Genomic DNA, 57,671 nt, shown 5'->3' with positions numbered 1-57,671 from the left:
GCTATAGACCGGTGGTATTTTTACCTTGTTTTGTATCCACTGTCTGCGTAAAAAATATTCTAGTTTCATTAGAATATTCCTACTATAAAAACAACGATTAGTCACTACCCCCGCATGTGATATGGGGTAGTTTGGATCACTTATCAGCGATCTGAGGAACCTATGGTTTACTCTTATACCGAGAAAAAGCGTATCCGTAAGGATTTTGGTAAGCGTCCACAAGTGTTGGATGCACCATACTTGCTATCGATCCAGCTTGATTCTTTCCAAAAATTTATCGAGCAGGATCCAGAAGGGCATTACGGTCTAGAAGCTGCCTTTCGCTCTGTTTTTCCAATCCAGAGCTATAATGGCAATTCCGAGCTGCAATACGTTAGCTATCGTCTCGGTGAGCCGGTCTTCGATGTCAAAGAATGTCAAATTCGTGGCGTAACTTATTCTGCTCCACTACGCGTGAAGCTACGTCTGGTCATGTATGATCGAGATGCGCCGGCTGGCACCGTAAAAGACATTAAAGAACAAGAAGTTTACATGGGCGAAATTCCGCTCATGACAGATAACGGTACATTCGTTATTAACGGTACCGAGAGGGTTATCGTATCTCAGCTGCACCGTAGTCCTGGTGTATTCTTTGACAGCGATAAGGGTAAAACCCACTCCTCAGGTAAAGTGTTATATAACGCTCGTGTTATCCCTTACCGTGGTTCATGGTTGGATTTCGAGTTCGATCCTAAGGATAATCTTTTCGTACGTATCGACCGTCGTCGTAAATTACCTGCGTCTATTATCCTTCGCGCACTTAGCTACACAACTGAACAGATTCTTGACATGTTCTTCGATAAGATTAATTTCGAAGTACGCGGCAAATCTCTAGTTATGGAGCTAGTACCTGATCGTCTACGTGGCGAAACTGCAAGCTTTGATATTGAAGCGAACGGTACTGTTTACGTAGAGCAAGGTCGTCGTATCACTGCTCGTCATATTCGTCAATTGGCGAAAGATGGTATTGATAGTATCGAAGTACCTGTTGAATATATCGTTGGTAAAATCGCTGCACGTGATTACATCAACGAAGAAACTGGCGAACTGATTGTTACGGCTAACCAAGAATTAAGCTTGGAAGCATTAGCACTTCTATCTCAGGCTGGTCACAAGTCTATTCAAGTTCTATTTACGAACGATTTAGACCATGGCCCGTACATGTCAGAGACACTACGTGTTGATAACAGTACTGATCGTCTAAGTGCATTGGTAGAAATCTACCGTATGATGCGCCCTGGCGAGCCACCAACACGCGAAGCAGCTGATCAATTATTTGAAAGCTTGTTCTTCTCAGAAGATCGTTACGATCTTTCTGCTGTTGGTCGTATGAAGTTCAACAGTTCTCTTCTTCGTGAAGAAATAACTGGTCCTGGTATCCTGAGCAACGACGACATCATTGAAGTGATGAAGAAGTTGATCGATATCCGTAACGGTAAAGGCGAGGTTGATGATATCGACCACCTTGGTAACCGTCGTATTCGCTCTGTGGGCGAAATGGCTGAAAACCAATTCCGTGTAGGTCTAGTTCGTGTTGAGCGTGCTGTTAAAGAGCGTCTAAGTTTAGGCGATCTTGATGCAATCATGCCTCAAGACTTAATCAACGCGAAGCCTATTTCTGCGGCAGTGAAAGAGTTCTTTGGCTCTTCTCAATTGTCACAGTTTATGGACCAGAACAACCCGTTGTCAGAAGTTACTCACAAACGTCGTATCTCGGCGCTTGGTCCAGGTGGTCTGACTCGTGAACGTGCTGGCTTTGAGGTTCGAGACGTACACGCGACTCACTACGGTCGTCTATGTCCTATCGAAACTCCTGAAGGTCCAAACATCGGTCTAATCAACTCGCTATCTGTATTTGCGCGTTGTAACCCTTACGGTTTCTTGGAAACACCTTACCGTAAAGTTGTAGACGGAAAAGTTTCGGATCACATCGAATACTTATCAGCAATTGAAGAAGGCCTATACGTTATTGCACAGGCAAACGCCGCGCTTAACGAAGATGGTTCTTTTGCTGACGAATTGATCACTGCTCGTCAGAAAGGCGATTCAGGTCTGCACCCACGTGACCATGTTCAATACATGGACGTTGCAACCAACCAGGTTGTATCTGTGGCGGCATCCCTAATCCCGTTCCTAGAACACGATGATGCTAACCGTGCCCTTATGGGTGCGAACATGCAACGTCAGGCTGTACCTACTATCCGTGCTGATAAGCCGTTAGTTGGTACTGGTATCGAGCGTCAAATCGGTGTTGATTCTGGTGTAACTGCTGTTGCTAAACGTGGCGGCCAAGTTCAGTCTGTAGATGCTTCTCGTATCGTTATCAAAGTTAACGAAGACGAATTGATTCCTGGTGAAGCAGGTATCGATATCTACAACTTGACTAAGTACACCCGTTCTAACCAGAACACATGTATTAACCAGCGTCCAACTGTACTACCTGGCGAGCCAGTAGCACGTGGTGATGTTCTTGCTGATGGTCCTTCAACAGACCTTGGTGAGCTTGCGCTTGGTCAAAACATGCGTATCGCGTTCATGCCTTGGAACGGTTACAACTTCGAAGACTCCATCTTAGTTTCTGAGCGTGTAGTTCAGGAAGATCGTTTCACTACTATCCACATTCAAGAGCTTTCTTGTGTGGCACGTGATACGAAGTTGGGTTCTGAAGAAATCACTGCCGACATCCCTAACGTGGGTGAAGCAGCGCTTTCTAAGTTGGACGAATCAGGTATCGTTTACATCGGTGCAGAAGTGAAGGGTGGCGACATCCTAGTTGGTAAAGTAACCCCTAAAGGTGAAACACAACTGACGCCTGAAGAGAAGCTTCTACGAGCTATCTTCGGTGAAAAAGCTTCTGACGTTAAAGACTCATCTCTACGTGTTCCTGGTAGTGTTACTGGTACGATCATTGACGTACAAGTATTTACTCGTGATGGCGTTGAGAAAGACAAGCGTGCTCTTGAAATTGAAGAGATGCAGCTGAAAGAAGCGAAGAAAGATATCACAGAAGAATTCCAGATCCTTGAGGGTGGTCTTCTTGCTCGTGTTCGTACGCTTCTACTATCTGCAGGTTACGGCGAAGATAAGATTTCTTCAATGAACCGCGATACGTTGTTTGCACAAACGCTTGACGACGAAACTTTACAAAACCAATTGGAACAGCTTGCAGAACAGTATGATGAACTGAAAGCTGAGTTCGATAAGAAGTTTGAAACTAAACGTCGTAAAATCACTCAGGGTGATGACCTAGCACCTGGCGTACTTAAGATTGTTAAAGTATACCTAGCTGTTCGTCGTCGCATTCAACCTGGTGATAAGATGGCAGGTCGTCACGGTAACAAGGGTGTAATCTCTAAGATCAACCCTGTTGAAGACATGCCTTACGATGAAAAAGGTCAGACTGTTGATATCGTACTAAACCCATTGGGTGTACCGTCACGTATGAACATCGGTCAGATCCTCGAGACTCACTTAGGTCTTGCGGCGAAAGGTATCGGTGACAAACTTAACGACATGCTGAAAGAACAGCAGGAGTTACATAAGTTCCGTAACTTCCTACAACGTGTTTACAATCTTGGTGATACTCGCCAGAAGGTTGACATTGCTGAACTATCAGACGACGAAGTACGTACACTTGTACAAAACCTTCGTAAAGGTCTACCTATTGCAACTCCTGTATTTGATGGCGCACCTGAATCATCAATTAAAGAATTGCTACAGTTAGGTGATCTACCAACGTCTGGTCAGCTGAAGTTGTTTGATGGCCGTACTGGTGATGCATTTGAGCGTCCTGTAACTGTTGGTTACATGTACATGCTTAAACTGAACCACTTGGTTGATGACAAGATGCACGCCCGTTCTACCGGTTCTTACAGCCTTGTTACTCAGCAGCCGCTGGGTGGTAAAGCTCAGTTCGGTGGTCAGCGTTTCGGTGAGATGGAAGTATGGGCGCTTGAAGCATATGGCGCAGCTTACACCCTTCAAGAAATGCTAACCGTTAAGTCAGATGACGTTAACGGCCGTACGAAGATGTATAAAAACATCGTTGACGGTGATCATCGTATGGAACCTGGTATGCCGGAATCATTCAACGTATTGTTGAAAGAAATCCGCTCGTTGGGTATCAACATCGAGCTGGAAGACGAATAAGATTAGGTTAGTCACCTATACTTATTAGTTACTCCGGTATAAATATGAAGGCGCCAGTAGTCCTGGCGCCTTTATGGGTCAACTCCTCACAGGAGCCGAATGTGAAAGACTTACTTAAGTTTCTGAAAGCACAACATAAGACCGAAGAATTTGATGCTATCAAAATCGGTCTAGCTTCACCTGACATGATTCGTTCATGGTCTTTTGGTGAAGTTAAAAAGCCAGAAACAATCAACTATCGTACCTTCAAGCCTGAGCGTGACGGTCTTTTCTGTGCACGTATCTTTGGCCCGGTAAAAGACTACGAGTGTCTTTGTGGCAAGTACAAGCGCTTGAAGCACCGTGGTGTGATTTGTGAAAAATGTGGTGTTGAAGTTACTCAGACTAAAGTACGCCGTGAGCGTATGGGTCACATTGAGCTTGCTTCACCTGTTGCCCACATCTGGTTCTTAAAGTCACTACCATCTCGTATCGGTCTGTTAATGGACATGCCTCTACGTGATATCGAACGTGTACTTTACTTTGAATCATACGTAGTTATCGAACCTGGTATGACCAACCTTGAGCGTAGCCAGCTGCTTTCTGAAGAGCAGTACTTGGATGCACTTGAAGAGTGGGGCGACGAGTTCGACGCGAAGATGGGCGCAGAAGCGGTTAAAGCACTTTTAGGCAACATGGACCTAAATGCTGAAATCGAAAACATGCGTGAAGAGCTAGAAGAAACTAACTCTGAAACCAAGCGTAAGAAATTAACCAAGCGTCTTAAATTGGTTGAAGCATTCCTACAGTCTGGAAACAACCCTGAGTGGATGATCCTGTCTGTACTGCCAGTATTACCGCCGGATCTTCGTCCGTTGGTACCACTAGACGGCGGCCGTTTCGCGACTTCAGATCTTAACGATCTTTACCGTCGTGTTATTAACCGTAACAACCGTCTGAAGCGTCTACTTGACCTGGCTGCTCCTGATATCATCGTACGTAACGAAAAGCGTATGCTGCAGGAATCTGTTGATGCATTGCTAGATAACGGTCGTCGTGGCCGCGCTATCACAGGCTCTAACAAGCGTCCTCTGAAATCTTTGGCTGACATGATCAAAGGTAAGCAGGGTCGTTTCCGTCAGAACTTGCTTGGTAAGCGTGTTGACTACTCAGGTCGTTCTGTTATCACAGTAGGTCCATACCTACGCTTGCACCAGTGTGGTCTTCCTAAGAAGATGGCACTAGAGCTATTTAAGCCATTCATCTATGGCAAGCTAGAGACTCGTGGTCTTGCGACTACTATCAAAGCTGCTAAGAAGATGGTTGAGCGCGAAGAAGCGATCGTTTGGGATATCCTAGACGAAGTTATTCGTGAGCACCCAGTAATGCTTAACCGTGCACCAACATTGCACCGTCTAGGTATTCAGGCATTTGAACCAACACTAATCGAAGGTAAAGCGATTCAGCTTCACCCACTAGTTTGTGCGGCATACAACGCCGACTTCGATGGTGACCAGATGGCGGTTCACTTGCCATTGACTCTTGAAGCACAGCTTGAAGCACGTGCTCTAATGATGTCTACCAACAACATCCTTTCACCAGCATCTGGTGATCCGATCATCGTACCTTCTCAGGACGTTGTATTGGGTCTTTACTACATGACGCGTGATCGTATCAACGCGAAAGGTGAAGGCATGTACCTTGCTGGACCAGCGGAAGCTGAGAAAGCATACCGTACTAAGACTGCAGAGCTTCACGCTCGCGTTAAAGTACGTATCACTGAATTTGTGAAAGATGAGCAGGGTAACTTTGTCGAGAATACTGGCTTAGTTGATACTACTGTTGGTCGTGCAATGCTATGGCCTATCGTTCCTAAAGGTTTGCCATTTAGTCTTGTTAACACTGAAGCACTTGGTAAGAAGCAAATTTCTAAGCTTCTTAACACTTGTTACCGTAAGTTGGGCATGAAAGATACTGTTATCTTTGCTGACCAAATTATGTACACAGGTTTTGCTTACGCTGCACTTTCTGGTGTGTCTGTTGGTATCGACGATATGGTTGTACCTGCGGCTAAGTACACTAAGATCGCTGAAGCTGAAGCAGAAGTTGCTGAAATTCAAGAGCAGTTCCAGTCAGGTCTTGTGACTGCTGGTGAACGTTACAACAAAGTTATCGATATCTGGGCTACAGCCAACGAACAAGTTGCTAAAGCGATGATGGATAACTTGTCTTTTGATACCGTTATTAACCGTGACGGCGTTGAAGAACAACAGAAATCGTTCAACAGTGTATACATGATGGCCGATTCTGGTGCGCGTGGTTCTGCTGCACAGATTCGTCAGTTGGCGGGTATGCGTGGTCTGATGGCTAAGCCGGATGGCTCAATCATCGAAACGCCGATCACTGCGAACTTCCGTGAAGGTCTAAACGTACTCCAGTACTTTATCTCTACACACGGTGCTCGTAAGGGTCTTGCGGATACCGCACTTAAGACAGCGAACTCAGGTTACCTAACGCGTCGTCTAGTAGACGTTGCGCAAGACGTGGTAATCACAGCAGATGACTGTGGTACTCACGCTGGTATCACCATGATGCCTCTTATCGAGGGTGGTGATGTTAAGGAACAACTAGGCGATCGTGTTCTTGGTCGTGTTGTTGCTGAAGATGTCTTTATTCCTGGTACAGAAGAAGTTCTAGCACCACGTAATACACTTCTTGATGAGAAGTGGTGTGAGATTCTAGAAGCGAACTCTGTTGACCAAGTTAAAGTACGTTCTGTTGTAACGTGTGAAAACGACTTCGGTTGTTGTAAGTTCTGTTACGGTCGTGACCTTGCTCGTGGTCACCTGATCAACTCAGGTGAAGCAGTAGGTGTTGTTGCAGCGCAGTCTATCGGTGAACCTGGTACACAGCTAACAATGCGTACGTTCCACATCGGTGGTGCGGCATCAGCAGCAGCTGCAGATAATAAGATCGTAGTGAAAACTACGGGTTCTATGAAACTGCACAATGCGAAGTTCGTAACTAACAACGCTGGTAAGCTTGTAATTACTTCTCGTGCATCTGAGCTAAGCATCATTGATAAGCTTGGTCGTACGAAAGAGAACTACAAACTGTCTTACGGTACGTTGCTAACTAAAGGTGATGGCGCCGAGGTTGTTGCTGGTGAAACAGTAGCAAACTGGGAAGCTCACACCATGCCAATCATCACTGAAGTGGCTGGTCGTATCCAGTTCGTTGATATGATTGATGGCGTAACAGTTTCTCGTCAAACAGATGATCTAACAGGTCTATCTTCAAGCGAAGTAACTGATCCAGCAGCACGTCCAGCAGCAGGTAAAGATATGCGTCCAGCTATCAAACTTGTTGATGCAGATGGTAACGATGTAATGATCCCTGGTACTGAGATGCCAGCTCAATACTTCCTACCGGGTAAGGCGATTGTTCAGCTTGACGATGGCGCTATGGTTGGCATCGGTGATACGTTATCTCGTATTCCGCAAAAATCTAGCGGTAACAAGGATATCACGGGTGGTCTACCACGCGTTGCTGACTTGTTTGAAGCTCGTAAGCCTAAAGAACCCGCTATCTTGGCAGAAATTACCGGTGCAGTATCATTCGGTAAAGAAACTAAAGGTAAGCGTCGCTTGATCATCACTCCAAGTGAAGGTCAACCGTACGAAGAGATGATCCTGAAGCATCGCCAACTTAACGTTTTCGAAGGTGAAAAAGTTGAGAAGGGTGACGTAATTGCCGATGGTCCAGAAACTCCGCACGATATTCTACGTCTACGTGGTGTTCACGCAGTAGCAGAATACATCGTTAACGAAGTTCAGGAAGTTTACCGTCTACAAGGCGTTAAGATTAATGATAAGCACATCGAGACTATCATTCGTCAAATGCTACGTAAGGTAACTATCACTGTTGCTGGTGACTCTGATTTCCTAGAAGGCGAGCAAGTTGAATTCTCTCGCGTAACGATTGCTAACCGTCAGCTAGAAGCTGAAGGTAAGACACTAGTAAGCTTCTCTCGTGACTTACTTGGTATCACTAAAGCATCGCTTGCGACTGAGTCATTCATCTCAGCAGCATCGTTCCAGGAAACTACGCGCGTACTAACAGAAGCAGCTGTTTCTGGTAAGCGTGATGAGCTTCGTGGTCTGAAAGAAAACGTAATCGTGGGTCGTTTGATCCCTGCGGGTACTGGTTTCTCTTACCACCAACGTCGTCAGAATCAACGTAATGTTGAACTGGAGCCAGTAGCACCACAAGTTGATGCAGAGCAAGCCTCTCAAGACTTAGCGGCACTATTGAATGCAGGTCTTAACGACGAGAATTAATTCTTATCGTGACTGATTCTAAAAGGCATCCTTCGGGGTGCCTTTTTTATTGGCTGCGATTTAAGGTTTAGTTTGGGGTTGAGTTAGAAAGTGGGGAAAATGGTCCCGAGGTGCGAGGTGCGAGGTGCGAGGTGCGAGGTGTGAGGTGCGAGGTGCGAGGTGCGAGGTGCGAGGTGCGAGGTGCGAGGTGCGAGGTGCGAGGTGCGAGGTGCGAGATGCGAGATGCGAGGAATAGGTGGCAGCAAGGTCACTGCCACAATAATGAGTGATGTTGCTATGGGGGCTGGTGGTTAAGCACCAGGAGGACAAGCAAGGCTATCACTGATTAATTCAATTAACTTATCTTCTAGCGCAAAGCGAGATTCCATTAATTCACCAAGCTGTGATAAATCATCATCAAGGGTATTTAATGAATCATTATCATTGATGGCGCCATAGCGGTCATTGAAGTTTAATAATGGTTCGGTTGTTAGGGTGATTTTTGCATAGAGGGCAGACATTTCTTCTGTGGGTGAAAAGCCTGTTTGATGCCAGCGTGCCATTACGTTATCGTAAATCTTGAAGTGACCCGCTGAAATATAATCAACGAGATCTTCGCTAAACAAACATAATTTGGACGCGGTAGGTAGGTGACGATTTTCATCATTGGGTGTGATGCCGATTAGCTTACAGTAATCGATCAGAAGTTGCTGACGCATCATTAGCCATTGATCAATAACATCGTTATGGCCGCCCCATTCTTTTTTAACTTGTTCAAATTTACTAAGCATGAGCACATCCTCATGATCTATCAGCATCTTAATGTCGATGCTTGTGCGATCCGGCTCTTGATATAAGAGATATGGTTTCGGATAAATATTCCGTTTCAAGATTAGATTGCCAGTAAATTTACGTCGCTGCAAGGATGAAAGTAATAAAAATGTTAAAAAATGAGAATATTGCTTATTGGTGTGTGATTAGAAATGGCAAGTTATTGTTACAAAAAGGGGGTTTGCCTTTATGTTCAAGTGAGCAGCTTGTTTGTAGTACTGTAAGTAAACGTATTGTGGGGTATTTTAATGCAATACCTGTGTATTGGTTAGTTGAAGAAAGTGGTTTTGATGAGGCTGATTTCTTTAATTTAAGATGCTTACTGGCAGGTGATAGTACGTTATTTGCTTTGGCGGGAAGAGCGATACAATTAGCGTATATGCAGCACAGTCAGCGTTTCTGTTGTCATTGTGGTCACATGTTGCAATTAGACGCCAATGTACTGGCAATGCAGTGCTCAAGTTGTAATAGCGTGCATTATCCTCGAGTGTCACCTTGTATCATTGTCGCTGTACGCAAAGGTAGCCAATTACTATTGGCTCAACATCCACGCCATAAAACCGGTATGTATACTGTGATTGCGGGATTTATTGAACCGGGTGAAACTGCAGAACAATGTGTTGCTCGTGAAGTGCTAGAAGAAACAGGGATAACGGTTAACAATATTCGTTATTTTGATAGTCAGCCGTGGGCATTTCCATCCAATTTGATGTTGGGGTTTATTGCAGATTATGCTGGTGGCGAGATCAAACCTGATTATGAAGAATTAACCGATGCCATATGGGCAACCGCAGATCAATTACCTGAAATAGCCCCGGCGGGAACCATTGCACGACGACTTATTGATACTGCTTTGATGATTAATGATGGAAACGATACGCATTAATCAAAGCGGGATAAATAATTGCACTCGGTTGTTAAGATTAATGAGTGCTACAATATGACCCAGAATTAACCCGTGGAGTCTCAAATGAGCGAATTAAAGAATGACCGCTACCTACGTGCGTTGCTAAAGCAGCCTGTAGATTGCACACCTGTATGGATGATGCGTCAGGCTGGACGTTACTTACCTGAGTATCGTGCAACACGCGGTGTTGCTGGTGACTTCATGTCGCTATGTAAAAATGCTGAATTAGCCAGTGAAGTTACCCTTCAGCCTTTGAAACGTTTTCCATTGGATGCGGCAATTTTATTTTCTGATATTTTAACTATTCCTGATGCAATGGGATTGGGATTATATTTTGAAGCTGGTGAAGGCCCTAAATTTAGTCACCCAATTACCTGCAAAGCTGATGTTGAACGCATTGGTATTCCTGATCCTGAAGGCGAATTGCAATATGTGATGAATGCAGTACGCCAAATTCGTCATGATTTGCAAGGTGAAGTGCCATTGATTGGTTTCTCTGGTAGTCCATGGACACTAGCGACATATATGGTTGAAGGTGGTAGTTCTAAAGCTTTCACTAAGATCAAAAAGATGATGTACGCTGAGCCGCAAACATTACATTTATTGCTAGATAAATTGGCTGATAGTGTGATTGAGTATTTAAATGCTCAAATCAAAGCTGGTGCGCAAGCGGTAATGGTATTTGATACGTGGGGCGGTGTATTAACCCCTCGCGATTACAATGAATTCTCATTACGTTACATGCATAAAATTGTCGATGGTTTAATTCGTGAGAATGATGGTCGCCGTGTACCTGTGACGCTATTTACTAAAAATGGTGGCATGTGGCTTGAGCAAATTGCCGCGACGGGTTGTGATGCAATTGGCTTAGATTGGACGATTGATATTCATGATGCTAAACGTCGTGTTGGTGATAAAGTTGCCCTTCAGGGTAATATGGATCCATCGGTTCTTTATGCTCAGCCTGAACGTATTCGCCAAGAAGTCGCGACTATCTTAGAAGGCTTTGGTGATGCGGGTACTGGTCACGTATTTAACTTAGGCCATGGTATTCATCTTGATGTGCCGCCTGAAAATGCGGGTGTGTTTGTTGATGCTGTACATGAGCTATCAAAGCCATACCATAAATAACCATGGCTTTAGAAATACGCTGTAAAAGGTGTATTGAAGCCTAGGTTGATAAAAAACCACGCCATCTCGGTGTGGTTTTTTTTCGTCATTATTTTATGGGCGCTTCAAAAACCACTGCAGGTTAAGTAGGATCTTACTAGGATCGTTGTTGTTAGTGAAATGTGAACTACTGATAGTATTAATAGTTAGTGGTCTAATCTATTAATAACCTCTTTTAAAATCAATAAGATAGTTAAGTTTTTGCTGTTGTTGAAAACGGAAGTAGTTAGCTTTAAAAATAGTAAATACTTGTTCTGGAAAGCTTTCTGCTGCAATGTGCGGCGTAATGGTGATCTTTGGGTGGAGCCAAAAAGGGTGATTTGGTATAAGCGGCTCTGTTTTGAATACATCAATGAAGGCATGAGCAATATATTGTTGCTCAAGTGCCATTATTAGTGCTTGTTCATTAACAGCATTACCTCGACCGACATTGAAAAATAGCGCATTTTTGCAACAACTAAAGCTATCTTGATCAAAAAGATCATCGGTGTCAGCGGTTGCGGGTAAAACTGAAATGACATAATCGGCTTGAGTCAGAGCGGTGTTTAAGTCGGTAATAGCATAGGTTTGCTGAAAATCAGCGCTGGCAGCGATACCATTACGGTTTACACCAATGATATGGCAGCCAAGTACTGTTCCAACCTTTGCTAAGTGTTGCCCAATAGTGCCTGTGCCGATAATCACCATGGTTTTACCTACCATGGATTGATAAGGATGTGATTGCCAATGTGATTGCTGTTGTTGCACTTTATATTGATGAAAATGACGCTGGTGGTTGAGAATATGGCCTAAAATATATTCGGCGATCAACGGACCAAAGATCCCGCGAATATTAGTCAGTTGATAATTTTGTCTAATCTCGGGTTTAATCAGCGCATCAATACCGGCATAAGTGGATTGTAGCCATTGTAGATGTGGATATTTTGCTAAATGGGGGGCTATCAATGGAGGATCTGCAAGCAATACGGTGGCTTGTTGCGGATCTTCTGTTATTTTCAACAGAGGTAGCTGTGCGTTAGTCAGCAATTGTACATAACGTTGCTGTTGCCGAGAGACGATCTTAACTTTGATCATGCTTTTCCTTTTGTAGCTTTCGTTTATCAAGTAAACTTCAACCTAAATCACTACTGTAGATTATCCCATGCTTAAGAATCCAATCCAGTTACGTTTAGAAAAATTAGAACCTTGGCAACATCTGACTTTTATGGTGTCGTTATGTGAGCGTATGTATCCGAACTACGCTTTTTTCTGTGCTGAAACACAGTTTACTGATGGTCAACGTTACCGAGTGATCTTAGATAGCGTGTGGGAGATCCTCACGGTTAAAAATGCCAAAATTAACTTTGAAAGTCAGCTTGAAAAGTTAGAAGACATGGTACCAAGTGAAAACGATTATGATCTGTATGCCGTGCGCCCCGCGATTGATGCTTGTGTAGCACTTGCAGATCTTTTACATGCGATGTTAGATCGTGATCTGATGATGGAAACTGTCGTTAAGTTAAGTGCTCTATCTGCCGAAACTGTGGCGGATTTAGAGTCTGCACAAACAGGCATTGAAATTACTAACGACAATCAAAAACAAAATGAAGCAGTATGCGCAGAGTGGGATACTCAGTGGGAAATTTTCCGCGCGCTAAAAGAAGCAGAGCGTCGTGATATCGATTTAATTAAAGATCTGCGTGCGGAGTTACGTGATGAGCCAATTAGTAATATCGGTATTGAATGTAATTAATCGTTATTGACTCAATAAAAAAGAAGCCTATGGGCTTCTTTTTTTTTATTTGGTGTTATTTTTTTAGTGTAATTTAGGTTAATTATTATTTGAACTGTAATGAATAAATGCTGTTTATGATGTGATAATTAGGCAATGGATATTTTATGTTAAAAAAATGTTGAATTCACTTCAGTTGTTTATGCTAATTTGAAACTTTAAAAGCAGTGAATGTGACTGCTTGGCGGATAAAGTTTACGCCATTCCACTTATTTTGTTTTGGCTATTGTAATCGTAGCCCGTTGGCGTTTATAACATAACCATTGCGTAGCACTTCAGTTACGCCATTCGTGGTCTGTTAGTTAGAAGGAGGCAAATATGAAACATTCTACTGTAAACGTTGTTATATCTTGCTTCAGTTCGACTATCGTTGCTATTTGCAAATCAATGGCGACTTCGCTCCTCCTGCTCTCTTTGAATCTTATTCAAGGCTGACAGGCCATACCTATTTTTCTGTCAGCTTGTGAGCAAGCTAGCAGGATCTACTTACGTTACATCCCATCTCGCTTTCTCCAAGCTGCAAAGTAATTACCAAGGAATACTATGTTAAGTGCACGTAATATCGCCGCCTTAGGCTTCATGACTTTCGCCATGTATTTAGGTGCGGGAAATTTAATTTTTCCTCCTTATTTAGGTTATCAAGCGGGAGATAATTTTCTTAGCGGTATGGCGGGCTTTTTATTAACAGGCGTTGGCTTACCTGCAATAGCGTTAGTGATTGTCGCTTGGGTACGCGGCTCTGATAACTTAACGGCTGCGTTACCTAAACCGTTAGCGACCGGCTTTTGGGTGATGCTGTTTATTGTTATCGGTCCTGCCTTTATTATTCCTCGTACTATTACCGTTGCTTATCAATTTAGTTTGGCGCCATTTATTGGTGATAGTGGCTTAATTCCATTTTCAATTGTGTTTTGTTTCGCGGCGATTTTATTTTCGTTATATCCAGGGAAGTTGGTAAATAGCTTGGGGAAATGGTTAACACCAGTATTGTTGACTATTTTAACGATTATGGCCGTGTTTGCGTTGTTGTACCCATCAGGAGAGGTGCATGTTGCTTCTGGCCCTTATGCGACTGGCGCGATGGCTGAGGGAATGACACAAGGTTACATGACGATGGATGCACTTGGTTCGATTGGCTTTGGCTGGGTGATCTTTAGAGCGATTGAAGGGATGGGGGTTAAGTGCCCTAAAGCTATCGCTAAATATACTTTTATTGCTGCGATCATGTATGCATCAGCGATGGCATTAGTGTATTTGTCATTGGCGTATATTGGTGTGACCAGTGCAGACTTAGGCACAGGCTTTGCAAATGGCGGTGAAATATTAACGGCATTTACTAACTTACATTTTGGCGCTTTTGGTACCATCATTTTAGGGTCGGTATTGGTGCTAGCTTGTTTGACTACCGCGATTGGTGTGACAACGGCAGGCAGTGAATTTTATAGTCGCAGCTTTAGTAAAGTCACTTACTCTAAAAGTGTGTGGGTAATTATGGCGCTATCAGGTCTTATTGCGAATGTTGGTTTAGCACAGTTATTAGAAGTGACCTTACCTGTTGTGGTGGCATTACACCCCATTGCGATTGCGTTATTAATGATTGCGCCACTGCGCCATCAATTATCTCAAGCTGCGGTATTGACGGTGGTGGCAACCGCTGCGGTATTTGGTTGTGTTGATGCGGCTCATATTCTTGGTGTGATGCCTACGGCGGTTGATAACGCTTTAACGGCACACTTACCGTTATATCATTATTATGCTGGCTGGGTTTTACCGACAGTATTGGTGTTGATAGCGGGCTGGATGGTGAGTCGTCTGAGTGGTTATAGTTATTGTGTGGATAACAACTGATCGGTAAATTGTAATTAGCTGTTATCGTTATTAATGACAGAAGAAGAATAATAAAAAGGGACCGTTTATGGTCCCTTTTTTGTGGCTAGTATTAATGTGGCTAGTATTAATGATGTGTTTTAAATATCGTCATCATTATTTTCAATCATCTTATGTTTTTTCTTCCACTTATCCCAACGTTGATAAGCTAACTGCTGCATGTCGGTGTTTTTATCGGCTTCATCAACGATTTCTTCGCCAACTAAACTTTCAAAAATATCTTCCAGAGTAACAAGCCCTTGGACAGTGCCGTATTCATCAACGATAAGAATTAACTGTGAGCGCTCTTTCATTAAGCGCTCAAATGCCTTTGGTACACTGACATTATTCATTATTACTGGTAGAGGGCGCATTAATGCTCCCAGCTCTTGACCACCTTTACCTGCTTGGCTTTCTGCAAACAATTCTAAGCGATGCACAAACCCGACAATGTTGTCGCTTTGCTCGCTGAACACTAATGGGCGTGAGAACGGGCTACTTTTATGTTTGGTTAAAAATTCGTTGATGGTTTGCTCAGCATTGACACGGAATAATACCGGACGCGGGGTCATGATCTTGGTGACGCTGACATCTTTAAATTGCAGTAGGTTGGTAAGGATTTTCGACTCGCCAGCACCCAATTCGCCTGATTCGTGGGCTAGCATTGCCATGGCTGATAATTCATCTCGTAGCTTGGGTTGGACGTGACCATGTGCCAAACGACGGGTGATTTGTTCTGATATCCATACGAGTGGCATTAATACAATCACCATCCAACGTAATAAAATGGCACTGGTTGGTGCTAATTGACGCCAATAGGTTGCACCAATAGTTTTAGGAATGATTTCTGACAGTAATAAAATACCAACGGTAAGTGCACCAGAGAATACCCCCAGCCATTCACTACCAAAGACAACGGTCGCTTGCGCACCTGCGGTTGCAGCACCCACGGTATGGGCCACAGTATTTAGGGTTAAGATTGAGGCTAAGGGTCGATCTATATTATCTTTGAGTGCGGCAAGTTTAGCTGCTGCGGGGTGGTTTTGTTGACGTAAAGTACCGATATATCCCGGCGAAATACTCAATAAAACCGCTTCTAAAACGGAACAAATAAACGACACCCCTATTGCTACAGAGATGTAAATCGTAAGCAGTACCATATCAACCTGTCAATTAATCAGCGAATTTCGGCTATATTAATCGGGGCTGGTGGAAATAAAAACAACTCTTTTTTGAATGTTATTAGTAACATTTTGTGAACTTTAGCTCAGTTTATGGTTAAAGAGTCTCCATTTAGACAGATAAAAGCCGACAAACCTTTGCCACACAGGCTTCTTTTGAATTAGAGTTGGGCGGTATTAAGCCCAAAACCTTAGAAGGGAAACCTAATGAACAAGACCCAACTGATTGACCTGATCGCAGAAAAAGCAGATTTGTCGAAAGCACAAGCAAAATTAGCATTGGAAGCTACTCTTGAAGGCGTTACTGATGCGCTAAAAGATGGCGACCAGGTTCAACTAATTGGCTTTGGTACATTTAAAGTGAATCATCGTGCAGCTCGCACTGGCCGTAACCCTCAAACAGGTGCGGAAATTCAAATTGCTGCTGCTAACGTTCCTGCGTTTGTAGCGGGCAAGGCACTTAAAGACGCGTTAAAGTAATTGAAAATAGCGCCGGTTTGCATTTGCGACTGGCGTTTTTTTTATGACACGTCTAACGCTTTCTCTGGCGGTTGTATTTTTACTTACAGGCTGTGCGGCAAGCGACATGGCTGAAAATGCAGTAATTACGCCTAAAACTGTCACTGTTGCTCAAATGGCAACTGATGGCCCTCATTTTTATTGGTATACCTTTCGTCCTGATCAGCCTATAACGCTCAGTGAGCGTGTTTTCACTCCAAATCAAGGACAATATCAAGCTAACTACCGTTGGCGTTCAGGACAGCTGTTTGAGCTCTATCAACAGGGTCAGCAACGTATCGATGGCAGCCTTATTCCATTTCAGTTGCAATTACGATTTGATAGCCATGGTTTAGCGGTATTTCAGCGTTACCAGCAAGGGCAAAATATCCTTCCGCTATCCAATGAGAAAATTGATAAATTACGCCAGCAAGCACAAGCATTAGCAGCCACCGTCGAACAACTGTCTGATCGTCAGCAAACATGGGTACAAGGGCATTGGCAACAGCAGCAATTTATTCCGTGTCAGCAGCAACAACCGATCGAGGTAGTTGCTCAAGCGTCGGCTGAAAAACTATCAGGTCAGGGGTATATGGCCGTCAGTGGTCAATTACGACAACAGCAATTGGTGGTTGATGATGTGTTACTGCAACGCCAACAGCAGCAGTGTTTGGTAGCACCGAATTTATTGAAAGACTGATCTGTTTCATTTCTGTTCAATATTTATTCGTTATAAAAAAACGCGCCCTGTGAGCGCGTTTTTTTAGGATTGACGTGGAGGGGTTATTGTTCGCGAGCAATGGCACGATAGCCAATATCATCACGATAGAACATGCCATTCCATGAGATTTGCTGTGCTAATGCATAAGCACGTTGTTGTGCTGCTAGAACGGTATCACCCATTGCCGTCGCACATAACACTCGGCCACCATTAGTGATGACATCACCGTGAACATTATTGGTGGTACCTGCATGGAATATTTTTTCTCCCGCTAATTCTTGTTGAGGTAAGCCGTTAATAATATCGCCTTTGTTATAATCGGCAGGATAACCGCCAGCAGCTAGTACAATTCCAATAGCCGCGCGAGGATCCCATTTTGACTCAACGCTATCAAGTTTGCCATCAATGGCCGCTAAGCAAAGCTCAACCAAATCTGATTGCATCCGTAGCATAATCGGTTGCGTTTCTGGATCGCCAAAACGGCAGTTATATTCAATCACTTTTGGGGTGCCGTCAGCCATTACCATCAAACCGGCGTAGAGAAAGCCAGTGTAAGGAGCGCCTTCTGCCGCCATACCTTCAACGGTAGGATAGATCACTTCTTTCATCACGCGATCATGAATTTGTTGCGTAACAACGGGGGCTGGTGAGTAAGCGCCCATACCGCCAGTGTTGGGACCTGTATCGCCATTACCGACGCGTTTATGATCTTGGCTGGTGGCCATCGGTAAAACGTTTTTACCGTCGACCATGACGATGAAGCTGGCTTCTTCGCCATCAAGAAACTCTTCTATCACAACCCGATGTCCGGCTTCACCAAAGGCGTTACCAGCTAACATATCGCGTACAGCAGCTTCGGCTTCTTGTTCTGTCATGGCAACAATTACGCCTTTACCTGCCGCGAGACCATCGGCTTTGACTACAATCGGTGCGCCTTTTTGTTTTAGGTAAGCTAAAGCAGGTTCAATTTCAGTAAAGTTTTGGTAATCGGCGGTGGGAATATTGTGGCGAGCTAAAAAATCTTTAGTAAACGCTTTAGATCCTTCAAGTTGAGCTGCGGCTTGAGTGGGACCAAAAATGGCTAATCCAGCAGCACGAAAGGCATCAACAACACCAAGAACGAGTGGAACTTCAGGGCCAACAATCGTCAGTTCAATGTGGTTGTTCTGCGCAAACGCAACTAAACCAGTAATATTCTCAACGCTAATATCAATATTTTCTAATTTTGGTTCAAGGGCAGTGCCAGCATTACCTGGGGCGATGAAGATTTTTTCTACCGTTGGATTTTGTGCGACTTTCCAACCCAGTGCGTGTTCGCGGCCACCGTTACCAATGATCAGTACTTTCATCGTTAATCCTTATTGCTTTACGCTAAATACTTAAAAATCTCTGCTCTTTATAATAAAAGAGCAGAGACTAAATCGACATTGTTTGCTCACTTAAGTCAGTGATAACAACTTAGTGGCGGAAGTGACGCATACCAGTAAACACCATTGCCATGCCGTGTTCATCTGCCGCTGCAATGACTTCATCATCACGCATAGAGCCTCCCGGTTGAATAACACAGGTAATCCCCGCTTCTGCTGCGGCATCAATACCATCACGGAAAGGGAAGAACGCATCTGATGCCATCACACTGCCCGCCACTTCCAGATTTTCGTCAGCGGCTTTAATGCCGGCAATTTTGGCAGAATAAACGCGGCTCATTTGACCGGCCCCGACACCGATAGTCATATTGCCTTTGGCATAGACAATCGCGTTCGATTTAACATATTTCGCCACTTTCCAGCAAAATAGTGCATCACGTAATTCGTCAGCGGTTGGTTGGCGCTTTGATACCACTGTGAGATCATTTACCGATACCATGCCTTGGTCACGATCTTGAACCAATAAGCCACCATTGACACGTTTAACATCAAAACCGGTAGTTTTAGTCGACCATTGACCACACTCAAGTAGGCGTAAGTTTTTCTTAGCAGCGATAATCGCTGTTGCTTGTGGTGAGACTTTAGGCGCAATGATCACTTCAACAAATTGGCGATCAACGATAGCTTGTGCGGTTGCTGCATCAAGTTCACGGTTAAAAGCAATAATGCCACCAAAGGCAGAGGTAGGGTCGGTTTTGTAAGCGCGATCGTAGGCTTCAAGCAGATTCTCACCTAGAGCGACACCGCATGGGTTGGCGTGTTTTACAATCACACAGGCAGGAAGGTCAAATTCTTTAACACACTCAAGTGCCGCGTCAGTATCGGCAATGTTGTTGTATGAAAGCGCCTTACCTTGTAGTTGCGTTGCTGTAGCAACCGAGGCTTCTTGTGGGTGTGCTTCAACATAGAATGCGGCTGCTTGGTGGCTGTTTTCCCCGTAGCGCATGTCTTGTTTTTTCTCGAACTGTTGATTGAAAGTGCGGGGGAACGTTGACTCTTGATCTCCTTCTTTGTTATCGCCGTAAGAAGGCACCATAGTACCGAAGTAGTTGGCTATCATACCGTCGTAAGCGGCAGTATGTTCAAACGCAGCAATAGCTAAATCAAACCGTGTCGCCTGAGTTAATGAGCCGTTATTGGCACTCATTTCAGTAAGGACGCGATCATAATCGTCAGCATTGACCACAATCGTTACGTCTTTGTGGTTTTTAGCCGCTGAACGCACCATGGTTGGCCCGCCAATATCAATATTTTCTACTGCATCTTCTAAACTGCAATGAGGGTTAGCAACGGTTTCGGCAAACGGATAGAGGTTAACTACCACCATATCAATGGGGTTTATACCGTGTTGTGCCATGATCGCATCATCAATGCCACGGCGGCCTAAAACACCACCGTGTACTTTAGGGTGTAGGGTTTTTACACGGCCATCCATCATCTCAGGAAAGTGGGTGTAATCTGAAACCTCAGTAACTGCAATGTTTTGTTCTGCAAGTAAACGAGCGGTACCACCCGTAGATAAGATCTCTATGCCGCGATTGGCGAGGGCGTGAGCGAATTCAACAATACCAGTTTTGTCTGATACGCTGAGCAGCGCACGGCGAATAGGACGAACGTTTTCCATTGCTACCATCTCTCTAATACACAGTGAATAGGATATTTTTCAATACCAATCTACTGGGATTAGATTGGCGTTGAGAAATATCCTCGGCTAAAATCGAGCAAAGCTAAAAATAAGTAAACGATATGTATCAATCTGATGCCTATTCTACATGAATATCGATATTGCGCAAACGTTTGCTATTTGAGTGTGATCACTGAAATATCGAGGTAGTCGAAAGGACGTTTAAATGTATTTAATAGGGCAACTAGCAAAATTATGTAATGTCAGTAGTGATACATTACGTTTTTATGAAAAGAATGGGTTGATTGAACCTGCGGGTAGAAGTGACAGTGGTTATCGCCTCTATAGTGAGGATAACTTATCACGGGTTAAATTTATTTTACGGGCAAAAGCGATTGGTTTGAGTCTCGGTGAAATATGTGAGTTACTGGATATTCGTCTTGAAGCAAGTCAACATAGTTGTGCTGAAGTTAAAGCGATTACGCAGGCTAAATTAGATGAAGTGGATAGTAAAATTGCTGAACTACAACGGATCCGTGGCGCGTTAAAAAAGATCAATGACGCTTGTTGTGGTCATCGTAATGATGACGCTAGCCATTGTTCTATTCTTGGTGCATTGAATGACAGTGATGATATGGCAAACCCTGAAGTAAAACCTGAGCCTTGTCATTCAGGGCAATGCCAATGTGGTCATTAATCGCTGGTGGCTTGTTTGACATTACTGATCACATCTTTGGTTGTGTCTCGAAAGAAATGACCAGTAGCTTTGGTTGCATCACGAGTAGCATGACCGACCTCAGTTAAGCCTTGTTTGAGATCTTGCTTATTTTGGCTTGAACAACCGACTACAGCAAAGGTGCTTATAATAAGGGCTGCGATGGTTATCTTTTTCAATGTCATAATTCCAACAAATAGCGATGGGCTCCAGTGTAGTACTTTTTAGTGTAGATCCAAGTGAAAACTGGCCCAGTACGTCATATTTTTGACGAATATTTTTCGTTAGTGGTTCATTTGAAATTGTGATAGTTTCAGGGCTTCTAAAATTTGCTTTACCTGTTTAGCAATAAGGAAATTCAATGTTAAAAGTGAATGAATATTTTGATGGCCAAGTGAAATCTGTTGGCTTTGAATCTGCCGGTGATCATGCCAGTGTTGGTGTGATGGTAGCAGGTGAATATACTTTTTCAACCGCGGCCCCTGAGCGTATGACTGTCGTAAAAGGCGAGCTTACCGTAAAACTTCCGGGTCATGTTGATTGGGAAACTTATGGTGCTGGTGATGATTTTGAAGTGCCTGGTGATAGCGCATTCCATGTAAAAGTGACCAAGACCACTGCCTACTTGTGTGATTACCTATAAGGTATATCGCTGCTAAATTATAAATAAAAAAGCTTCGTTATGGCGAAGCTTTTTTATTGGTTGCGGTTATTAGGCTGAATCGCGGCAGATAAGTTGTGGTGTGAGGATTATATGCTGAACGGCACTATCATTTGCTTTCATTCGCATAAGTAAGCGCTGACCAGCTTGATAGCCAATATTTCTGACGGGTGAACTTACAACGGTCAATGATGGTTGGCTTAATGTGGCTTCTGCAATATCATCAAAACTAATGATCGCGACCTGTTGATCAATATAATTATCTTTTCCAACACTTTTCCCGCACCGTTTGACACCATATATAGCCCCTAATGCGACAGTGGGACTATGACACAAGATCGCGGTTATTTTGGGGTGCTGAGTTAATAACTGCTGTACCGTTGTTGCTGCATGTAATTGTTGATTTCCAGCTTCAATGATCCATTCATTTTTAAATGGCAATCCATATTGGATCAATGTACTACCAAAGCCCCCTAAGCGTTCTGCACGCGTTAAAGACTCCCCAGATCCTCCCACATAAGCGATATGACGATGGCCTTGCTTAATTAAATATTGACTGGCAATAACAGCAGCTTGGTGATTATCTGGAGCGATATAATCAACGTCGTTGTTAACTGTTGCTCGTGCTAAACAGATGGCAGGGATCCCTGCTTGTTGTGCCATGGTAATAACCGTTGCGGTTGCTTCTCTTTCAGGACTAAAAGCGATACCTGCGACACCTTGCTGAATCATCGATTGTACACATTGGATTAGTTTTTGCGGATTATGATTCGATTGCGCTAAAAATAATAAATACCCTTGTTGTTCTAATACCTCACTAATACCTGCGGTAATCTCTGTATAAAAAGGATCGGTAATATCGGCTAATACCAATCCGATCAAATTGGAGTGAGATGTGCGTAAATTTGCCGCCGCAGTATTACGAACATAGCCTAAATCAGCGACAGCTTGATTCACTTTATCAATGGTTGCGGTTGATATTCGACCTTTATTACTGAGCACTAATGAGACGGTAGAGACAGATACATCAGCATAGGCTGCGACATCAGTTATTTTTATTTTGGGTGTCTTACTCGCCATAAGTGAATGTTTCCTATTCATGTTGTTGCATTTGAAAATGTTAGATTGATAGTGATTATTCTAACAGGATCACAAATTTGGAAATGGGTGCTAACGCGCTATATTTCCGTGATCTTGTTAGCGATAAAAATAGGTAAAACGTTTTATCATTGATTGCGTAATTTATCAAAAGCGTTGGCAGAAGTCTTGAGCTCATCTTTGTCGACGTTTTTTTTCAATAAAGAGCTAAAACGATTTACCTCTTTATTATTGACGTTGACTGTATCGGTAGTGAGTGATTTATTATGGCTAAATCTGCACCTAAAACGACGCTGTGGGAATTTTTCCAAAGCTTAGGCAAAACCTTCATGCTTCCTGTCGCATTATTGGCGTTCTCAGGTATTTTATTGGGGATCGGTAGTTCACTGTCGAGTGCTGCTGTAAAAGAGAGCATGCCTTTTTTAGATAACACCATTTTGCAATTATTGTTTATGTGGATGACTAAAATTGGTCTAGTGGCCTTTATTTATCTACCTATTATGTTTGCGGTTGCGATTCCTCTGGGGCTTGCGCGAGAAGAAAAGGGCGTCGCTGCTTTTGCTGGCTTTGTCGGTTATTCCGCATTAAATCTTTCGATTAATTTCTATTTAACCGTTGCGGGTGTTATTGGCGATCCAACGGCAGAAAAAGCGTATGGGGTTAAGTCAATTCTTGGGGTTGAATCGATTGATACTGGTATTTTAGGAGCGGTCATTGTCGGTATTATCGTTGCTAAACTGCATGCACGTTTTTATACCTATAAGATGCCGGATGCATTGGCTTTCTTTGGGGGGGCGCGTTTTGTTCCTATCATTTCAACTTTAGTCTTGGGTGTGGTTGGTTTAGTCGTTCCTGTGGTGTGGCCATATTTCGCGATGGGTATTACTGGTATTGGTAACTTGATTTCTCATGCTGGTCCGTTTGGTCCATTCTTATTTGGTACTGGTGAACGCTTGTTGTTACCTTTTGGTTTGCATCATGTTTTAGTTGCTTTAGTACGTTTTACTGAGGCGGGTGGTTCGTTAGAAGTGTGTGGTAAAACGGTCAGTGGTGCGCTGAATATTTTCTATTCAGAACTAGCATGTCCAACGTCTCAAGGCTTCTCTGGCTCTGCAACTGCCTTTTTATCTCAAGGTAAAATGCCTGTCTTCTTAGGGGGGTTACCTGGTGCAGCTTTAGCGATGTACCATTGTGCGCGCCTTGAGAATCGTAGCAAGGTTAAAGCATTATTATTATCAGGTGTGATTGCTTGTATTATTGGTGGTATCACCGAGCCATTAGAATTTTTGTTCCTGTTTGTTGCTCCTGCGTTGTATGTCGTGCATGCGATTTTAACTGGAGTTGGCTTTATGGTGATGGGCTTGCTTGGGGTAACGATTGGTAATACTGATGGTAATATCATCGACTTCTTAATTTTTGGTGTGCTACAAGGCACGGCAACAAAGTGGTATTTAGTGCCGTTAGTTGCTGCGATTTGGTTTGTGGTTTATTACAGCGTGTTCCGCTTTGCAATTACGCGTTTTAATCTTAAAACGCCAGGGCGTGAAGTTGAAACTGAAGCAGCATTGGCCTTTGCTGTAACGGGTGAAAAAACCACCGGCTATAAAGGCGATATAATTTTAGCGGCATTAGGCGGGGCTGATAATTTAGTCTCGTTAGATAATTGTATTACGCGGTTACGCTTATCGGTTAATGATATGAGTTTAGTCAATGATGCTGTTCTAAAGGCTAATGGTGCTTTAGGGGTGGTTAAGCTTGATGAACATAACTTACAAGTGGTGATTGGGCCACAGGTTCATATGGTTAAAAACGAAATTCAAGGACTGCTACCTGTTAGCGCATAACGTAACGAGCGGAGCTTAACGCTCCGCTTTTTTTTGACATTTTTTAAGGTTACTTGCGAGGTTGTTATGTTTGATTTTTCTACGCCTGTGAATCGCTACGGTACTTATTGTACGCAATGGGACTATGTGGCTGATCGTTTTGGTAGCGATGATTTATTACCCTTCACGATTTCTGATATGGATTTTGCTGTTGCGCCGTGTATTCAACAAGCGTTAACGACACGGTTAGCTCATGGCGTGTTTGGCTATAGTCGTTGGAACCATCATGATTTTAAGTCTGCTATTACAGGATGGTTTTCTCGTCGTTATCATACTGAAATAAATCCTGATCATATTGTTTATGGACCATCGGTTATTTATATTATTTCGCAGCTGGTACAGCAGTGGACTGAAACTGGCGATGGTATTTTAGTTCATACTCCTGCTTATGATGCCTTTGCGAATATGATTCAGGCCAACCAACGGCAGTTGCTCACTAGTCCATTACTGAAAACTCATCGTGGTGGTTACGAGATTGATTGGCCACAGTTTGAGGTGCAAGCTGCACGTGCTGAGTGTAAGGTCTTGCTATTGTGTAGTCCTCAAAACCCGACAGGGCGGGTGTGGACACGGGCTGAACTTAGTCGTATGGCGCAGATCTGCCAGTTTCATCAAGTGAAAGTCATTTCTGATGATATCCATATGGATATGGCTTTTAATGAGTATATTCCATGGCCAGCAGTCGCAATGGATGATAATTGGGCATTAGTATCTTCAGGCTCCAAGTCATTTAATATTCCTGCATTAACTGGTGCCTATGCCTTTATTGCGGATTCTGTGGTTTGTGAGCGTTATTTAATCCAATTGAAAGCAGCACATGGTTTATCGTCACCGTCTATTTTAGGTGTTATTGGGCATATTGCGGCCTATAACGAAGGTGAGGAATGGCTAGGGAGTTTAAAAGAGTATCTGCAAGCAAACTTACAGTATGTGGCACAGCAACTTGAACAGGCGTTTCCTGAGCTTAATTATCAAGTACCACAAGGAACCTATTTAGCGTGGATTGATTTGCGTCCTCTTAATGTTGATATGGATGCATTACAGCATTTATTAATTAATGAGTACCGCGTTGCGATTATGCGTGGTGATACTTATGGTGTGGAAGGAATTGGGCATGTGCGTTTAAATGTAGGATGCCCACGTAGCAAGGTGGAAATTGGTGTACAAGCGCTGGTCGCTGCATTACATCAACTGGTAAAGCGTTAATTGTTGTTATTGATATTTAATGTTATTGAGACGATGGCCTTGTTAAGGCAAGTTACGTTGCAGTAGTGAGCGTGGCCAATAACGTATAATTGGCCGCACTTCTATATCTTGAATGAATACATATTTAGGCGGGTACGATATAATTAAGCACACTTTTATGTACTAAGTGAAGATTAATTATGCGCAAATGCAGTAAGTGTCAGTCTTATGATATTGACAGAAAACATCGAAAATTCTTCCAACGTTTGTTTATTAAACGTGTCACCATTTGTAATGAATGCGGTCATATCCATAAAGACTTTAAGTATACGTTTTTAAATAAATCAGATAACTAAATTTTGAGCCTGATATATTTTAAGCCGTATGCGCATTTTTTATTGTTATAAATCGCTGTTGTACAGGGATCATTTTATTTATATGAATGGCGTTTTTATCAAATGATAAAAATAAATGTTAATGTCGAGAGGGGCTTAACGCTCTATTGATGATTAAATGGCATTATTTGCACCAAACAACACCGCTATTATTATGCAACTTGTTTTACTTTGAGTGTATTTGAAGTATGCTTTACGTTGTATATTGTGATGTTAAAGGGGTGAATGTGAGTCAATGCAATAACTGTCAATCATATGATATTGAAAGAATACACCGCAAATTTTACCAGCGCCTTTTTATTCGACGTATTGTTCAGTGTCGCCAATGTGATTATGTGCAGAAATTTTTCAAATATGCGTATTGAAATTAAATATAGCTAGTGTGTTTTTCCTTCTATAATGAAAAAGCCCATTTCATCATCACGATGAAATGGGCTTTTTTACAATCATTAAACCAGTGTGGTTTAGTTCATGCCGTATTTCTTTAGTTTCTTACGTAGCGTACCACGGTTGATACCCATCATGGTTGCAGCACGTGTTTGGTTACCACGAGTGTATTGCATGATAGTGTCTAGTAGTGGTTGTTCAACTTCTGCAAGCACAAGCTCGTACAGATCGTCGACTTCCTGACCATTTAATTGAGCAAGGTAGTTTTTAAGGGATGCCTTCACTGAATCACGTAATGGTTTCTGTGTGATTTGGTCTTGTGAAGTTACAGTTGTTACTGTTAACGCTTCGGAAGTCAGATTTTGTTCGAACATAATTCTGTAAGCTCTTCTAGTATTTATGCAACGTTTTCGAAGTAGCCTTGCAGCGCATCGATTTGCTGTTGAGCATTCTCGAGTGCGTTGAAGGTCCGGCGGAAATCACCTGCAGGTGCATGTTCTTTCAAGTACCAAGACACGTGTTTACGTGCAATGCGTAATCCTAGGTAATCACCATAAAATTGGTGAAGTGCCTTAACATGCCCCAACATAATTTCGCTAACTTCATCAATTGACGGCGCAGCGAGGTGTTCACCGGTTGTTAAGTAATGATGGATTTCTCTAAAAATCCACGGCTTTCCTTGTGCAGGTCGGCCAATCATCAGAGCATCGGCACCCGTATAATCGAGTACAAAGCGTGCTTTCTCCGGGCTATCGATATCACCGTTAGCGATAACTGGGATCGAGATGGCTTGTTTCACCGCTCTAATGTAGTCATATTCCGCTTCACCTTTGTACATACAAGCTTTGGTACGTCCATGAAGGGCGAGGGCTTGTATGCCGCATTGTTCGGCGAGTTTGGCTATGTTGACACAGTTCCTGTTGTCCAGATCCCAACCGGTACGGGTTTTAAGCGTCACGGGAACATCTACTGCGTCCACGACTGTACGAAGAATATCTTCGATAAGATTGGGATACTGCAATAGCGCAGAACCTGCTAATCGTTTATTTACTTTCTTGGCTGGGCATCCCATGTTGATATCGATGATTTGCGCACCGTTCTCAACACTGAATTGCGCAGCTTCGGCCATCAATTTTGGATCAGCCCCTGCTATCTGAACCGAGCGAATCCCTGATTCACCTTCATGAACCATACGATTGAGCGATTTAGACGTTTTCCAGAGATCTGGATTCGACGACATCATCTCGCTAACAGCCATGCCTGCACCGTAGCGAAGGCATAATTCACGAAATGGCCGATCGGTCACACCCGCCATTGGCGCGACTATCAGTTGGTTTTTAAGTTGATATGGACCGATATGCAAAATGTCTCTACCTGACTGTGCCAGTAAGGGCGCGCATTTTACGCATTTTTTACGCTGCTGAAAAGGCCAATAATTGAGCATGATGATTTTGTTTGTCAAAATCGCATGATTTTCAATCAATTGACCCGTTAAATTAATTAATAATAATCAACAGCAGCAACCAATTACCGTAATTTTTATGCTTTATGACCCGAGATACGACACCACTCTTCGCGTGCCATTACTGGATCTAATGTGATTTCATCGCTGTAGTAAGTTGCAACATCTTCAGCTTGGCTTTCAAGCACACCTGAAATTGCTAGGTCACCACCATTTTTTACCAAGCTCTTAATCACTGGTGATAATTCACGCAATGGGCCGGCTAGAATGTTAGCAACTACCACATCGGCTTGAATACCTTGTGGTTGATCTTGTGGCAGATATAGCTCTAGATTATCTGAAACACCATTGCGTTCAGCATTATCACGAGAGGCTAAAATAGCTTGTGGATCGATATCAATACCAATCACTTTTGCAGCGCCTAATTTCAGTGCGGCAATGGCTAAAATACCAGAACCACAACCAAAATCGATGATGGTTTTACCGGTTAGATCTTGACCGTCTAGCCACTCAAGACACAATGATGTGGTTGGGTGAGTACCTGTACCAAATGCTAAACCTGGGTCTAACAGTACATTAACGGCTTCTGGTTCTGGTGCTTCACGCCAGCTTGGACAGATCCATAAACGACGACCAAAACGCATTGGGTGGAAGTTATCCATCCATTCACGTTCCCAATCTTTATCTTCTAACTGCTCGATTTTATATGCAAAATCATCAGCAATAAGTGGGCTGTTTTTTAGCATGTTCAGCACGAAATCCATGTCGGCTTCAGCATCATACAAACCAATCACATCAGTATCGCCCCATAGGCGGGTTTCGCCTGGCATTGGCTCGAAAACTGGCGTGTCTTGTGCGTCAAGGAAAGTGGCAGATAGAGCACCAGTCTCTTCCATTAGCATGTCGCCAATTGCTTCTGCATTCTCTGCAGTAGCGTTCAGTTTAATTTGAATCCAAGGCATGGTTTATTCGCTTATTTTGTGACTACTTGAACATAGGGGGCGCAGTTTAGCATGAAATTTCACCAATCCCCATTAGCAGATGCTAAACAACCGATAAAAAAAGAGAGAGCCGATTGGCTCTCTCTGGTTAATTTACGGCTATGTTGGTGTAATTACCGATGAAATATTAGTTAACCTTGATGGGTTTCAATTTATTTGGGCGAACATAACTGCCGATGATAAATGCGAGTAAACCAATAATTAATGTGGGAACAATTGCATGCATCCCCCCCATATCAGGCTTGCCTAATGATAGCGCTAGATAGGTTGTTAATCCGACAATCATTGAAGCAAAGGCACCCGTTGCTGAGGCTTTTTCCCAATAAAGGCCGAGTACTAATGGCCACAGGAATACAGCCTGTAAACTACCAAACGCCAATAAATTGAGCCAGATAATCATATTGGGTGGGTTCATTGCTGCCACAAACACCAGTGCCGAAAAAATAGCAGTTACCCATAATGATAATTTAGGTAGCTTGGTTTCAGCGGCTTCACCTTCAGCAATCTTAGGATTGATATAATTAATATATAAATCTTTAAGTAAGGTTGCTGACGCTTGAATTAATTGAGAGTCAATGGTCGACATAATAGCCGCCATCGGTCCGGCTAAAAAGATCCCCGCAACCGCTGGTGGCAATACTGTCACCATTAAGGTTGGCATGATTTGGTCTGGACTGGCGATATTAGGCACAATGGCACGGCCGAGTGCGCCAGCTAAGTGCATACCGAACATTAATAGGGCAACCATGATAGTGCTGATTACCATGCCTTTATGCAGTGAACGGCTGTCTTTGTAAGACATACAACGAACTGCGGCGTGAGGTAAACCTATTACGCCAAAACAGACTAAAATCCAAAAGCTCAGCATAAAAGGTTGGCTTAAAAAATGCTGAGGTCCGTAAGGAGAGACTAATGCTGGATCAATACTGTGTAGTTTGGTGACGAGTGCACCAATACTGCCGCCCGTGTGAACGATCCCGACTAGCAGCGCGATCGTACCAATGATCATCATGATCCCTTGAATGGTATCGGTCATGACGACTGCGCGAAAGCCACCAATGGTGGTATAGAGCCCAACCGTGATCGCAAATAGCATTAAACCATGAGTATAAGATAGCCCTGTAACGGTTTGTAGTAAGCGTGCTCCGCCAACAAATTGCACCACCATGGTGCCAAAAAAGGCCAATAATAATGATAAAGAGGCGAAAATCACTACGCCTTTGTGTTGGTAGCGAGCATATAAAATATCATTGAGGGTTAACGCATTGTGACGGCGAGATTCAATGGCAAATTTTTTACCAAGCACACCTAATGTTAACCATGCTGCGGGGAGTTGGATCATGGCGAGTAATACCCACCCTAGGCCCATTTTATAAGCGGCTCCTGGTCCACCAATAAAAGTACTGGCACTGGCATAGGTTGCCGCTAGGGTCATAGCGAGAACAAAACCGCCCATACTGCGGCCACCGACGAGATATTCAGTTAAGAAGTTCCCTTTACCTTGAAAACGGCGAGTATAGAGTGCAACGCCAAAAACAGCGGCTAAATACAGTACTAAAGGAATGATAAGTTGGCTATTCATGTGGTTTATCGTCTGTTATTTCAAGAGGGAGATCACGGTAAATAAATTTCACCATCAAGGCACACAGGATGGTAAAAACAATTGGGCCGACAATGCATGACAGTAAAAACCACAATGGGAAACCAAAATAAAGGGTTGGCATACTGAGATCATTGATAGCGGGGGCAAACCCATAGGCGGAAACATACCACCAAAGAAAATAAGCTAACGCGAGTCCTATCGCCCAGTACGCTTCTTTATGTGCTTGGCGGTAGCGGGCAGAAAGCGTTTTCATGCGGTTTCTCCAGTTATTATTGATAAAGAATCTACTACTGAAGGATGAGGATCAGTGGTAGCGGTCAAAAAAGGGGGCTATTGTGGCAAAAGATAGGGGTTTATGCCACGCCTAGAACGCCAACCAATAAGGGATGGCAGCGTTAAAAATAAAAAAGGCCACCCTTAGGCAGCCTTTTGATGTCATATAACGTTATTACTGTAAACCAAGCTTCTTCTCAAGGTAGTGGATGTTAGCGCCACCTTTTTGGAAGTTCTCATCAGCCATAATATCTTGCTGAAGCGGAATATTGGTTTTAATACCATCAATGATCATTTCACTTAATGCATTACGCATACGTGAGATAGCCACATCACGGTTTTCACCATAAGCGATTAACTTACCAATCATTGAATCATAGTAAGGCGGTACAGTATAACCAGTATAGATGTGAGATTCCCAACGAATACCCATACCACCTGGAGAGTGGAAACGTGTGATCGTACCTGGGCAAGGTAGGAAGCGCTCAGGATCTTCTGCGTTAATTCGACATTCAACCGCGTGACCACGAATTTGAATATCTTTTTGGCTAAATGACAATGGTTGACCTGCCGCAATACGTAATTGCTCTTTAATCAGATCAACACCGGTTACCATTTCAGTCACTGGGTGTTCAACTTGAATACGGGTGTTCATTTCAATGAAGTAGAATTCACCGTTTTCATATAGGAACTCAAATGTACCTGCGCCACGGTAATTGATTTCTAAACATGCACGTGTACAACGTTCACCGATGTATTTACGCATTTCTTCAGTGATGCCAGGTGCCGGTGCTTCTTCAACTACTTTTTGGTGGCGACGTTGCATTGAACAGTCACGTTCGCCTAAGTGAATTGCGCCACCTTGGCCGTCAGCAAGAACTTGAACTTCGATATGACGTGGGTTTTCAAGGTATTTTTCCATGTAAACCATGTCATTATTAAAGCAAGATTTTGCTTCTGCACGAGTCATCGCAATCGCTTCAGTCAGTTCTTTTTCAGAACGAACTACACGCATACCACGACCACCGCCGCCACCAGAGGCTTTAATGATAACTGGGTAACCAATACGCTTAGCGAAAGATTTATTTTTCGCTTCATCGTCATCAAGTGGGCCGTCAGAACCGGGAACACAAGGTACACCGGCTTTTTTCATGGCGTTAATTGCTGAAACTTTATCACCCATTAGACGAATAGTTTCTGCTTTAGGGCCAACAAAAATAAAACCTGAACGTTCTACTTGCTCTGCAAAATCTGCATTTTCAGACAGGAAACCGTAACCTGGGTGAATCGCTACTGCGCCAGTGATTTCTGCTGCACTGATAATGCGAGGAATATTAAGGTAGCTATCAATACCACGAGCAGGACCAATACAAACAGATTCATCTGCTAATAGTACGTGCTTAAGATCACGGTCAGCGGTTGAGTGAACCGCAACGGTTTTAATACCTAGTTCTTTACATGCGCGAAGAATTCGAAGTGCAATTTCACCTCGGTTCGCAATTACTAATTTATCTAACATAGCCAGGAGCCTCGATTACTCGATGATTACAAGCGGTTGGTCGAATTCAATTGCATCGCCTTCTTGAGCAAGAATTGCAACGATTTTACCTGCTTTGTCTGCTTGAATTTGGTTCATCATCTTCATTGCTTCAACGATACATAGTGTATCGCCAATGTTGATTGATTGACCGACTTCAATGAAGTTCTTTGCTTCTGGGCTTGGTGCACGGTAGAAAGTACCTACCATTGGTGAAAGCACTTTATGACCAGGTGCAACAACAGGTGCTTCTGGTGCTTGGAATGATGCAGGAGCTTCTGCTACAGGTGCTGCTTGAACAGGTGCCGCCATAGGAGCAACAGCATATTGTTGTGGCATAGCAGTGACGGGAACACTACGACTGATTCGAACAGATTCTTCACCTTCAGAAATCTCTAGCTCTGCAATACCAGATTCTTCAACCAGTTCAATTAGCTTCTTAATTTTACGAATGTCCATTATTTTTCTCTTTATATATTGTTCAGTTAGCTATCTGCATGCAGGCGATTAATCGCTGCCTGTAGGGCGAATTCATAACCGTCAGGGCCAAGGCCACAAATCACGCCTACCGCTTTATCCGATAAGTAAGAGTGATGACGAAAAGGTTCACGTGCGTGAACGTTAGATAAATGTACTTCAATAAACGGAATAGCAACCCCAAGTAAGGCATCACGAATAGCAACGCTAGTGTGAGTGAAAGCTGCTGGGTTTATAATAATGAAATCCACGTTAGCGTAGGCTTGGTGAATCGCATCAATTAACTCGTGTTCCGCATTTGATTGAATGTGTTCTAATGCCACGCCTAAATCGACGGCTTTGGTCGTTAATTTCTGAACCAGTTGCGTGAGTGTTTGCTGGCCATAATGTTCAGGCTCACGCAGACCTAATAAATTTAGGTTGGGTCCATTAATCAGTAAAATTCGTTTAATGGTTGGCATCTTGAGGTCTCATCACTTGTTTATGAGGTTAAACTCGAACAACTTGTGGCTATCTACAAGTTGACTTCCATGTGTCCGTTTTTTTACTACCAAACATTAATTGTGAACCAATTATAGAGAATTCAACGCAAATCGCAGCAAAATACTGGTCTAATCACCACTTTTTGCGCGAACAGGTGTAAGCCGTTGTAAGAATGTTAGTAGATGTTAATACGTTTATCCTACGTCAATGTAACGTAACTAAGTGCAAGAATTTAGTAATAAAACTGTGTTTTCGTCAGTTATTATTACGGTGTGATAATTGGGCTTAAAAAAGATCATTAATAAGCTTATTTAATGAGGCTTTTTTAAAAAATATTATCAATATCGAATAGGTTAACGCGATATTTTAGCGTTAACTAGCTTATCCTAAGCTGAATTCGATTTAAATTATCATTAATAACTGCATAAAAAAAGACCACAGTTGCGGTCTTTTGATCTTAGTTAGATTGCTTTTTTAGGGATAAGCACGATTTAGAATAATTGTTGTTTTTCTGCTATCAGTTTATCAACCACACTTGGATCTGCGAGTGTTGATGTATCCCCTAAAGAGCCCGTGTCTCCTGTGGCAATTTTGCGTAGAATTCGGCGCATAATTTTACCTGAGCGAGTTTTAGGTAATGAATCTGTCCAGTGAAGAAAATCAGGGGTAGCAATGGGCCCTATTTCTTTTCGAACCCAATCTTTAACTTGTTTATGTAATTCAGCACTTGGATATTCACCATCATTAAGGGTGATATACGCGTAAATCGCTTGACCTTTGATGGCATGAGGGACGCCGACGATCGCCGCTTCTGCTATTTTATCAAAAGCGACTAAAGCCGATTCAATCTCAGCGGTTCCCATACGGTGACCTGAAATATTTAGCACATCATCAACTCGACCTGTGATCCAATAGTAACCATCTTCATCACGTCGAGCGCCATCACCAGAGAAATACATTCCGGGAAAGGTTGAGAAGTAGGTTTGTTCAAACCGTTCGTGATCACCCCATAATGTACGCATTTGTCCCGGCCATGAATCGGTCATTACAAGGTTACCGTCAGTCGCACCGTCAAGGATATTACCGACGTTATCAACTAATGCTGGTTGTACACCAAAAAAAGGTCGCGTTGCTGAGCCGGGTTTAAGTGCCGTTGCACCAGGTAGCGGGCTGATAAGAATGCCGCCAGTTTCTGTTTGCCACCAGGTGTCAACAATCGGGCAACGGCTATCACCAATGGTACGGTGATACCATTCCCATGCTTCTGGGTTAATTGGCTCACCGACAGATCCCATGATCCGTAATGATGAACGGTGGGTTCCTGCAATCGCTTCATCACCTTTTGCCATTAACGCGCGAATTGCAGTGGGGGCAGTATAGAGGATGTTGACTTGATGTTTATCAACCACTTCACTCATTCGGCTAGTGGATGGATAATTCGGTACACCTTCAAATAAAACCGTGGTCGCGCCATTGGCGAGAGGGCCATAAACCAAATAGCTGTGACCTGTGATCCAGCCAACATCGGCAGTACACCAATAGACTTCACCGGGTTGGTAGTCAAAAACATATTTAAAGGTCATGGTGGCATAAACCAGATAGCCACCTGTGGTGTGCAACACGCCTTTAGGCTTACCTGTTGAACCGGAGGTGTAGAGAATAAACAGTGGGTCTTCAGCATTCATTGGCTCAGGTGCGCAGTGATTAGAAGCGACAGCTGTTGCTTGATGCCACCACACATCACGTTCACTGTGCCATTCAATGTCACCACCAGTGCGTTGAAAGACCACTACTTTTTCAACGCTGGTAACTAATGGATTAGCGAGAGCATCATCAACATTTTGTTTTAAAGGAACGGCTCGCCCACCACGCACCCCTTCATCAGCGGTGATCACAACTTTTGCATTAGAATCAATAATACGACCAGCGAGGGCTTCAGGGGAAAAACCACCAAAGACAATAGTATGTACCGCGCCAATACGAGTACATGCCAGCATGGCAACCGCAGCTTCTGCGACCATTGGCATGTAAAGGCATACAACATCACCTTTACGTACCCCTTGGCTTTTAAGGGCGTTAGCAAATTGGCAGACTTGTTGGTAAAGATCATTATAGGTTAGGGTGGCATCATCATTAGGATCATCGCCTTCCCAAATAATCGCCGCTTGATCGCCACGATCAGCAAGATGGCGATCAATACAATTGGCTGAAACGTTAAGTTCACCATCTTCAAACCATTTTATGCTGACATGACCACTATCAAATGAGGTGTTTTTCACTTTGGTGTATGGGGTGATCCAATCAATGATTTGACCATGCTGACGCCAGAAGCCTTGAGGGTTAATCGTTGATTGTTGGTACATCTCACGATATTGGTCGTGGTTGATATGGGCGTTATTCACTATTGCATTATCAACTGGATAAATATGAACCTCACTCATCCCTGTTCTCCTTGAGTTTTTTCCCTTACTGGGGTGATGGTCGTGATATTGAATAACCACCGTTTTAAGTGATATTAATGGTTAAAGTGGAGGATTCTCACGGTCTCGACAATTAGACTTTAGGATGAGATCACGGTGTAATTTGATGAGCTTATGCTGTTGCACGTGGGTTACATTGTATTTTGTGCACTGCTTATGCCATTAACTGAATAATGGATTGATATTGAGTGTGATCGCTGTCGCAATTAGGTTGCGAATATTTGTTATTTTAGAGTAAACATCACTGAACCATTGCGGCGTTGTGGTTAATTTACGGCATAATAGAGCGGTTTTTCATCTACCACACTTTGAGATTTATTATGTTTAAAAGTAAGCCTTATGGCTGGACATCCCAATATCTATTGGGATTTTTCTTTTCTTATGGGGTCTATTTACCCTTTTGGGCGATTTGGTTTAAACATATAGGGGTCGATGATTCTGATATTGGCTTGTTACTAGGCTTAGGTTTTGCTGTGCGTTGTATTGCTAATTTAGTGATTACACCACGGATCCATAAAGTCGAACATTTAATTCCAGCCTTACGTGGCTTTACGTTACTAGGGTTAGTGGCATGTATTATTTATATTGTGTGTGGTGGTAACCTCTGGGCTCTGGCAGCCGTCACGGTGTTGTTTAATTTATCTGCTGGTCCTATCGTACCTATCTCTGATGCAATAACAAACCACTATGCTAAAGAAGGCCATTTAGATTATGGACGTACCCGTTTATGGGGGTCTATTGCCTTTATTGCAGGCTCTACCGTTGTCGGCATTCTCGCGCAACGTTATGGGGCTAATATTATTCCTTGGGTTGCATTAGCAGGCTTAGGTTTCGCACAATTAATGGCAGCCCGTAACCCTGCGGTGATGCCTGTTGATGTTGATAGCCATCAGCAAACACGTCCTGCATTAATGCAGATTTTGCGTGATAGTTCAGTGATTAAATTAATGCTAATTGCAGCATTATTGCAGGGGAGCCATGCAGCATATTATGGTTTTAGTTCGATTTATTGGCAGAAAATAGGCTTTAATGAATCGGTGATTGGTTACTTATGGAGTTTTAGTGTTGCCGCTGAAGTCGGCATGTTCCTTGTAAGTAAGCGCTTATTTGCTAACTGGTCTATTAATAATATGTTCCGTTTAGCTGCTGTGGGCGTGTTAGTACGTTGGGGCCTAACGGCGACCATTACTGATCAATGGGCAATGTTTGCGGTGCAGTCATTACACAGCGTGACATTTGCTGCGGCTCACTTAGCCGCAATTCGTTATATCGAGCGTTCACCTAGCAATCATATGGTGGCACTACAGTCATTGTATAATGCGATTCCGCTAGGGGCGGTGATGGCAATTCTAACCTCAATCAGTGGTTGGGTTTATGGTGATTGGGGGGCTGATGTGTTCTGGGTCATGGCCGTTATGGCTGTGCCTGTATTCTTCATCCGTTTACCATTACCAGGTAAGCAGCCACAGACACTTACACCACAAATGAATCAAGCCTAAGTACACGCTTGTAAGTCCAATCTAAATAGTAATAACGAGCGCATCCTTTAATGGATGCGCTTTTTTTATTGCTAAAAATACCGCTAGTGGCCGCTGAAAATACATCTTCGCTTCATTTTTGTGAGCGATCTCAATTGAGCCAAGGTTAATAACTCCGTTACAGTGGCACAAGGACAATGAAGGAAGATTGAGAATGGATGCACAAATTACCGTAAGGGAGCTTGAACTCTTAGCTGCAAGGTTTGTTGGACGTAAACGTATTCAACACGCTTTTGCTCAATTTTCCAAGCAGCAACAATGTCAGCTTGTTGCTGAACAGCAAGCATCACCTGCAATGATTTTACATACAGAACAAGTGCTAGCATCTGTTTTTGGTGAGCTATCGGCAAAGTTGGTGCTTACATCGGCATTACAAGGCCGTGACATGCAATTAGAGGATGTGGCAACCATTGTTGATGAAGCGTCTGAGATATTTGATTTTAGTCGTGGCTTATTACAAGGCGCAATTGAACATATTAGCCAAGGCATCGCTGTGGTTGATAACCAATTACGGCTGGTGGCATGGAATCAACGCTACCTTGAATTATTTTCATTTCCGGTGGGATTAATTCAGGTGGGATGCCCAATTGCTGATTTGATTCGGCATAACGCTAATCAAGGATTATGTGGCAGTGGTGATTCGGAACAGCATGTAGCCAAGCGAATTCAGCATCTACAACAAAGAACTCCGCATACTTCATCCCGAGTTCGAGCTGATGGACAGGTGATTGAGGTGCAAGGTAACCCGATGCCAAGTGGTGGCTTTGTGATGAGTTTTAGTGATATTACGGTGTTTCGCCAAGCTGAAATGGCATTAAAAGAATCAAATGAAAACCTAGAAGCTCGAGTTAAAAAACGTACGCAACAATTAGAACAACTCAATAAGAAATTGGTTGTTGCGACTCAACAGGCAGAATCTCAAGCGCATTCTAAAAGCCGATTCTTAGCTGCGGTCAGCCATGATTTAATGCAACCGCTTAACGCCGCTCGATTATTTTCATCATCACTCGTTGAGGTAAGTTCTGATCCACAAAGTGCTCGTCTCGCGGCTCATATCACTAGTGCGTTAAGCGCTGCTGAAGATTTGATTGGCGATCTATTAGATGTTTCACGCCTAGAAGCCGGTAAGCTGGAAGCTCACGTTATGCCACTACGAGTCAGTGATGTATTGAGTGTATTACAAGCTGAATTTGGTGTATTAGCTCAACAACAGCAGATCGATTTTAGCGTGGTGATGAGTGAGGCGGTGATCCTTTCGGACAGTAAATTACTTCGGCGAGTATTACAAAATTTTCTAACTAATGCTTTTCGCTATAACCCTAAAGGACGGGTTTTATTAGGTGTACGTCGTCAAGGTGAACGGATTTTAATTGAGGTTTGGGATAATGGTCCGGGTATCGAGCGTGAGAAGCAGGCTGATATATTTGATGAATTTACCCGCATGGATCAGACGGAGGCTGAACACGGTTTAGGATTAGGGCTTGCGATTGCTCGTGGAATATCTCGTGTATTACACCATCCATTAGGGCTACGGTCATGGCCGCAGCAAGGCACTGTCTTTTCTTTATCTGTACCACGAACCACAGCATCAATCTTGCCTCTATCTGCAATGGTATCACCGTCAGCATCGAGCTCGTCATTAGGTGGATTGAAGGTACTTTGTATTGATAATGAACCTGAGATTCTAGATGCGATGATGACGCTATTAGAATTGTGGCATTGTGAGGTACGTATTGCCGAGAATAAAATACAGACTCTAACGTTATTAGCTGAGGGTTGGCAGCCTGAGGTGATCATCAGTGATTATCATCTTGCAAAGCACCAAACAGGATTAGAAATATTACAACTATGCCGATCTCAACTTAAACTCCCTTTTAAAGGTGTCTTGATTAGTGCTGATAGGCTAACTGAAAAACAAGCATTGATTCGTCAACAAGGGTTTAGTTTTTTAAGTAAGCCGGTTAAGGCACTTAAATTACGGGCGATATTAAATCAATGTTTGCTGAGTAAGCGTGTTAAGTGTTGATGATAAATACCGGTAATGACGCTCACATTAGAGCGTCATTAGGTCAGTGGATAAAAGTGAGATCAATGGCGGCATTGGTGAGTATTATTGGGCGAGTGAATGAAGTTCTAATTGTTGTAATAAGATCACCGCCTGAGTGCGATTTTTAACGTCAAGTTTTCGAAAAATAGCGGTTAGATGTGCTTTGATTGTTGCCTCTGAGACATTGAGATCATAGGCAATTTGTTTGTTGAGTAAGCCTTCTGTCAGCATGGTTAATACTTTATATTGCTGTGGGGTTAACGTCGCAATTTTAGTGGGTAACTGCTGGTGGATATAATGGGTGTCATTGAGGGTTGTCGGAAAGTAAGGTTCACCATTAATGATTTGTTTTAAGGCATTTAGCAATACCTGCATATCACTCGATTTAGGGATAAAACCAAATGCACCATGGTTATAAACTTGCTGCACAACTTCCGTTTCTTCACTCGCTGAAATAACCACAATAGCCAGTTCTGGGTACTGTTGTCGTAACTGGATCAGACCTGATATGCCATTAGATCCCGGCATCTTGAGGTCGAGTAACAGTAAGTCGATATCCTTCGTTTTCTCTAATAGTGAAAATAACGAATTCTGCGAGTCAGCTTCTAGGAGGTGGGTATCACTGATGGCCATATGAATCGACTGCAAGAGAGCGTTACGAAACAAGGGATGATCATCGGCGATAACAATGGTGTATTGAACGTCCATAGTTGAGCCTATTTCTTATTATTAGTGTTTTACGCTAACATTTCAGTAACAAAGGCGCAATTTACTCACCGTTGAGATTGGATCTTGATCATGCTTGAGTACGCGCTTTTGTAATTTGAGGGGTTATTGCGCATGGTTTTGTGAGGCTGATGAGGGCGTGGGGAAAATGATCGCTTGTTGTAAATGACGACTAAAACTATCGGCATTAATAAAACCATTTATTTTTACTTGTGGTAATGGATTTCCTTGTGTATCCCAGAATAATAAACTGGGAAAACCAATTACGTTAAGGTGATGCATTAATGCAATATCAGCACGGGTATTGGCCGTAACATTGGCTTTCAAGCGCGTGAATTTTTTGAGTTGAGGAATAACATTTGCAGCAGGGAATGTCTGTTGAGTTAAAGCTATACAGGGCGAGCACCATTCTGCATAAACATCGAGTAGTACTGGACGTTGTTGTTGAGTGGCTACTTTAAGTGCCTGTTTGAGTTCAGAGATTGAATTAACGGCTGTAAAGGTAAGTATAACGGGGTTTGGTTTACTATTAAGTAAGTAGCCACTCACTATGGTTATGGCTGTTATGATTAATATCACTAAGACATGTTTTGTTTTAATATTTGCCACCCAATAACATCCTTATTGTCGTTGGTTTGGTTATACGTAAGCACATATGACCTTATCATCAGTTTAGCAATGATTTATGACCTGCAAAAAAAAAAGCTGCTCGAAAGCAGCTTTTTAATCATTCATTATTAATAGCCAATTATAAAATAAAGCTACCAAACAAGAAGCCTAAAGCCACTGATGTCGAAATAGTAACAACCCCAGGAACAAAGAATGGGTGGTTAAAGACCAAATTACCAATTCTCGTTGAGCCTGTGTCATCCATCTCTACTGCCGCGAGTAGCGTTGGGTAAGTCGGTAATACAAACAGTGCACTAACAGCCGCAAAAGAAGCCACCATAGTTAATGGTGCTACGCCAATAGCAAGAGCCGCTGGCATTAATGCTGTTGTGGTTGCGCCTTGTGAATAAAGTAACATTGAAGCAAAGAATAGAATTAATGCTAGCATCCAAGGGTGGCTACTTAATAGTGAACCCGCCACTTCTTTAATACCATCAACGTGCGCATTTACGAACGTCGCGCCAAGCCATGCCACACCAAGTACACAAATACAAGCTGTCATGCCAGAACGGAATGTTGGTGCTGATGGAATTTCAGCTGCATCAATTTTAGTTACCCATACTGTTACCGCAGCAGATGTTAACATCACGGCGATAATCGCTTCGTTACGACCCAGTGTTGGATCGGTAATTAAACCGATAGAGTGAGAGATAGCTGCGGCATAACAAACCACAAGTACAATTGCAGTAATAAAGATATAGGTCGCTTTGCGTGCAGTTGGTTTAATCTCACGTTTACCTTTTTGCTCAATGTTAACTAAGCCTTTTGCTAAACGATCTTGATAAACGGGATCATCTTTTAGTTCACAACCCATAAAGTTAGCGACAAAAGCGCCGACCATACAAGCAATAAAGGTTGTTGGAATACAAATAGCAAGTAGAGTTATGTAACTCACACCCACAGGTTCAAGGATACCAGAGAAGAACACCACAGCTGCTGAAATAGGTGAAGCAGTGATCGCGATCTGTGATGCAATAACGGCAATAGAAAGGGGACGTGAAGGGCGAATGCCTTGGCCTTTAGCTACTTCGGCAATAACAGGAAGTGTTGAAAAAGCCGTGTGTCCAGTACCTGCTAATACTGTCATCAAATAAGTAACGATAGGTGCATAGAAAGTGATGCGTTTAGGGTGTTTTCGAAGGAAGTTTTCAGCAATTTCTACTAGCCAATCCATACCACCGGCAACTTGCATTGCTGCAATAGCGGTGATTACTGACATGATAATAAGAATAACATCGATAGGGATTAATGATTCACTGGTGGGCATACCAAAAACGAGTGATAACACCAACACACCAGCACCGCCGGCAAAACCGATACCAATACCGCCAATTCTCGAACCTAAATAAATAAAGCCCAGAACGACCAAGAGTTCAATTCCAGTCATAGAATTTTTCCTGTCTAAAGTTTAAAAGATAAAAATCAAAAAGAGGATTTAGTTGCAAAAAAAAAGCGGATAATCAAGTGACAATCCGCTGGTATTCTCAGGCGTTAACGTGTTTAGTTATAACGTTTAGCTTTATATTGAGGATGCATTAAGTTCTCGATAGAGAAGATATCATCTAATTGCTCTTCAGTCAGCAATCCACGCTCAAGCACGACTTCGCGTACGCTCTTACCGGTTTCAGCACAAATCTTACCAACAATGTCACCTTCGTGGTGGCCAATGAATGGGTTTAAGTAAGTAACGATACCGATTGAGTTAAAGACGTAGCTTTCACAAACTTCTTTATTAACAGTAATGCCTTCGATGCACTTATCACGTAGGTTGATACATGCATTTTTAAGTAGGCTAATTGATTCGAAAATCGCTTGACCAATAACAGGCTCCATTACGTTTAACTGTAATTGACCCGCTTCTGCTGCAAAAGTAATAGTGGTGTCGTTACCAATAACTTTAAAGCAAACTTGGTTAACCACTTCAGGGATAACTGGGTTTACTTTCGCTGGCATGATTGAAGAGCCCGCTTGCATTTCAGGTAGGTTAATTTCGTTTAGACCAGTACGTGGGCCTGAAGAAAGTAAACGTAAGTCGTTACAAATTTTAGATAATTTAACGGCAGTACGTTTTAGTGCGCCGTGAACCATTACGTAAGCGCCACAGTCTGATGTTGCTTCGATTAAATCTTCTGCAGCAACAACAGGTAAACCTGTAATTTCAGCAAGACGTTGAACTGATAGTTGTTGGTAACCTGTTGCTGCGTTTAGACCAGTACCGATCGCTGTTGCGCCAAGGTTAACTTCAAGTAGTAGTTGTGCTGTGTATTGAAGGTTTTTGATTTCTTCTTTTAGTAGTACGCCGTAAGCATGGAATTCTTGACCTACCGTCATAGGCACTGCGTCTTGAAGTTGAGTACGGCCCATTTTCAATACACTAGCAAATTCAGTTGCTTTAACATCAAATGCTGTTTTTAGGTAATCTAGTGCTTCTAACATGCTGATGATGCTGTTGTAAACGGCAACACGGAAACCTGTTGGGTAAGCACAGTTAGTAGATTGTGATTTGTTTACGTGATCATTTGGGTTAACGATGTCGTAACGACCTTTCTCTTCACCCATGATTTCAAGTGCAAGGTTAGCAATAACTTCGTTGGTGTTCATGTTGACTGATGTGCCAGCACCACCTTGGAAAACGTCTGATGGGAATTGATCCATGCAACGGCCGCTTTCAAGAATAAGATCACAGGCTTGAACAATGTAATTACCAATGTCAGAAGGAATAGCGCCAAGCTCTTTGTTGGCCATTGCTGCTGCTTTTTTGGTGAAAACCATACCACGTACAAATTCAGGAACATCAGAAATTGTTGTGTTAGAAATATTGAAGTTCTCAATTGCGCGTAGAGTATGAATACCCCAGTAAGCATCTGCAGGAACATGGCGTTCGCCAAGTAAATCTTCTTCTATACGAGTTGCGACATTGATTGTTGCTTTATTTTTTTCAAGATCAATCATCTGAGACATAATATAGCCCTTTGCAAAACTTCATAATTAAAATCAATAAGTAAGCCAACAGTTGTAGCGATAATCCATTGTCGCAAAGTTGTGGCGAGATGATCATACCTGACACCTTAATTGGTGCCGATAATACTCCCCTCAACCGCTAAAAACATAATCCAGATCACTTTTTACGAGGGCTTGTTAATCTTTGCACAGAAACGCGATCTCTTTCACACTTTCTGTTAACAGTAGCACGTCATTTTACACGTAAAATGAATAAAAATGACAAGATGTGAACAAATTGTAGGTGTGGCTTTGTATTTTTTGGAACCAACTCAAATTGTGTTTTTGTTGCATTTGTTAACATATTTGAAGTGAAGAATGAAATTTGTCATGAGTAATTAAACGGATAATCAGGTAATGTCTATGGTAGAGCATCAGCATAAAATCATTTAAAGATAAGGGGCGGGGTGTGTTTCCACTACTAATGTTACTGTTTATTGTGGTGCCAATGGTTGAAATTGGCTTATTCATTCAAGTGGGTGGCTTATTGGGATTATGGCCAACAATAGCCATTGTTTTTTTTACCGCAGTGATTGGCGCTTCGTTAGTGAGAAGCCAAGGTATTGCGACGTTAACGTCGGTTCAAAACAAGTTGCAACAAGGCGAAATGCCAACCCAAGAAATTGTCGAAGGGATGTTGCTTGCGGTTGCGGGTGTTTTATTATTAACACCTGGATTTATGACTGATGCGTTAGGTTTAGTTTTATTATTGCCGCCGTCACGGGCTAAAGTAGCACAATTATTAATGCAAAAAGTCACGTTAAAAAGTAACTTTACTCATTTTGGTGGCGGTTTTTCACATCATCGTCATTCAAATGATGCTGCTAATGGTGATGTATTTGATGGTGAATATGAGCGCACAGATAATCATGATAATAACAATTCCCAGCATCGTTTACCGTAGCCGCAACATTAAATAAACAAATATAGTATTAATAAAAAAGCAGCCATGGCTGCTTTTTTTTATTCATGCTATTCATATTAATTAAGCAAGTGATAGCTGTTTTTTTCGTAGTTTTCGAGCATATAAATAAGCACCAATGCCGCTGATCATATTGGCGATGGCGATACCAATAAAGAGCCCTTTGGTACCATAAAGATGACTGCCAAACCATGCGAGAGGCACTAATAACACAAAGAGTCGTAATAGATTCCAGCATAGAGCATTAATGGTTTTGTGTAGCGCATTGAGGGCGCTAATTAGCAACATACAAATTGCCTGTAATCCATAACTTGCAGGCACCACTAATAAGTAATGCCACAGCTGATTTTGAACCATGGCATCTTTTGAAAAAAGTGCAGCCAGTGGCATGCTCAGAGGCACCATTGCAACAAATACCAGTAGTTGAAATCCAATAGCAAAATGCATTGCGGCAAATAATGCACTAAATGCGCGCTGTGGCTTTTGTGCGCCTAAGTTTTGTGCCATAAAAGGCATTAATGCAGAGCTAAGTGCCATCATCACTATCACTAATAATGATTCAACTCGCATTGCTGCGCCATAAGCGGCCACCGAAGCTGTGCTTTGGCTTGCTAGCATCGCCATTAATAAGGCGCCAGAAAGTGGATTTAGGGCTGTCGATAAACCAGCAGGTACACCAATGTGTAATATTTGCTGCCAATCGCTTTTTAATGCATGCCATTGCGGAACAATCAGTAATTTTTCGCGGTTATAAAGCAGATGTAGTGAAACAATAAGCGCAAACACCCAACTGATGCCACTGGCAATAGCAGCACCTTTTACACCTAAAGCAGGAACCGGACCATAACCAAAGATCAATAATGGATCTAATAAGCCGTTCATGACCCCCGCGATCACCATGATCTTGGCGGGACTTTTGGCATCGCCAGTGGCACGAATAGCACTATTGCCAGCCATCGGGATCACCAGTAATGGGATCGCGATGTACCACACTGTCATATATTGTTCGATAATGGGCAATAACTCAGCTGACGCACCCATTAAAGTAAATAACGGTTTAATAGTGAGCAAACCGATAATCGATCCTATGATCATCAACAATAGACTCAGTAACAATCCGTGAGTGGTTATACGTGCGGCACTGTGATTATCACCTTGACCAAGCATGCGTCCAATACTGGTTGATATGCCAACGTTCATTCCCATAGTGATACAGTTCAAGCCAAAAGTGACGGGAAAGGTAAAACTGACGGCGGCGAGTGCATTGGTGCCCAATCGTGAAATGAAGAAAGTATCAACTAAGTTGAACATTAAAATCGCGATCATGCCAAACACCATTGGCACGGTTAAACGTCGTAATGCGTCATGAATGGGAGCCGATAATAATCCATGTTTATCTGACTTGGGTAATGTTGCCATAATGGTCTCAAAATAAGGATGCCTGCATACCCTAATGCAAAGTGTGTGATCGGGCAAAATTTCTCAAATAAATAACAAAAAAAAGCGCTCTTAACCTTGGGATTTAGAAATTAGACCCAACATCTTAACCATATAGAAAGTCATACAAGTGAGTGCTTGTTGGCTTCAAATCATGGACATTACCTTAATTATCAGGAGAGACGACCAATGAACATTCGTCCTTTACACGACCGAGTTATCGTTGAACGCCAAGAAGTTGAATCTAAGTCTGCCGGTGGCATCGTGTTAACTGGTTCTGCGGCTGAAAAATCTACTCGCGGTAAAATCCTTGCTGTAGGTAAAGGTCGCATTCTAGAAAATGGCACCGTACAACCACTAGATGTACAAGTGGGCGACGTGGTTATTTTTGCAGAAGGCTACGGCACTAAGACTGAAAAAATTGACGGTAAAGAAGTTCTTATCATGTCTGAAAATGACATTATGGCAATCGTTGAATAATCCGATCACATTAAATTAAGAATTAAGAAAGGAAATCCCAAGATGGCTGCTAAAGACGTTAAGTTTGGTAACGACGCACGAATTAAAATGCTAGAAGGTGTCAACATTCTGGCTGATGCGGTAAAAGTAACATTAGGGCCTAAAGGTCGCAATGTTGTGCTTGATAAATCATTTGGTGCACCCACTATCACTAAAGATGGTGTATCTGTAGCGCGTGAAATTGAATTGGAAGACAAGTTCCAAAACATGGGCGCACAAATGGTTAAAGAAGTGGCTTCGCAAGCGAATGACGCGGCGGGTGACGGTACAACAACAGCAACAGTACTTGCTCAAGCAATTATTGCTGAAGGTCTAAAAGCTGTTGCTGCGGGTATGAACCCAATGGATCTTAAGCGTGGTATCGACAAAGCGGTTATTGCTGCGGTTGAAGAACTAAAAGCATTATCTGTTCCTTGTGCTGATACTAAAGCAATCGCGCAAGTAGGTACTATCTCTGCAAACTCTGACACAACTGTTGGTAACCTTATTGCAGAAGCAATGGAAAAAGTAGGCCGTGACGGTGTTATTACGGTTGAAGAAGGTCAAGCACTTCAAGACGAGCTAGATGTTGTTGAAGGTATGCAGTTTGACCGTGGTTACCTATCACCGTATTTCATTAACAACCAAGAAGCGGGCTCTGTAGATTTAGAAAGCCCATTTATCCTATTGGTTGATAAGAAAGTTTCAAATATTCGTGAACTTCTTCCTGCACTAGAGGGCGTAGCTAAAGCTTCTCGTCCACTACTTATCGTTGCAGAAGACGTTGAAGGCGAAGCGCTAGCAACATTGGTTGTGAACAACATGCGCGGTATCGTTAAAGTTGCTGCTGTTAAAGCGCCTGGCTTTGGTGATCGTCGTAAAGCAATGCTACAAGATATTGCAGTCCTAACATCGGGTACTGTTATCTCTGAAGAGATTGGTCTAGAGCTTGAGAAAGTTCAACTAGAAGATCTTGGTCAAGCTAAGCGTATTACTATCACTAAAGAAACCACTACTATTATTGATGGTGCTGGTGAAGAAACCATGATTCAAGGTCGTGTTGCACAAATTCGTCAACAAATCGAAGATGCAACCTCTGACTATGACAAAGAAAAACTTCAAGAGCGTGTCGCTAAACTTGCTGGCGGCGTAGCTGTTATCAAAGTCGGTGCAGCAACTGAAGTTGAAATGAAAGAGAAGAAAGATCGCGTAGAAGATGCATTACATGCAACTCGTGCTGCGGTTGAAGAAGGTGTGGTTGCAGGTGGTGGTGTAGCACTTATTCGTGCTGCATCTAAAGTTGTTAACCTTGTTGGTGATAACGAAGAGCAGAATGTGGGTATCCGCGTAGCACTTCGTGCAATGGAAGCACCACTTCGTCAAATCGTGAAGAATGCGGGTGATGAAGAGTCTGTTGTTGCTAATAACGTTCGTGCTGGTGAAGGTAACTATGGTTACAACGCTGCAACGGGCGAATACGGCGATATGATTGATATGGGTATTCTTGATCCTACAAAAGTAACCCGTTCAGCACTTCAGTTTGCAGCGTCTGTAGCGGGTCTTATGATCACTACTGAAGCAATGATCACTGATAAAGCCTCTGATGCTCCTTCTATGCCTGATATGGGTGGCATGGGCGGTATGGGTGGCATGGGCGGTATGATGTAATCCATTTATAACAGTAGAGATAACGGTCTCTTTGTTATAAAAATTCGCGTCATAAAAAAGTCGAGCATAGCTCGACTTTTTTATTGCTATTATTTTGTCTTCTTTCATTTATTGTTACCTATCTTATGTGCACAGTTCATTGGGAATATTCCTCGAAAAGCTGCACGAAAATAAAATCAATTAAAAACAATTACTTATAGTGTTATTAAGTAATAATGTAATATTCTAATATTTAGTGCACCTATTAGCTGTTTTTTTGATTAAAAGGTGATCGTGTTTTAATGGTTAGGCGTAATTATATTTCTTTATTATAGAGATAGAGCCAAGTGCTTAATAAATTAAAACGGATGATGATTGGACTAAGTATATGGATAAAAAATAAAATAAAATGAAGTTCAGCTTTGTATGTTAATTTAATCTTTTTACTGTTTATCATTGTTTAAATTGTTTTAGGTGTTATTTGATAATTTATTATAGTTTTTAACTAAATATATATTTTTGATTAATTAATTACATTTTGTATTTATATAATAATATGCTAGTTGTATTGCTTTTAGTTGCCAATAATGTATTTAGTTGAACGGTACAAAATTATATTAAAATTTCATAGTGCTGGTTAAAAACGGGGGTAAATGTAATTATTCACAGAGAGGTAATAGCGACTAAGTTAATACAACATGCTTAAGGACAGTTCACATGGTAAAAAGCATGAAAAGCTGTACGTATTTTTTATTGTTTATAATCAAAGAGTTAGCTGTGTATTGAGTTGTTAAGTTGGAATGTTTAAATTAGTACATAAAAAAGCTGGTATCATCACATATCGCTGTACATGTTGGTTGGAATTCGCTCAACGGTGACAGTCAATCTTGTAGGCATAAAAAAGCCCCTGTAATAAACAGAGGCAATCTAAATATGTATGCGAGAAAAGATAGCTTTTACTCGTTAGGTAGATGTTCTTGATTTAAAGCGACCCATGCAGCCATAAAGCAAATCACAAATGATTGAATGTAACCTCGTAAATCAACATCACCTTGTACTAGCACATCATCAGCATTTGGTTCCATGTTGAATGAAACCTTGCTTTCTTTGATGCTAAAGAAGACACGGCCAATTAAAACAAAATTGTCACCATTATCATCTGGGTTATAGACCATTCCTGCACCAATTTGATCGTGCTCTGTAATTTGTAAGGCACTGAATGCTAATTTTTCTGCGCCTTCAAAGCCAAAGCCGGCATAACGCTTACCTTGTTCTGGCTGTTGCAGTAATTGTGAAAGTAGCTGGGTGTAAGTGGTAAGCGCTTCAGCTGGAACGTCATTAGTATTTACCTGCCCCATACTATATGCCTGTTCATCTTCTACCATTTCAACGGCATAATTAAAATCAATCATTACTTATCCTTTCTTTGTTTTATGAACACTATATGGCTTATACGTTAACGTAATTCGATTGTACGAGGTAGTACTAATCAACACCTTGATTACTGAGTGTTTTAAAGATCACATTTATTATCGATAACAGTCTTTTTGAGGGCGGTATTGAAGCGGATTTTTTTGAATAATATAGCAATACTGAGTAATTGTAACATCGTAAATCTAAAGCTTTAGTTCGCCGAGTAAAAAGCAAAAAAAGCTGTACAGTTATTTTTTGATTAATATCAATGATTTATGGAGGTCATTTTCTTTTACAATAAGATATTGAAAATGTACACCTTTTAGCTGTTTTGTTTTCAAAAACATGATCGTTATTAGCTAAATGATAAAAAAAGCAGCCATGTGAGGGCTGCTTATTAAATTCATAATGATTGTAATTTATTGATTTTGTAGGTGACGACGGCTCTTTCCTGCATTTTTTTCAATATAATCAATGACCATACCTGCAATATCTTTGCCTGTTGCTGCTTCAATACCTTCTAGACCAGGAGAGGAATTTACCTCCATGATCAGTGGTCCGCGTTTAGATCGTAATAAATCAACGCCAGCGACACTGAGCCCCATAGCTTTTGCTGCAGCAATAGCCGTTTTACGTTCTTCGGGTGTAATGCGAACTAATGATGCGCTACCACCACGGTGTAAGTTTGAACGGAACTCACCTTCTGCTGCTTGACGTTTCATTGAAGCGATAACTTTATCGCCAATCACAAAACAACGAATATCTGCACCGCCAGCTTCTTCTATATATTCTTGAACCATGATGTGAGCTTTTAAGCCCATAAATGCTTCAATAACACTTTCCGCTGCTTTTTGAGTTTCCGCAAGTACGACCCCAATGCCTTGAGTGCCTTCTAATAGTTTGATAACTAATGGCGCACCGCCAACCATTTTAATCAAGTCCAATACATCATCAGGCTTACTTGCAAAACCTGTAATTGGCATGCCAACACCTTGGCGACTCAATAATTGTAATGAACGTAGTTTGTCACGAGAGCGTGAAATCGCAATAGATTGATTTACAGAAAACACATCCATCATTTCAAATTGACGTAATACAGCACAACCATAAAAGGTAATGTCTGAGCCAATACGGGGAATGATGGCATCAAAGCCAATAAGATCAGTACCTTCAAAATGAATTGATGGTTGAACTGAGTTGATATTCATATAACAGCGAAGGGCATTGATAATAACCGCTTCATGGCCTCGTTGTTGACAAGCCTCACGCAAACGGCGGGTTGAATATAAGTTTGCGTCCTGTGACAAAATGCCAATTTTCATTGCGATACTCATGTTAGGGAGCGAGTTGGCAGCAGCGACGACGTTTGGCGAACGCCTAATACGATAAAGGGCTGCTGTATGAGGCGCGACTATGCACGTAAATCAGTAAAAAATCGAGATCTGCCACGATGATTTTTTTTAATGGTGAAGTGTAATAAAATTGGTAGAGCATTAAAAGTAATATCATAGGCTAATAGCTTTTGAGATATATAGCTAGTAAAGCTGTACAAGCTGTACGGTTATTATAAAACAATGGGTTACGTCGCTTTATTGTATGGCCTATTATAGGCAAAAAGACAAGTGTATGTTTTTGGTGTTTTTAGCTAGAAAAGCTGTACGTTGTGAGTTTTTCGCTAATATTGAGGTGGAGATTTTGCTGACTCGTAATAACAAGTCAGCATTAATTCGATGCAATAATCAGAGAAATTAGGTGGCGAAGGGCAAGAATATCAATCAATAGCGGTTATTCAAGGTGAAGATCGAGTGGGGTTTTGCTGCTTCTACCGCCTATTTCACGGGTTAATGTTGGAACTAAATAGCCCGAAACATTATTGATTAATCCGGCCATTAAGATACGTGCCTGTTGATCACTGACAAAGAAGTGTGCAGCGCCTTGTACGTGATCCAGTACGTGTAAGTAGTACGGTAATATTCCAGCATCAAATAAGGCTTCGCTGAGGTCTGTTAGCGCTGTGACGGAGTCATTAACCCCTTTAAGGAGCACACTTTGGTTTAACAAGGTAACCTTAGCCTGCTTGAGCTGTGTCATCGCCGAGGTTAGCTGATTATTGATTTCATTGGCATGGTTAATATGGGTCACCATGATAATTTGTAAACGACTGCTAGCAAATAACTCACACAGTGCTGGTGTGATGCGATGTGGGATTACAACGGGTAAGCGGCTGTGAATACGCAACCGTTTAATATGTGGAATTGCGGCAATATGTTCGAGCAACCATGTTAATTCGTGATCTTTAGCCATTAGTGGATCACCACCAGATAAGATCACTTCGTTAATGTGTGGTTGGGTTGCGATGTAATCAATACTTTGCTGCCAGACGGTTTTATTGCCTTTGTTATCTTGATAAGGAAAGTGGCGTCGAAAACAATAACGACAATTTACTGCACAACCGCCTTTAACGATCATCAACACACGATTGTGATACTTGTGTAATAGCCCTGGAATGGGGTTATCTTGTTCATCAAGAGGATCGGTTGAGTAGCCTGGATGAACCTCAAATTCTTGCTCTAACGGCAGTACTTGGCGCAACAATGGATCGTATGGGTTGCCAACTTCCATTCTTTCGACAAAACTTATAGGAACACGAAGCGCGAATAAATTTTTAGCAGCAAGGCCTTTTTGCCAAGGTGTTGGATCAATTTTAAGCCAATTGAGTAGCTTTAAGGGATCAGATATCGCATTAGCTAGATCATTCAGCCAGTTTTGCTCAACAGATGGCACGTTTCGGGGTATGATATGCGACATTAAATACAACTCGAAGATGTTAAGAGGATTAGAATGGCGTCTTTCAGCACCAATGAATTCCGCAGCGGAATGAAAATTATGCTTGATAATGAACCGTGTGTCATTATCGAAAACGAATTTGTTAAACCTGGTAAAGGTCAAGCGTTCAACCGCGTACGAATCCGTAAACTTATTTCAGGTAAAGTTCTTGAAAAAACGTTTAAATCAGGCGAATCAGTTGAAGCTGCGGACGTAATCGATACTGAACTTGATTACCTATACAACGACGGTGAATTCTACCATTTCATGAATAATGAAACATTTGAGCAAATCGCAGCAGACGTTAAAGCTGTTGGTGATAATGCGAAATGGTTAGTAGAAAACGATGCGTGTACGCTAACGCTTTGGAACGGTAACCCTATCGTTGTTACTCCTCAAAACTTTGTTGAGCTTGAAGTAACAGAGACTGATCCTGGTCTTAAAGGCGATACACAAGGTACTGGTGGTAAGCCAGCGACACTAACTACAGGCGCTGTAGTACGTGTTCCTTTATTCATCGCAATTGGCGAGGTTATCAAAGTTGATACTCGTTCAGGTGAATACGTAAGCCGTGTGAAGTAAATTCATATTGAGCTTTAAAAAAGGTCGCTTTGGCGGCCTTTTTTGTTGGCTGAAATTCAGGGTTATGATGTTTTAAATCTTTAAATAACAGCCATAAAAAAAGCACCGCAAGCGGTGCTTTTTTAGATTGTGTATCAGTGATTATTTAATCATGAACACAAAGATGATTGATAGGGCAGTCACTAAGAACGCAGCAGCGTAACAAGCGATTTTACCTACAACACCAGTATGAAACTTAAGGTCATGCATACCATGGTGTAGACGGTGCATACCATGCCACATTGGTAGTGATAGGGTTGCAATCACAAATAATGCGCCAATAAAGCTGGTTGCGAAATCTGCAGCGCGATCGTAGCTAACGGCTTCTGGGCTAATAATACCCAGTGGAACCATGATGCCAAGCACTAAAATAGTGACTGGCGTGATCATTGCAAACCAAGTACCACCGGCACCAAATAAACTCCACCATACTGGCTCATCGGAACGTTTTGGATGTAAATTAATCACGAGCGGCTCCTTAAACTAGCGCTAAAACAATGGCAGTGATGACAGCAACAACTGCCCACTGTGCAAGAACGATAATTTTCTTATCGAGTTTCTTGCCTTTGATGCGAATTGGCACCACTTGCGGCATCATGCTAAAGAACGTTTGTGCGTGGAATAAACTTCCCGCTAACGCAATAATATTTAGAATGATCACAATAGGGTTAGCCATAAAGTTTAGCCAACCTTGCCATGCTTCAGGACCTTTTACTAAACAACCTAAGCCAAAGGTTAAGCAGATAGTAAAGAAAATTAGCGGTAATACAGTTGCTTCACGCAGCATGTAAAAACGGTAGAAAGAACTGTCTTTCCACCAAGTACGCGTCATTTCACGAACGTAAGGTTTACGGTTGCTCATCCTTATGCCTCCTGAGGCTTCAACATTGCAATAACGAAATCTTTTGATGATTCCACTTTGCCTTGGTTTACAGCTGCTGCTGGATCAACACTCTTTGGACATACTTCAGAACAGTAACCCACGAATGTACAGCCCCATGCACCATTTTCACTGTTGATCAATTCCATACGCTCATGTTGACCATGGTCGCGGCTATCAAGGTTATAACGGTGTGCAAGTGTTAGTGCAGCAGGACCGATAAATTCAGGGTTTAAACCGAATTGTGGGCATGCTGCGTAGCAAAGGCCACAGTTAATACAGCCAGCAAATTGCTTGTACTTTGCCATTTGCTCTGGTGTCTGAAGGTTCGTGCCGTCTTCAGGCGTACGATCGTTGCCGATAATGTAAGGCTTAATTGCTTCAAGACGCTCAATAAAGGGAGTCATATCGACAATTAAATCTTTTTCAATGGCAAAGTTAGCTAATGGTTCGATTTTAACGCCATTAGGATAATCACGCAGGAAGCTCTTACAAGCCAACTTAGGCACGCCATTAACCATCATGCCACATGAACCACAGATCGCCATACGGCAAGACCAACGGTAGCTTAGATGCTTATCAAGGTGGTCTTTGATGTAACCAAGCGCATCAAGTACTGACATCGTTTCATTGAACGGTACTTCAAATGCTTGTAAATACGGTTCTGCATCTGTCGCTGGGTCATAACGCAGAATTTCAACTTTTTGAATGCGATTGTCTGACATTATGCCTTTTCCTCTTGAGCTTCTGACTGTGCTGCTTGCTGCGCTTTTTCATGTGCTTCGTGAGCTTCAGCTTCCGCACCATATAAACGCGCTTTTGGCTGTGATTTCGTGATCTTCACATCGCTATAATCAATAATTGGCGCATCGCCATTGTTGTAGAATGCCAAACTATGTTTTAGGAAATTTACATCATCACGTTCAGTACAACCGTCATCTAAGCGTTGGTGCGCACCACGAGATTCTGTACGTAGAATCGCTGAGTGTGCCATTGCTTCTGCAACATCAAGACCGTAACCCACTTCAATGGCATATAGCAGGTCAGTGTTAAAGACTTGGCCTTTATCTTGAATGCTAATATGTTTAAAGCGTTGCTTAAGTTCTGCTAGCTTATCAATGGTTGCTTGCATCAAATCTTGTTGACGATAAATACCACAACCCGCTTCCATGGTGTGACCCATTTCAGTACGGATTTGAGCCCAGTTTTCATCACCTTCTTGTGCCATTAGGGCATCAATACGTGCTTGTACTGCGTCTATTTGGGTATTGATTGAAGCATCGTTCCAACCTTTGAATTCTTCAGCGCGTTTAACTGCGTGTTCACCCGCAACTCGACCAAATACTACAAACTCAGCCAGTGAGTTTGAGCCTAGGCGGTTAGCGCCGTGAAGACCAACAGAAGCACATTCACCAACAGCAAATAGACCTTTAATACGGGTCTCACAGGTACCGTTAGTTTCAATACCACCCATGGTGTAGTGTACGGTTGGGCGAATTGGAATTGGCTCTTTTGCTGGATCAACGTTTACGTATGCTTTAGCGAGTTCACAGATGAACGGTAGACGCTCATGTAAGTACTCTTCACCAAGGTGGCGTAAATCAAGCATTACTACATCACCTAGTGGGTGCTGAATAGTGTTACCTTTTTGCTGCTCATGCCAGAACGCTTGTGAAACTTTGTCACGAGGACCCAGTTCCATGTATTTGTTTTTTGGCTCGCCTACTGGTGTTTCAGGGCCCATGCCATAATCTTGTAGGTAACGGTAACCGTTTTTATTAACGATAATACCGCCTTCACCACGACAACCTTCAGTCATCAAAATACCAGTACCTGGTAAACCTGTTGGGTGGTATTGAACAAATTCCATATCACGTAGTGGTACACCGTGGCGGAACGCCATTGCCATACCGTCGCCTGTTACAATACCGCCGTTAGTATTACAGTGGTAAACGCGACCTGCACCACCAGTAGCTAGAATCACTGATTTTGCTTTAATACAAACCAGCTCACCTTCCGCCATGTGAATCGCAATTAGACCTTGAACTTCGCCATCTTCAATTAGAAGATCAACCACGAAATATTCATCGTAACGTTTGATTTGTGGGTATTTGATAGAAGTCTGGAATAGGGTGTGTAGCATATGGAAGCCAGTTTTATCTGCCGCGAACCATGTACGCTCAACTTTCATACCACCAAAACGACGTACGTTCACTTCACCGTTTTCTTTACGGCTCCATGGGCAGCCCCATTGTTCCATTTGAATCATTTCGCGGGTTGAATTCTCTACGAAATATTCAACCACATCTTGTTCGCATAGCCAGTCACCACCACCAACGGTATCGTTGAAGTGATTATCAAAGCTATCTTCGTCTTTGATAACAGCAGCAGAGCCACCTTCAGCTGCAACTGTGTGCGAGCGCATTGGGTAGACTTTTGAAATAAGTGCAATTTCTAGTTCTGGGTTTGCTTCTGCAGCAGCGATGGCAGAACGTAGGCCTGCACCACCCGCGCCAATTACAGCGATATCTGTGGTAATAGTCTTCACAGCTATCCTCCGAAGGTAAGACGGTAAAAAAATGAAAAGGTACGTCATGCGTACCTATCCTTGAAATCCAGCGCGTATTTTATGAAACCTCATTAAGAGAAAATATGATGTAGACGCGTCTTTTTAACGAAATAATCAAAAAATGTAAACTGATTACAGACTTTGTGATTATTGTCACAAATTTTCATGTTTATTCATTGTTAACAGTTTGTTTTCTTTGGCGTCAATTGTTTATGGCTCATTAATAATGTGTTTCATGATGTCGTTGTAATGCTTGGTGGCAAAAGATTTAATAAGCCATAGGCTGCACAGAATGGATGTTTAATTCGATTATTACGCTAGTGGTTGTGTGTTATTTGTTATTACTATGAAAGTCGAGAGGGGGGGCAGTGTCTATTTTGATGATAATAATATGACATTTTATTAATGCCGTTCATTTATATTCATAATCATTCGTGGTTATAAGCAAATATAATTAGAGCAATACTTGGTTAAGATCGTGACTTTGTTAAAATCAGGTCATTATTTCCTTTTATATAAGAAGAAACGGCTATGTCTCAGCCTTGGCAACCTACCGCAGAGATCTCTCAATTAAAACAGCGAGCGGTTTTACTCGCGACTATTCGTCAGTTTTTTGCCGATCGTGATGTTATTGAAGTGGATACACCTGCGATGAGTCAGGCGACGGTAACGGATGTACATCTACATGCGTTTAAAACCCAATTTGTCGGCCCTGGCTATGCTGCTGGCCAAACGTTGTATTTGATGACCAGTCCT

General features: G+C 42.4%; 46 protein-coding genes and 1 pseudogene (1 of these 47 only partly in view). 19 read left to right on the top strand and 28 right to left on the bottom strand.

The window, feature by feature from the left end; translation table 11 throughout:
- The first annotated feature begins 162 nt into the window (after nt 1-162).
- Complete coding sequence (gene rpoB, locus CZ809_RS16860; RefSeq protein WP_080158717.1) at nt 163-4,188, top strand: DNA-directed RNA polymerase subunit beta; 4,026 nt, start codon at nt 163-165, stop codon at nt 4,186-4,188.
- Nucleotides 4,189-4,289: 101 nt separating this feature from the next.
- Nucleotides 4,290-8,507, top strand: a complete 4,218-nt coding sequence (rpoC, locus tag CZ809_RS16855; RefSeq protein WP_080158716.1) for a DNA-directed RNA polymerase subunit beta' — start codon at nt 4,290-4,292, stop codon at nt 8,505-8,507.
- A 290-nt stretch (nt 8,508-8,797) separates the two neighbouring features.
- Here the strand turns inward: rpoC and CZ809_RS16850 are convergent, their stop codons facing one another.
- Nucleotides 8,798-9,277: an Rsd/AlgQ family anti-sigma factor gene (locus CZ809_RS16850; protein ID WP_080158715.1), complete on the bottom strand. Its 480-nt coding sequence runs from the start codon at nt 9,275-9,277 to the stop codon at nt 8,798-8,800.
- A 149-nt stretch (nt 9,278-9,426) separates the two neighbouring features.
- On the opposite strand from CZ809_RS16850, the gene nudC reads away from it, so the two are divergent.
- Nucleotides 9,427-10,203: an NAD(+) diphosphatase gene (gene nudC, locus CZ809_RS16845; protein WP_080158714.1), complete on the top strand. Its 777-nt coding sequence runs from the start codon at nt 9,427-9,429 to the stop codon at nt 10,201-10,203.
- A gap of 84 nt (nt 10,204-10,287) precedes the next feature.
- Nucleotides 10,288-11,355: a uroporphyrinogen decarboxylase gene (gene hemE / locus CZ809_RS16840; RefSeq protein WP_080158713.1), complete on the top strand. Its 1,068-nt coding sequence runs from the start codon at nt 10,288-10,290 to the stop codon at nt 11,353-11,355.
- A gap of 201 nt (nt 11,356-11,556) precedes the next feature.
- Here hemE and CZ809_RS16835 read toward each other — a convergent pair whose 3' ends face one another.
- Nucleotides 11,557-12,468, bottom strand: coding sequence for a D-2-hydroxyacid dehydrogenase (locus CZ809_RS16835; protein ID WP_080158712.1), 912 nt, complete (start codon nt 12,466-12,468; stop codon nt 11,557-11,559).
- A gap of 67 nt (nt 12,469-12,535) precedes the next feature.
- Here CZ809_RS16835 and CZ809_RS16830 point away from each other — a divergent pair, with 67 nt between their 5' ends.
- Together CZ809_RS16830 and brnQ are read left to right on the top strand one after the other, a co-directional pair.
- Nucleotides 12,536-13,126: a YjaG family protein gene (locus tag CZ809_RS16830; RefSeq protein WP_080158711.1), complete on the top strand. Its 591-nt coding sequence runs from the start codon at nt 12,536-12,538 to the stop codon at nt 13,124-13,126.
- 582 nt (nt 13,127-13,708) lie between these two features.
- Nucleotides 13,709-15,013, top strand: coding sequence for a branched-chain amino acid transport system II carrier protein (gene brnQ / locus CZ809_RS16825; protein WP_080158710.1), 1,305 nt, complete (start codon nt 13,709-13,711; stop codon nt 15,011-15,013).
- 119 nt (nt 15,014-15,132) lie between these two features.
- On the opposite strand, the gene CZ809_RS16820 is transcribed toward brnQ, so the two are convergent.
- The gene (locus tag CZ809_RS16820) at nt 15,133-16,191 is read right to left on the bottom strand and encodes a CNNM domain-containing protein (protein WP_080158709.1); all 1,059 of its coding nucleotides are present in this window, start codon (nt 16,189-16,191) and stop codon (nt 15,133-15,135) included.
- Between the two features lie 228 nt (nt 16,192-16,419).
- Between CZ809_RS16820 and hupA the strand changes: the two genes are divergently transcribed.
- Together hupA and CZ809_RS16810 are read left to right on the top strand one after the other, a co-directional pair.
- Nucleotides 16,420-16,692: a nucleoid-associated protein HU-alpha gene (hupA, locus tag CZ809_RS16815; protein WP_036788936.1), complete on the top strand. Its 273-nt coding sequence runs from the start codon at nt 16,420-16,422 to the stop codon at nt 16,690-16,692.
- Between the two features lie 43 nt (nt 16,693-16,735).
- Nucleotides 16,736-17,410, top strand: a complete 675-nt coding sequence (locus CZ809_RS16810) for a DUF1481 domain-containing protein (RefSeq protein WP_080158708.1) — start codon at nt 16,736-16,738, stop codon at nt 17,408-17,410.
- A gap of 83 nt (nt 17,411-17,493) precedes the next feature.
- On the opposite strand, the gene purD is transcribed toward CZ809_RS16810, so the two are convergent.
- Both purD and purH read right to left on the bottom strand, forming a co-directional pair.
- Entirely contained in the window at nt 17,494-18,780 is a 1,287-nt protein-coding gene (gene purD / locus CZ809_RS16805; RefSeq protein ID WP_080158707.1) for a phosphoribosylamine--glycine ligase, read from the bottom strand.
- Nucleotides 18,781-18,889: 109 nt separating this feature from the next.
- On the bottom strand, nt 18,890-20,482 hold the full coding sequence (purH, locus tag CZ809_RS16800) for a bifunctional phosphoribosylaminoimidazolecarboxamide formyltransferase/IMP cyclohydrolase (protein WP_080158706.1): 1,593 nt from the start codon (nt 20,480-20,482) through the stop codon (nt 18,890-18,892).
- Between the two features lie 226 nt (nt 20,483-20,708).
- Between purH and zntR the strand changes: the two genes are divergently transcribed.
- Complete coding sequence (gene zntR, locus CZ809_RS16795; RefSeq protein WP_080158705.1) at nt 20,709-21,179, top strand: Zn(2+)-responsive transcriptional regulator; 471 nt, start codon at nt 20,709-20,711, stop codon at nt 21,177-21,179.
- On the opposite strand, the gene CZ809_RS16790 is transcribed toward zntR, so the two are convergent.
- The gene (locus CZ809_RS16790) at nt 21,176-21,382 is read right to left on the bottom strand and encodes a hypothetical protein (protein ID WP_080158704.1); all 207 of its coding nucleotides are present in this window, start codon (nt 21,380-21,382) and stop codon (nt 21,176-21,178) included. The two genes, zntR and CZ809_RS16790, sit on opposite strands and share 4 nt — an antisense overlap.
- A 176-nt stretch (nt 21,383-21,558) precedes the next feature.
- On the opposite strand from CZ809_RS16790, the gene ppnP reads away from it, so the two are divergent.
- Nucleotides 21,559-21,840 carry a pyrimidine/purine nucleoside phosphorylase gene (gene ppnP / locus CZ809_RS16785; protein WP_036788928.1) on the top strand — a complete coding sequence of 94 codons (282 nt, stop codon included), beginning with the start codon at nt 21,559-21,561 and terminating at the stop codon, nt 21,838-21,840.
- Between the two features lie 69 nt (nt 21,841-21,909).
- Here the strand turns inward: ppnP and malI are convergent, their stop codons facing one another.
- Nucleotides 21,910-22,938 carry a Mal regulon transcriptional regulator MalI gene (gene malI, locus CZ809_RS16780; protein WP_080158703.1) on the bottom strand — a complete coding sequence of 343 codons (1,029 nt, stop codon included), beginning with the start codon at nt 22,936-22,938 and terminating at the stop codon, nt 21,910-21,912.
- 284 nt (nt 22,939-23,222) lie between these two features.
- On the opposite strand from malI, the gene malX reads away from it, so the two are divergent.
- Nucleotides 23,223-24,800: a maltose/glucose-specific PTS transporter subunit IIBC gene (malX, locus tag CZ809_RS16775; protein ID WP_080158702.1), complete on the top strand. Its 1,578-nt coding sequence runs from the start codon at nt 23,223-23,225 to the stop codon at nt 24,798-24,800.
- 66 nt (nt 24,801-24,866) lie between these two features.
- Nucleotides 24,867-26,045, top strand: a complete 1,179-nt coding sequence (locus CZ809_RS16770) for a MalY/PatB family protein (RefSeq protein ID WP_080158701.1) — start codon at nt 24,867-24,869, stop codon at nt 26,043-26,045.
- An 838-nt stretch (nt 26,046-26,883) separates the two neighbouring features.
- Here CZ809_RS16770 and fis read toward each other — a convergent pair.
- From fis to acs, 9 genes are all read right to left on the bottom strand, one after another.
- Nucleotides 26,884-27,180 carry a DNA-binding transcriptional regulator Fis gene (fis, locus tag CZ809_RS16765; protein ID WP_005372656.1) on the bottom strand — a complete coding sequence of 99 codons (297 nt, stop codon included), beginning with the start codon at nt 27,178-27,180 and terminating at the stop codon, nt 26,884-26,886.
- Nucleotides 27,181-27,203: 23 nt separating this feature from the next.
- Nucleotides 27,204-28,169, bottom strand: a complete 966-nt coding sequence (dusB, locus tag CZ809_RS16760; protein WP_080158722.1) for a tRNA dihydrouridine synthase DusB — start codon at nt 28,167-28,169, stop codon at nt 27,204-27,206.
- Nucleotides 28,170-28,345: 176 nt separating this feature from the next.
- A complete protein-coding gene (gene prmA / locus CZ809_RS16755) occupies nt 28,346-29,230 on the bottom strand; it encodes a 50S ribosomal protein L11 methyltransferase (protein WP_080158700.1) in 885 nt (294 codons plus the stop codon).
- A 166-nt stretch (nt 29,231-29,396) separates the two neighbouring features.
- On the bottom strand, nt 29,397-30,851 hold the full coding sequence (gene panF, locus CZ809_RS16750) for a sodium/pantothenate symporter (RefSeq protein WP_080158699.1): 1,455 nt from the start codon (nt 30,849-30,851) through the stop codon (nt 29,397-29,399).
- Entirely contained in the window at nt 30,844-31,125 is a 282-nt protein-coding gene (locus CZ809_RS16745) for a YhdT family protein (RefSeq protein ID WP_080158698.1), read from the bottom strand. The genes panF and CZ809_RS16745 overlap by 8 nt, the downstream gene beginning before the upstream one ends.
- Nucleotides 31,126-31,320: 195 nt before the next feature.
- Nucleotides 31,321-32,664 carry an acetyl-CoA carboxylase biotin carboxylase subunit gene (gene accC / locus CZ809_RS16740; protein ID WP_080158697.1) on the bottom strand — a complete coding sequence of 448 codons (1,344 nt, stop codon included), beginning with the start codon at nt 32,662-32,664 and terminating at the stop codon, nt 31,321-31,323.
- 15 nt (nt 32,665-32,679) lie between these two features.
- On the bottom strand, nt 32,680-33,141 hold the full coding sequence (gene accB, locus CZ809_RS16735) for an acetyl-CoA carboxylase biotin carboxyl carrier protein (RefSeq protein WP_080158696.1): 462 nt from the start codon (nt 33,139-33,141) through the stop codon (nt 32,680-32,682).
- 26 nt (nt 33,142-33,167) lie between these two features.
- Nucleotides 33,168-33,620, bottom strand: coding sequence for a type II 3-dehydroquinate dehydratase (gene aroQ / locus CZ809_RS16730; protein ID WP_080158695.1), 453 nt, complete (start codon nt 33,618-33,620; stop codon nt 33,168-33,170).
- 513 nt (nt 33,621-34,133) lie between these two features.
- Complete coding sequence (acs, locus tag CZ809_RS16725) at nt 34,134-36,083, bottom strand: acetate--CoA ligase (RefSeq protein WP_080158694.1); 1,950 nt, start codon at nt 36,081-36,083, stop codon at nt 34,134-34,136.
- Nucleotides 36,084-36,442: 359 nt separating this feature from the next.
- On the opposite strand from acs, the gene CZ809_RS16720 reads away from it, so the two are divergent.
- Both CZ809_RS16720 and CZ809_RS16715 read left to right on the top strand, forming a co-directional pair.
- Nucleotides 36,443-37,621 (top strand): 3-phenylpropionate MFS transporter, encoded by a 1,179-nt coding sequence (locus tag CZ809_RS16720; protein ID WP_080158693.1) that lies wholly within the window; start codon nt 36,443-36,445, stop codon nt 37,619-37,621.
- A 199-nt stretch (nt 37,622-37,820) separates the two neighbouring features.
- Nucleotides 37,821-39,686 (top strand): annotated as a pseudogene (locus CZ809_RS16715) (hybrid sensor histidine kinase/response regulator); the annotation flags it as partial.
- 84 nt (nt 39,687-39,770) lie between these two features.
- Here the strand turns inward: CZ809_RS16715 and CZ809_RS16710 are convergent.
- From CZ809_RS16710 to aspA, 4 genes are all read right to left on the bottom strand, one after another.
- Nucleotides 39,771-40,415: a response regulator gene (locus CZ809_RS16710; protein ID WP_080158691.1), complete on the bottom strand. Its 645-nt coding sequence runs from the start codon at nt 40,413-40,415 to the stop codon at nt 39,771-39,773.
- 123 nt (nt 40,416-40,538) lie between these two features.
- Nucleotides 40,539-41,042: a thioredoxin fold domain-containing protein gene (locus tag CZ809_RS16705; RefSeq protein WP_080158690.1), complete on the bottom strand. Its 504-nt coding sequence runs from the start codon at nt 41,040-41,042 to the stop codon at nt 40,539-40,541.
- 139 nt (nt 41,043-41,181) lie between these two features.
- Nucleotides 41,182-42,489, bottom strand: a complete 1,308-nt coding sequence (locus CZ809_RS16700) for an anaerobic C4-dicarboxylate transporter (RefSeq protein WP_080158689.1) — start codon at nt 42,487-42,489, stop codon at nt 41,182-41,184.
- 113 nt (nt 42,490-42,602) lie between these two features.
- Nucleotides 42,603-44,063, bottom strand: a complete 1,461-nt coding sequence (gene aspA / locus CZ809_RS16695; protein WP_080158688.1) for an aspartate ammonia-lyase — start codon at nt 44,061-44,063, stop codon at nt 42,603-42,605.
- A 448-nt stretch (nt 44,064-44,511) separates the two neighbouring features.
- On the opposite strand from aspA, the gene CZ809_RS16690 reads away from it, so the two are divergent.
- A complete protein-coding gene (locus tag CZ809_RS16690; protein WP_080158687.1) occupies nt 44,512-45,006 on the top strand; it encodes an FxsA family protein in 495 nt (164 codons plus the stop codon).
- A gap of 81 nt (nt 45,007-45,087) precedes the next feature.
- Here CZ809_RS16690 and CZ809_RS16685 read toward each other — a convergent pair whose 3' ends face one another.
- The gene (locus CZ809_RS16685) at nt 45,088-46,443 is read right to left on the bottom strand and encodes an MATE family efflux transporter (protein WP_080158686.1); all 1,356 of its coding nucleotides are present in this window, start codon (nt 46,441-46,443) and stop codon (nt 45,088-45,090) included.
- Nucleotides 46,444-46,650: 207 nt separating this feature from the next.
- Here CZ809_RS16685 and CZ809_RS16680 point away from each other — a divergent pair, with 207 nt between their 5' ends.
- Together CZ809_RS16680 and groL are read left to right on the top strand one after the other, a co-directional pair.
- Entirely contained in the window at nt 46,651-46,941 is a 291-nt protein-coding gene (locus CZ809_RS16680) for a co-chaperone GroES (protein ID WP_036788874.1), read from the top strand.
- Nucleotides 46,942-46,983: 42 nt separating this feature from the next.
- Nucleotides 46,984-48,627, top strand: coding sequence for a chaperonin GroEL (gene groL, locus CZ809_RS16675; RefSeq protein WP_080158685.1), 1,644 nt, complete (start codon nt 46,984-46,986; stop codon nt 48,625-48,627).
- Between the two features lie 935 nt (nt 48,628-49,562).
- Here groL and CZ809_RS16670 read toward each other — a convergent pair.
- The 3 genes from CZ809_RS16670 to epmB all read right to left on the bottom strand — a co-directional run bounded on the left by CZ809_RS16670 (nt 49,563) and on the right by epmB (nt 52,827).
- On the bottom strand, nt 49,563-50,018 hold the full coding sequence (locus CZ809_RS16670) for a molecular chaperone GroEL (protein ID WP_080158684.1): 456 nt from the start codon (nt 50,016-50,018) through the stop codon (nt 49,563-49,565).
- A gap of 420 nt (nt 50,019-50,438) precedes the next feature.
- On the bottom strand, nt 50,439-51,341 hold the full coding sequence (gene rimK / locus CZ809_RS16665; RefSeq protein ID WP_080158683.1) for a 30S ribosomal protein S6--L-glutamate ligase: 903 nt from the start codon (nt 51,339-51,341) through the stop codon (nt 50,439-50,441).
- 463 nt (nt 51,342-51,804) lie between these two features.
- Nucleotides 51,805-52,827 (bottom strand): EF-P beta-lysylation protein EpmB, encoded by a 1,023-nt coding sequence (epmB, locus tag CZ809_RS16660; RefSeq protein ID WP_080158682.1) that lies wholly within the window; start codon nt 52,825-52,827, stop codon nt 51,805-51,807.
- Between the two features lie 33 nt (nt 52,828-52,860).
- On the opposite strand from epmB, the gene efp reads away from it, so the two are divergent.
- Nucleotides 52,861-53,427 (top strand): elongation factor P, encoded by a 567-nt coding sequence (gene efp, locus CZ809_RS16655; RefSeq protein WP_045038111.1) that lies wholly within the window; start codon nt 52,861-52,863, stop codon nt 53,425-53,427.
- Between the two features lie 141 nt (nt 53,428-53,568).
- Here the strand turns inward: efp and frdD are convergent, their stop codons facing one another.
- Genes frdD through frdA form a run of 4 tightly spaced genes read right to left on the bottom strand, consistent with a single transcriptional unit; the run spans nt 53,569 to nt 56,894 of the window.
- The gene (frdD, locus tag CZ809_RS16650) at nt 53,569-53,934 is read right to left on the bottom strand and encodes a fumarate reductase subunit FrdD (RefSeq protein WP_080158681.1); all 366 of its coding nucleotides are present in this window, start codon (nt 53,932-53,934) and stop codon (nt 53,569-53,571) included.
- A 10-nt stretch (nt 53,935-53,944) separates the two neighbouring features.
- Nucleotides 53,945-54,328, bottom strand: coding sequence for a fumarate reductase subunit FrdC (gene frdC, locus CZ809_RS16645; protein ID WP_080158680.1), 384 nt, complete (start codon nt 54,326-54,328; stop codon nt 53,945-53,947).
- Between the two features lie 2 nt (nt 54,329-54,330).
- On the bottom strand, nt 54,331-55,071 hold the full coding sequence (locus CZ809_RS16640; RefSeq protein WP_080158679.1) for a succinate dehydrogenase/fumarate reductase iron-sulfur subunit: 741 nt from the start codon (nt 55,069-55,071) through the stop codon (nt 54,331-54,333).
- Complete coding sequence (gene frdA / locus CZ809_RS16635) at nt 55,071-56,894, bottom strand: fumarate reductase (quinol) flavoprotein subunit (RefSeq protein ID WP_080158678.1); 1,824 nt, start codon at nt 56,892-56,894, stop codon at nt 55,071-55,073. The genes CZ809_RS16640 and frdA overlap by 1 nt, the downstream gene beginning before the upstream one ends.
- A gap of 552 nt (nt 56,895-57,446) precedes the next feature.
- Here frdA and epmA point away from each other — a divergent pair.
- Nucleotides 57,447-57,671: the 5' end (the start) of an elongation factor P--(R)-beta-lysine ligase gene (gene epmA / locus CZ809_RS16630; protein ID WP_080158677.1), read on the top strand. It continues 747 nt past the right edge of the window; 225 of the gene's 972 nt are visible here — the first part of the coding sequence; the start codon lies at nt 57,447-57,449; the stop codon falls past the right edge of the window.

Source organism: Photobacterium piscicola, assembly GCF_900166965.1.
Taxonomy (GTDB): Bacteria; Pseudomonadota; Gammaproteobacteria; order Enterobacterales; family Vibrionaceae; genus Photobacterium; species Photobacterium piscicola.
Note: the sequence above shows the minus strand (reverse complement) of the source record. Positions and strands in the feature narration are given on the sequence as shown.

Excerpts from the sequence above, each read along its gene's own strand:
- rpoB (WP_080158717.1), top strand. The coding sequence starts at position 163 with ATGGTTTACTCTTATACCGAGAAAAAGCGTATCCGTAAGGATTTTGGT.
- CZ809_RS16850 (WP_080158715.1), bottom strand. The coding sequence starts at position 9,277 with ATGCTTAGTAAATTTGAACAAGTTAAAAAAGAATGGGGCGGCCATAAC.
- nudC (WP_080158714.1), top strand. The coding sequence starts at position 9,427 with ATGTTAAAAAATGAGAATATTGCTTATTGGTGTGTGATTAGAAATGGC.
- hemE (WP_080158713.1), top strand. The coding sequence starts at position 10,288 with ATGAGCGAATTAAAGAATGACCGCTACCTACGTGCGTTGCTAAAGCAG.
- CZ809_RS16835 (WP_080158712.1), bottom strand. The coding sequence starts at position 12,468 with ATGATCAAAGTTAAGATCGTCTCTCGGCAACAGCAACGTTATGTACAA.
- CZ809_RS16830 (WP_080158711.1), top strand. The coding sequence starts at position 12,536 with ATGCTTAAGAATCCAATCCAGTTACGTTTAGAAAAATTAGAACCTTGG.
- brnQ (WP_080158710.1), top strand. The coding sequence starts at position 13,709 with ATGTTAAGTGCACGTAATATCGCCGCCTTAGGCTTCATGACTTTCGCC.
- CZ809_RS16820 (WP_080158709.1), bottom strand. The coding sequence starts at position 16,191 with ATGGTACTGCTTACGATTTACATCTCTGTAGCAATAGGGGTGTCGTTT.
- hupA (WP_036788936.1), top strand. The coding sequence starts at position 16,420 with ATGAACAAGACCCAACTGATTGACCTGATCGCAGAAAAAGCAGATTTG.
- CZ809_RS16810 (WP_080158708.1), top strand. The coding sequence starts at position 16,736 with ATGACACGTCTAACGCTTTCTCTGGCGGTTGTATTTTTACTTACAGGC.
- purD (WP_080158707.1), bottom strand. The coding sequence starts at position 18,780 with ATGAAAGTACTGATCATTGGTAACGGTGGCCGCGAACACGCACTGGGT.
- purH (WP_080158706.1), bottom strand. The coding sequence starts at position 20,482 with ATGGAAAACGTTCGTCCTATTCGCCGTGCGCTGCTCAGCGTATCAGAC.
- zntR (WP_080158705.1), top strand. The coding sequence starts at position 20,709 with ATGTATTTAATAGGGCAACTAGCAAAATTATGTAATGTCAGTAGTGAT.
- CZ809_RS16790 (WP_080158704.1), bottom strand. The coding sequence starts at position 21,382 with ATGACATTGAAAAAGATAACCATCGCAGCCCTTATTATAAGCACCTTT.
- ppnP (WP_036788928.1), top strand. The coding sequence starts at position 21,559 with ATGTTAAAAGTGAATGAATATTTTGATGGCCAAGTGAAATCTGTTGGC.
- malI (WP_080158703.1), bottom strand. The coding sequence starts at position 22,938 with ATGGCGAGTAAGACACCCAAAATAAAAATAACTGATGTCGCAGCCTAT.
- malX (WP_080158702.1), top strand. The coding sequence starts at position 23,223 with ATGGCTAAATCTGCACCTAAAACGACGCTGTGGGAATTTTTCCAAAGC.
- CZ809_RS16770 (WP_080158701.1), top strand. The coding sequence starts at position 24,867 with ATGTTTGATTTTTCTACGCCTGTGAATCGCTACGGTACTTATTGTACG.
- fis (WP_005372656.1), bottom strand. The coding sequence starts at position 27,180 with ATGTTCGAACAAAATCTGACTTCCGAAGCGTTAACAGTAACAACTGTA.
- prmA (WP_080158700.1), bottom strand. The coding sequence starts at position 29,230 with ATGCCTTGGATTCAAATTAAACTGAACGCTACTGCAGAGAATGCAGAA.
- panF (WP_080158699.1), bottom strand. The coding sequence starts at position 30,851 with ATGAATAGCCAACTTATCATTCCTTTAGTACTGTATTTAGCCGCTGTT.
- CZ809_RS16745 (WP_080158698.1), bottom strand. The coding sequence starts at position 31,125 with ATGAAAACGCTTTCTGCCCGCTACCGCCAAGCACATAAAGAAGCGTAC.
- accC (WP_080158697.1), bottom strand. The coding sequence starts at position 32,664 with ATGTTAGATAAATTAGTAATTGCGAACCGAGGTGAAATTGCACTTCGA.
- accB (WP_080158696.1), bottom strand. The coding sequence starts at position 33,141 with ATGGACATTCGTAAAATTAAGAAGCTAATTGAACTGGTTGAAGAATCT.
- aroQ (WP_080158695.1), bottom strand. The coding sequence starts at position 33,620 with ATGCCAACCATTAAACGAATTTTACTGATTAATGGACCCAACCTAAAT.
- acs (WP_080158694.1), bottom strand. The coding sequence starts at position 36,083 with ATGAGTGAGGTTCATATTTATCCAGTTGATAATGCAATAGTGAATAAC.
- CZ809_RS16720 (WP_080158693.1), top strand. The coding sequence starts at position 36,443 with ATGTTTAAAAGTAAGCCTTATGGCTGGACATCCCAATATCTATTGGGA.
- CZ809_RS16710 (WP_080158691.1), bottom strand. The coding sequence starts at position 40,415 with ATGGACGTTCAATACACCATTGTTATCGCCGATGATCATCCCTTGTTT.
- CZ809_RS16700 (WP_080158689.1), bottom strand. The coding sequence starts at position 42,489 with ATGACTGGAATTGAACTCTTGGTCGTTCTGGGCTTTATTTATTTAGGT.
- aspA (WP_080158688.1), bottom strand. The coding sequence starts at position 44,063 with ATGTCTCAGATGATTGATCTTGAAAAAAATAAAGCAACAATCAATGTC.
- CZ809_RS16685 (WP_080158686.1), bottom strand. The coding sequence starts at position 46,443 with ATGGCAACATTACCCAAGTCAGATAAACATGGATTATTATCGGCTCCC.
- CZ809_RS16680 (WP_036788874.1), top strand. The coding sequence starts at position 46,651 with ATGAACATTCGTCCTTTACACGACCGAGTTATCGTTGAACGCCAAGAA.
- groL (WP_080158685.1), top strand. The coding sequence starts at position 46,984 with ATGGCTGCTAAAGACGTTAAGTTTGGTAACGACGCACGAATTAAAATG.
- CZ809_RS16670 (WP_080158684.1), bottom strand. The coding sequence starts at position 50,018 with ATGATTGATTTTAATTATGCCGTTGAAATGGTAGAAGATGAACAGGCA.
- rimK (WP_080158683.1), bottom strand. The coding sequence starts at position 51,341 with ATGAAAATTGGCATTTTGTCACAGGACGCAAACTTATATTCAACCCGC.
- epmB (WP_080158682.1), bottom strand. The coding sequence starts at position 52,827 with ATGTCGCATATCATACCCCGAAACGTGCCATCTGTTGAGCAAAACTGG.
- efp (WP_045038111.1), top strand. The coding sequence starts at position 52,861 with ATGGCGTCTTTCAGCACCAATGAATTCCGCAGCGGAATGAAAATTATG.
- frdC (WP_080158680.1), bottom strand. The coding sequence starts at position 54,328 with ATGAGCAACCGTAAACCTTACGTTCGTGAAATGACGCGTACTTGGTGG.
- CZ809_RS16640 (WP_080158679.1), bottom strand. The coding sequence starts at position 55,071 with ATGTCAGACAATCGCATTCAAAAAGTTGAAATTCTGCGTTATGACCCA.